65 protein-coding genes and 3 tRNA genes (1 of these 68 running past the window's edge) are annotated in these 55,125 nt (G+C 60.0%); 54 read left to right on the top strand and 14 right to left on the bottom strand.

The genetic code is table 11. The features are described 5' to 3' along the window. Positions 1-69, bottom strand: the beginning of a protein-coding gene (locus tag JHL16_RS27415; protein ID WP_200188073.1) for an exodeoxyribonuclease VII small subunit. Its footprint begins 186 nt before the window's first position; the window shows 69 of its 255 coding nt (coding positions 1-69); its start codon is at positions 67-69; its stop codon lies beyond the left edge, outside the window. After that, complete coding sequence (locus JHL16_RS27410; protein ID WP_200188072.1) at positions 53-1,027, bottom strand: histone deacetylase family protein; 975 nt, start codon at positions 1,025-1,027, stop codon at positions 53-55. Before JHL16_RS27410 ends, JHL16_RS27415 begins: the two co-directional genes overlap by 17 nt. 249 nt (positions 1,028-1,276) lie before the next feature. Between JHL16_RS27410 and JHL16_RS27405 the strand changes: the two genes are divergently transcribed. From JHL16_RS27405 to ureG, 10 genes are read left to right on the top strand one after another with little or no spacing between them, the layout of a single operon-like run. Further along, positions 1,277-2,212 carry an L-threonylcarbamoyladenylate synthase gene (locus tag JHL16_RS27405; protein ID WP_200189556.1) on the top strand — a complete coding sequence of 312 codons (936 nt, stop codon included), beginning with the start codon at positions 1,277-1,279 and terminating at the stop codon, positions 2,210-2,212. Beyond that, entirely contained in the window at positions 2,209-3,624 is a 1,416-nt protein-coding gene (locus tag JHL16_RS35100) for an FAD-binding oxidoreductase (RefSeq protein WP_246771183.1), read from the top strand. The genes JHL16_RS27405 and JHL16_RS35100 overlap by 4 nt, the downstream gene beginning before the upstream one ends. Next, positions 3,621-4,043: a GNAT family acetyltransferase gene (locus JHL16_RS35095; protein ID WP_348647287.1), complete on the top strand. Its 423-nt coding sequence runs from the start codon at positions 3,621-3,623 to the stop codon at positions 4,041-4,043. Before JHL16_RS35100 ends, JHL16_RS35095 begins: the two co-directional genes overlap by 4 nt. A 43-nt stretch (positions 4,044-4,086) precedes the next feature. Then, positions 4,087-4,917 carry an urease accessory protein UreD gene (locus tag JHL16_RS27395; RefSeq protein ID WP_210346096.1) on the top strand — a complete coding sequence of 277 codons (831 nt, stop codon included), beginning with the start codon at positions 4,087-4,089 and terminating at the stop codon, positions 4,915-4,917. A 17-nt stretch (positions 4,918-4,934) separates the two neighbouring features. Further along, positions 4,935-5,237, top strand: coding sequence for an urease subunit gamma (locus JHL16_RS27390; protein ID WP_200188069.1), 303 nt, complete (start codon positions 4,935-4,937; stop codon positions 5,235-5,237). Between the two features lie 14 nt (positions 5,238-5,251). Then, on the top strand, positions 5,252-5,557 hold the full coding sequence (locus JHL16_RS27385; RefSeq protein WP_200188068.1) for an urease subunit beta: 306 nt from the start codon (positions 5,252-5,254) through the stop codon (positions 5,555-5,557). Continuing rightward, on the top strand, positions 5,557-7,269 hold the full coding sequence (gene ureC, locus JHL16_RS27380) for an urease subunit alpha (protein ID WP_200188067.1): 1,713 nt from the start codon (positions 5,557-5,559) through the stop codon (positions 7,267-7,269). Before JHL16_RS27385 ends, ureC begins: the two co-directional genes overlap by 1 nt. A gap of 32 nt (positions 7,270-7,301) precedes the next feature. Further along, complete coding sequence (locus tag JHL16_RS27375; protein ID WP_246771182.1) at positions 7,302-7,718, top strand: urease accessory protein UreE; 417 nt, start codon at positions 7,302-7,304, stop codon at positions 7,716-7,718. Next, a complete protein-coding gene (locus JHL16_RS27370; protein ID WP_200188065.1) occupies positions 7,708-8,373 on the top strand; it encodes an urease accessory protein UreF in 666 nt (221 codons plus the stop codon). Before JHL16_RS27375 ends, JHL16_RS27370 begins: the two co-directional genes overlap by 11 nt. Then, the gene (ureG, locus tag JHL16_RS27365; protein WP_200188064.1) at positions 8,370-8,990 is read left to right on the top strand and encodes an urease accessory protein UreG; all 621 of its coding nucleotides are present in this window, start codon (positions 8,370-8,372) and stop codon (positions 8,988-8,990) included. Before JHL16_RS27370 ends, ureG begins: the two co-directional genes overlap by 4 nt. Here ureG and JHL16_RS27360 read toward each other — a convergent pair. After that, on the bottom strand, positions 8,985-9,923 hold the full coding sequence (locus tag JHL16_RS27360; protein WP_200188063.1) for a LysR substrate-binding domain-containing protein: 939 nt from the start codon (positions 9,921-9,923) through the stop codon (positions 8,985-8,987). The genes ureG and JHL16_RS27360 overlap by 6 nt on opposite strands. Before the next feature lie 85 nt (positions 9,924-10,008). On the opposite strand from JHL16_RS27360, the gene JHL16_RS27355 reads away from it, so the two are divergent. The 4 genes from JHL16_RS27355 to JHL16_RS27340 are packed head-to-tail and all read left to right on the top strand — an operon-like array spanning position 10,009 to position 12,593. After that, positions 10,009-10,677 (top strand): cysteine hydrolase family protein, encoded by a 669-nt coding sequence (locus JHL16_RS27355; RefSeq protein ID WP_200188062.1) that lies wholly within the window; start codon positions 10,009-10,011, stop codon positions 10,675-10,677. Positions 10,678-10,692: 15 nt separating this feature from the next. Continuing rightward, positions 10,693-10,995, top strand: coding sequence for a GYD domain-containing protein (locus JHL16_RS27350; protein ID WP_200188061.1), 303 nt, complete (start codon positions 10,693-10,695; stop codon positions 10,993-10,995). A gap of 16 nt (positions 10,996-11,011) precedes the next feature. Next, positions 11,012-11,845, top strand: coding sequence for a transporter substrate-binding domain-containing protein (locus JHL16_RS27345; RefSeq protein WP_200188060.1), 834 nt, complete (start codon positions 11,012-11,014; stop codon positions 11,843-11,845). A 13-nt stretch (positions 11,846-11,858) separates the two neighbouring features. Continuing rightward, complete coding sequence (locus JHL16_RS27340; RefSeq protein WP_200188059.1) at positions 11,859-12,593, top strand: amino acid ABC transporter permease; 735 nt, start codon at positions 11,859-11,861, stop codon at positions 12,591-12,593. Positions 12,594-12,597: 4 nt separating this feature from the next. On the opposite strand, the gene JHL16_RS27335 is transcribed toward JHL16_RS27340, so the two are convergent. After that, positions 12,598-13,083: a MarR family winged helix-turn-helix transcriptional regulator gene (locus JHL16_RS27335; protein WP_200188058.1), complete on the bottom strand. Its 486-nt coding sequence runs from the start codon at positions 13,081-13,083 to the stop codon at positions 12,598-12,600. 180 nt (positions 13,084-13,263) lie between these two features. Continuing rightward, positions 13,264-13,389: a hypothetical protein gene (locus JHL16_RS35340; RefSeq protein ID WP_281436055.1), complete on the bottom strand. Its 126-nt coding sequence runs from the start codon at positions 13,387-13,389 to the stop codon at positions 13,264-13,266. Positions 13,390-13,638: 249 nt separating this feature from the next. Here JHL16_RS35340 and JHL16_RS27330 point away from each other — a divergent pair, with 249 nt between their 5' ends. After that, complete coding sequence (locus tag JHL16_RS27330; protein WP_200188057.1) at positions 13,639-13,890, top strand: hypothetical protein; 252 nt, start codon at positions 13,639-13,641, stop codon at positions 13,888-13,890. Between the two features lie 47 nt (positions 13,891-13,937). On the opposite strand, the gene JHL16_RS27325 is transcribed toward JHL16_RS27330, so the two are convergent. Continuing rightward, positions 13,938-15,332: an HWE histidine kinase domain-containing protein gene (locus JHL16_RS27325; RefSeq protein ID WP_200188056.1), complete on the bottom strand. Its 1,395-nt coding sequence runs from the start codon at positions 15,330-15,332 to the stop codon at positions 13,938-13,940. A gap of 26 nt (positions 15,333-15,358) precedes the next feature. Then, positions 15,359-16,405 carry an alcohol dehydrogenase AdhP gene (gene adhP / locus JHL16_RS27320; protein ID WP_200188055.1) on the bottom strand — a complete coding sequence of 349 codons (1,047 nt, stop codon included), beginning with the start codon at positions 16,403-16,405 and terminating at the stop codon, positions 15,359-15,361. A 142-nt stretch (positions 16,406-16,547) separates the two neighbouring features. Here adhP and JHL16_RS35335 point away from each other — a divergent pair, with 142 nt between their 5' ends. Genes JHL16_RS35335 through JHL16_RS27295 form a run of 5 tightly spaced genes read left to right on the top strand, consistent with a single transcriptional unit; the run spans position 16,548 to position 21,406 of the window. Continuing rightward, the gene (locus JHL16_RS35335) at positions 16,548-17,414 is read left to right on the top strand and encodes a LuxR C-terminal-related transcriptional regulator (RefSeq protein WP_200188054.1); all 867 of its coding nucleotides are present in this window, start codon (positions 16,548-16,550) and stop codon (positions 17,412-17,414) included. A gap of 36 nt (positions 17,415-17,450) precedes the next feature. Then, positions 17,451-18,632: an ABC transporter substrate-binding protein gene (locus JHL16_RS27310; RefSeq protein WP_200188053.1), complete on the top strand. Its 1,182-nt coding sequence runs from the start codon at positions 17,451-17,453 to the stop codon at positions 18,630-18,632. Between the two features lie 10 nt (positions 18,633-18,642). After that, positions 18,643-19,737, top strand: a complete 1,095-nt coding sequence (locus JHL16_RS27305; protein WP_200188052.1) for an ABC transporter ATP-binding protein — start codon at positions 18,643-18,645, stop codon at positions 19,735-19,737. Between the two features lie 2 nt (positions 19,738-19,739). After that, the gene (locus JHL16_RS27300; protein ID WP_200188051.1) at positions 19,740-20,612 is read left to right on the top strand and encodes an ABC transporter permease; all 873 of its coding nucleotides are present in this window, start codon (positions 19,740-19,742) and stop codon (positions 20,610-20,612) included. Then, positions 20,609-21,406 carry an ABC transporter permease gene (locus tag JHL16_RS27295; RefSeq protein WP_200188050.1) on the top strand — a complete coding sequence of 266 codons (798 nt, stop codon included), beginning with the start codon at positions 20,609-20,611 and terminating at the stop codon, positions 21,404-21,406. The genes JHL16_RS27300 and JHL16_RS27295 overlap by 4 nt, the downstream gene beginning before the upstream one ends. A gap of 13 nt (positions 21,407-21,419) precedes the next feature. Here the strand turns inward: JHL16_RS27295 and blaOXA are convergent, their stop codons facing one another. Beyond that, positions 21,420-22,253: a class D beta-lactamase gene (gene blaOXA / locus JHL16_RS27290; RefSeq protein ID WP_420884574.1), complete on the bottom strand. Its 834-nt coding sequence runs from the start codon at positions 22,251-22,253 to the stop codon at positions 21,420-21,422. Positions 22,254-22,297: 44 nt separating this feature from the next. Then, a complete protein-coding gene (locus JHL16_RS27285) occupies positions 22,298-22,558 on the bottom strand; it encodes a hypothetical protein (RefSeq protein ID WP_200188048.1) in 261 nt (86 codons plus the stop codon). A gap of 373 nt (positions 22,559-22,931) precedes the next feature. Here JHL16_RS27285 and JHL16_RS27280 point away from each other — a divergent pair, with 373 nt between their 5' ends. Then, the gene (locus JHL16_RS27280; protein WP_200188047.1) at positions 22,932-23,183 is read left to right on the top strand and encodes a hypothetical protein; all 252 of its coding nucleotides are present in this window, start codon (positions 22,932-22,934) and stop codon (positions 23,181-23,183) included. A 2-nt stretch (positions 23,184-23,185) separates the two neighbouring features. On the opposite strand, the gene JHL16_RS27275 is transcribed toward JHL16_RS27280, so the two are convergent. Continuing rightward, positions 23,186-23,872 carry a S24 family peptidase gene (locus tag JHL16_RS27275; protein ID WP_200188046.1) on the bottom strand — a complete coding sequence of 229 codons (687 nt, stop codon included), beginning with the start codon at positions 23,870-23,872 and terminating at the stop codon, positions 23,186-23,188. 252 nt (positions 23,873-24,124) lie between these two features. Here JHL16_RS27275 and JHL16_RS35465 point away from each other — a divergent pair, with 252 nt between their 5' ends. The 25 genes from JHL16_RS35465 (at position 24,125) to JHL16_RS27150 (ending at position 44,408) form a co-directional block, all read left to right on the top strand. Continuing rightward, a complete protein-coding gene (locus tag JHL16_RS35465; protein WP_200188045.1) occupies positions 24,125-24,367 on the top strand; it encodes a helix-turn-helix domain-containing protein in 243 nt (80 codons plus the stop codon). Between the two features lie 40 nt (positions 24,368-24,407). Continuing rightward, positions 24,408-24,953, top strand: a complete 546-nt coding sequence (locus JHL16_RS27265; RefSeq protein WP_200188044.1) for a hypothetical protein — start codon at positions 24,408-24,410, stop codon at positions 24,951-24,953. Between the two features lie 276 nt (positions 24,954-25,229). Beyond that, positions 25,230-25,499, top strand: a complete 270-nt coding sequence (locus JHL16_RS27260; RefSeq protein ID WP_200188043.1) for a hypothetical protein — start codon at positions 25,230-25,232, stop codon at positions 25,497-25,499. Then, the gene (locus JHL16_RS27255) at positions 25,480-26,853 is read left to right on the top strand and encodes a PBSX family phage terminase large subunit (RefSeq protein ID WP_200188042.1); all 1,374 of its coding nucleotides are present in this window, start codon (positions 25,480-25,482) and stop codon (positions 26,851-26,853) included. The genes JHL16_RS27260 and JHL16_RS27255 overlap by 20 nt, the downstream gene beginning before the upstream one ends. Next, positions 26,850-29,024 carry a hypothetical protein gene (locus tag JHL16_RS27250; protein ID WP_200188041.1) on the top strand — a complete coding sequence of 725 codons (2,175 nt, stop codon included), beginning with the start codon at positions 26,850-26,852 and terminating at the stop codon, positions 29,022-29,024. The genes JHL16_RS27255 and JHL16_RS27250 overlap by 4 nt, the downstream gene beginning before the upstream one ends. Positions 29,025-29,026: 2 nt before the next feature. Beyond that, a complete protein-coding gene (locus tag JHL16_RS27245; protein WP_200188040.1) occupies positions 29,027-29,434 on the top strand; it encodes a hypothetical protein in 408 nt (135 codons plus the stop codon). Next, positions 29,434-30,099: a hypothetical protein gene (locus JHL16_RS27240; protein WP_200188039.1), complete on the top strand. Its 666-nt coding sequence runs from the start codon at positions 29,434-29,436 to the stop codon at positions 30,097-30,099. Before JHL16_RS27245 ends, JHL16_RS27240 begins: the two co-directional genes overlap by 1 nt. Further along, complete coding sequence (locus JHL16_RS27235; protein WP_200188038.1) at positions 30,099-30,752, top strand: hypothetical protein; 654 nt, start codon at positions 30,099-30,101, stop codon at positions 30,750-30,752. Before JHL16_RS27240 ends, JHL16_RS27235 begins: the two co-directional genes overlap by 1 nt. A 6-nt stretch (positions 30,753-30,758) precedes the next feature. Then, positions 30,759-31,469, top strand: coding sequence for a hypothetical protein (locus JHL16_RS27230; protein ID WP_200188037.1), 711 nt, complete (start codon positions 30,759-30,761; stop codon positions 31,467-31,469). A gap of 80 nt (positions 31,470-31,549) precedes the next feature. Then, on the top strand, positions 31,550-32,611 hold the full coding sequence (locus JHL16_RS27225) for a hypothetical protein (RefSeq protein ID WP_200188036.1): 1,062 nt from the start codon (positions 31,550-31,552) through the stop codon (positions 32,609-32,611). Then, positions 32,608-32,916, top strand: coding sequence for a hypothetical protein (locus JHL16_RS27220; RefSeq protein ID WP_200188035.1), 309 nt, complete (start codon positions 32,608-32,610; stop codon positions 32,914-32,916). The genes JHL16_RS27225 and JHL16_RS27220 overlap by 4 nt, the downstream gene beginning before the upstream one ends. A gap of 27 nt (positions 32,917-32,943) precedes the next feature. After that, on the top strand, positions 32,944-33,966 hold the full coding sequence (locus JHL16_RS27215; protein WP_200188034.1) for a hypothetical protein: 1,023 nt from the start codon (positions 32,944-32,946) through the stop codon (positions 33,964-33,966). 31 nt (positions 33,967-33,997) lie between these two features. Then, positions 33,998-34,996, top strand: coding sequence for a phage major capsid protein (locus tag JHL16_RS27210; protein ID WP_200188033.1), 999 nt, complete (start codon positions 33,998-34,000; stop codon positions 34,994-34,996). Between the two features lie 15 nt (positions 34,997-35,011). After that, positions 35,012-35,299 (top strand): hypothetical protein, encoded by a 288-nt coding sequence (locus tag JHL16_RS27205; RefSeq protein ID WP_200188032.1) that lies wholly within the window; start codon positions 35,012-35,014, stop codon positions 35,297-35,299. A 64-nt stretch (positions 35,300-35,363) separates the two neighbouring features. Next, the gene (locus tag JHL16_RS27200; RefSeq protein WP_200188031.1) at positions 35,364-36,137 is read left to right on the top strand and encodes a hypothetical protein; all 774 of its coding nucleotides are present in this window, start codon (positions 35,364-35,366) and stop codon (positions 36,135-36,137) included. 2 nt (positions 36,138-36,139) lie between these two features. After that, entirely contained in the window at positions 36,140-36,835 is a 696-nt protein-coding gene (locus JHL16_RS27195) for a phage adaptor protein (protein ID WP_200188030.1), read from the top strand. Between the two features lie 107 nt (positions 36,836-36,942). Continuing rightward, positions 36,943-38,412, top strand: a complete 1,470-nt coding sequence (locus tag JHL16_RS27190) for a hypothetical protein (protein ID WP_200188029.1) — start codon at positions 36,943-36,945, stop codon at positions 38,410-38,412. After that, positions 38,409-38,855: an N-acetyltransferase gene (locus JHL16_RS27185; protein ID WP_200188028.1), complete on the top strand. Its 447-nt coding sequence runs from the start codon at positions 38,409-38,411 to the stop codon at positions 38,853-38,855. Before JHL16_RS27190 ends, JHL16_RS27185 begins: the two co-directional genes overlap by 4 nt. After that, entirely contained in the window at positions 38,848-39,852 is a 1,005-nt protein-coding gene (locus JHL16_RS27180) for a tail fiber domain-containing protein (protein ID WP_200188027.1), read from the top strand. Before JHL16_RS27185 ends, JHL16_RS27180 begins: the two co-directional genes overlap by 8 nt. 3 nt (positions 39,853-39,855) lie before the next feature. Next, on the top strand, positions 39,856-40,413 hold the full coding sequence (locus JHL16_RS27175) for a hypothetical protein (RefSeq protein WP_200188026.1): 558 nt from the start codon (positions 39,856-39,858) through the stop codon (positions 40,411-40,413). A gap of 154 nt (positions 40,414-40,567) precedes the next feature. Beyond that, a complete protein-coding gene (locus tag JHL16_RS27170) occupies positions 40,568-41,794 on the top strand; it encodes a hypothetical protein (protein WP_200188025.1) in 1,227 nt (408 codons plus the stop codon). A gap of 290 nt (positions 41,795-42,084) precedes the next feature. Then, positions 42,085-42,912, top strand: coding sequence for a trypsin-like peptidase domain-containing protein (locus JHL16_RS27165; protein WP_200188024.1), 828 nt, complete (start codon positions 42,085-42,087; stop codon positions 42,910-42,912). Next, positions 42,912-43,631, top strand: coding sequence for an N-acetylmuramoyl-L-alanine amidase (locus tag JHL16_RS27160; RefSeq protein WP_200188023.1), 720 nt, complete (start codon positions 42,912-42,914; stop codon positions 43,629-43,631). The genes JHL16_RS27165 and JHL16_RS27160 overlap by 1 nt, the downstream gene beginning before the upstream one ends. Continuing rightward, positions 43,628-43,978: a hypothetical protein gene (locus JHL16_RS27155; RefSeq protein WP_200188022.1), complete on the top strand. Its 351-nt coding sequence runs from the start codon at positions 43,628-43,630 to the stop codon at positions 43,976-43,978. The genes JHL16_RS27160 and JHL16_RS27155 overlap by 4 nt, the downstream gene beginning before the upstream one ends. 184 nt (positions 43,979-44,162) lie before the next feature. Further along, entirely contained in the window at positions 44,163-44,408 is a 246-nt protein-coding gene (locus tag JHL16_RS27150; RefSeq protein WP_200188021.1) for a hypothetical protein, read from the top strand. An 87-nt stretch (positions 44,409-44,495) separates the two neighbouring features. On the opposite strand, the gene JHL16_RS27145 is transcribed toward JHL16_RS27150, so the two are convergent. Further along, positions 44,496-45,089: a hypothetical protein gene (locus JHL16_RS27145; protein ID WP_200188020.1), complete on the bottom strand. Its 594-nt coding sequence runs from the start codon at positions 45,087-45,089 to the stop codon at positions 44,496-44,498. 328 nt (positions 45,090-45,417) lie between these two features. Next, positions 45,418-45,494 (bottom strand) — tRNA-Arg (locus JHL16_RS27140). Between the two features lie 644 nt (positions 45,495-46,138). On the opposite strand from JHL16_RS27140, the gene JHL16_RS27135 reads away from it, so the two are divergent. The 3 genes from JHL16_RS27135 (at position 46,139) to JHL16_RS27125 (ending at position 48,419) form a co-directional block, all read left to right on the top strand. Then, complete coding sequence (locus tag JHL16_RS27135) at positions 46,139-46,963, top strand: class I SAM-dependent methyltransferase (protein ID WP_200188019.1); 825 nt, start codon at positions 46,139-46,141, stop codon at positions 46,961-46,963. Between the two features lie 32 nt (positions 46,964-46,995). Beyond that, the gene (locus JHL16_RS27130; protein ID WP_200188018.1) at positions 46,996-47,436 is read left to right on the top strand and encodes a pyridoxamine 5'-phosphate oxidase family protein; all 441 of its coding nucleotides are present in this window, start codon (positions 46,996-46,998) and stop codon (positions 47,434-47,436) included. Between the two features lie 233 nt (positions 47,437-47,669). After that, positions 47,670-48,419, top strand: a complete 750-nt coding sequence (locus JHL16_RS27125) for an imm11 family protein (protein WP_200188017.1) — start codon at positions 47,670-47,672, stop codon at positions 48,417-48,419. 337 nt (positions 48,420-48,756) lie between these two features. On the opposite strand, the gene JHL16_RS27120 is transcribed toward JHL16_RS27125, so the two are convergent. Further along, positions 48,757-49,212, bottom strand: coding sequence for a MarR family winged helix-turn-helix transcriptional regulator (locus JHL16_RS27120; RefSeq protein ID WP_200188016.1), 456 nt, complete (start codon positions 49,210-49,212; stop codon positions 48,757-48,759). A gap of 44 nt (positions 49,213-49,256) precedes the next feature. Between JHL16_RS27120 and JHL16_RS27115 the strand changes: the two genes are divergently transcribed. The 3 genes from JHL16_RS27115 (at position 49,257) to JHL16_RS27105 (ending at position 51,317) form a co-directional block, all read left to right on the top strand. After that, a complete protein-coding gene (locus JHL16_RS27115) occupies positions 49,257-50,201 on the top strand; it encodes a PLP-dependent cysteine synthase family protein (RefSeq protein WP_200188015.1) in 945 nt (314 codons plus the stop codon). A 668-nt stretch (positions 50,202-50,869) separates the two neighbouring features. After that, positions 50,870-50,946: transfer RNA gene (locus JHL16_RS27110), tRNA-Pro, on the top strand. Between the two features lie 296 nt (positions 50,947-51,242). Then, a tRNA-Gln gene (locus JHL16_RS27105) sits at positions 51,243-51,317 on the top strand. 14 nt (positions 51,318-51,331) lie between these two features. Here the strand turns inward: JHL16_RS27105 and JHL16_RS27100 are convergent. Continuing rightward, entirely contained in the window at positions 51,332-52,627 is a 1,296-nt protein-coding gene (locus JHL16_RS27100; RefSeq protein ID WP_200188014.1) for an SGNH/GDSL hydrolase family protein, read from the bottom strand. Positions 52,628-52,892: 265 nt separating this feature from the next. Here JHL16_RS27100 and JHL16_RS27095 point away from each other — a divergent pair, with 265 nt between their 5' ends. Together JHL16_RS27095 and JHL16_RS27090 are read left to right on the top strand one after the other, a co-directional pair. Then, complete coding sequence (locus JHL16_RS27095) at positions 52,893-54,134, top strand: MFS transporter (protein WP_200188013.1); 1,242 nt, start codon at positions 52,893-52,895, stop codon at positions 54,132-54,134. Further along, positions 54,121-55,125, top strand: a 1,005-nt coding sequence (locus JHL16_RS27090; RefSeq protein WP_200188012.1) for an asparaginase, incomplete at its 3' end; no start/stop codon positions are given. The genes JHL16_RS27095 and JHL16_RS27090, both read left to right, overlap by 14 nt.

Genomic DNA, 55,125 nt, shown 5'->3' with positions numbered 1-55,125 from the left:
CTCAAGCTCGGCCAGCGCCGTCTCGAAATTCATGCCCGCGATCGGGGTCTTCTCAGTCGCCATCTTCATCGTCCTCATGGTCAAACAGTGTCCGCTCGCCGCTGCCCCGGATCAGCGCCTGGACATGCACGGCGACCGAAGCGGCCAGCGCGCGTATGTCATAGCCGCCCTCGAGGACCGATACAACGCGGCCGTCGGCATGTTTGTCGGCGATCTCCATGAGATTGAGCGTGGCCCAGACGAAGTCCTCCTCGGTCAGGTTGAGGCCGCCCAAGGGATCCTCGCGATGGGCGTCGAAGCCGGCGGAGATGATAACGAGATCAGGGCCGAAAGCATCGAGCGCCGGCAGGATCGCATTAGCCATGGCGGAACGGAATTGCGGTCCACCGTCGCCGTCATGCAGGGGGGCATTGAAGATGTTGCCGACACCGGTTTCGGAAGTGGCCCCCGTGCCGGGATAGAGCGGCATCTGATGTGTCGATCCATAGAAGAGGTCGCCGTCCGACCAGAAGATATCCTGCGTGCCATTGCCGTGATGGACATCGAAATCGACGACGGCGACGCGTTCGGCGTCATAACGGGCACGCGCATAGAGCGCTGCGATCGCGGCATTATTGAAAAGACAGAAGCCCATGGCGCGGCGTGCCTCGGCATGATGGCCGGGCGGGCGCATGGCGCAGAAGGCGTTGTCCGCCTCGCCTGAGAAGACGGCGTCAACGGCGGCGACCGCCGCACCCGCGCCCCGCAAAGCGGCGTCGAGCGTGCCCGGCGACATGAAAGTGTCCATGTCGATCTGGGCAAAACCTTCATGGGGCGCCGTCTCGCGGATCAGGTTCAGATAGCCGTCAGGATGCGCCCGCATGATGTCTTCATCGCGCGCGATGGGTGCCTGCTTGCGCCGCAAGGGTTTGAAATGCGCATGCGAGAGGATCTGGTTGATGGCCTTGATACGATCGACGCGCTCAGGGTGCCCTGGCGGGTTCTCATGCGAGAGGCTCGAATGATGGTGGAGCAGCAGGGTCGTCATGGTGCTTGGCTTACGAATAAATCGGGCTGGAGGTCAATCGAGCGGGAATAATTGTAACGATCGAGGTCGGTCACGCCAGGGGAGCTAAGCACGTCCTCGTCGATGAGGAAATGCCCGGTGGAATCGGGGGAGCAGGTGAGGCCGCTGCCGCGCGAGGCCCCGGCGATGAAAAGGGTGCGACCTTTGAGTGACGTCATCCTGTCTAAGCTGCTATAGAGACCCTCCCCAAATTGCAACCGGGAAGCTCCTCTGACCCAATCCGTCACTTTGGCCGCCGAGGCCCTGATCGCAGGCAAGCTGGTCGCCTTTCCGACCGAGACCGTCTACGGCCTCGGCGCCGATGCGACGCAGGACAGGGCGGTGGCCCAGGTCTTCGCCGCCAAGGGCCGGCCGGCCTTCAATCCGCTCATCGTGCATGTGCCGTCGCTGGAGGAGGCCGCGGCGCTGGGGGAGTTTGGCCCCAAGGCGAGCGAACTCGCAAAATTGTTCTGGCCAGGGCCGCTGACCCTGGTCGTTCCGCGCCGCCAGGGCTGTCCGGTTTCGCTTCTGGCGTCCGCCGGTCTTCCGAGCCTGGCCATCCGGGTGCCGAAACATCCTCTGGCGCAGGATCTGTTGAAGGCGGTGCGCCGGCCGGTGGTGGCGCCGAGCGCCAATCCGTCAGGCCGCATCAGCCCGACGACGGCCGCGCATGTGAAAGCGGGCCTCGGGGACAAGGTCAGTGTCATCCTCGACGGGGGCCCGTCGGCGATCGGGCTCGAATCGACCATTGTCGGTTTCCTCGACGGATCGCCGAGCCTGCTCCGCCCCGGCGGGTTGGCGCGCGAGGAGATCGAGCGCGTGCTGGGTCATGCGCTCATCTCGGGCGGCGATGCGAAGAAGCCCTCAGCACCGGGTCAGCTCGAAAGCCATTATGCACCGAAAGCGGTCATTCGCCTCGAGGCTACCGCACCGCGGGAAGGCGAAGCCTATCTCGCTTTCGGAAGGGTCTCTGACAGTCCCTACAATCTTTCGCCGGTGGGTGATCTGGTCGAAGCGGCGGCCAATCTTTTCCGGCTTCTGCATGAGATCGACGCCAGCGGCGTCGCCGCCATCGCGGTGGCACCCATTCCCCACAAAGGGCTGGGCGAGGCGATCAATGATCGTCTGAGGCGCGCCGCTGCCCCTCGCCCCGAGGAAAGTGAATGACGACCAAACCTTCCCCGCAAACGCTGGCCCGTCTCGCCGCTGTGGTCGGCGACAAATATGCCATCACCGATCCGGCGGCGATGACCGCCTATATGACGGAATGGCGTGAGATCTGGATCGGCAAGTCGCCTCTGGTTCTGAGGCCCGCTTCGACCGCGGAGGTCTCCAGGATACTGGCGATCGCCGGTGAAACCGAAACCGCGATCGTGCCGCAAAGTGGCAATACCGGTCTCGTCGGCGGTCAGATTCCTTTCGAGACCGGCGATGAGGTGCTGCTGTCGCTCGACCGCATGACGAGCGTCCGCAATGTCGACCCGCTGAATCACAGCATCACCGTCGACGCGGGCGTAACGCTCAAGACGGTGCAGGATGAGGCCGAGAAGGCTGGGCGCTTCTTCCCTTTGAGTCTCGAATCGGAAGGCTCTTGCCGCATCGGCGGCAATCTCTCGACCAATGCCGGGGGCTTGGGCGTTCTCGCTTATGGCAACACCCGCGATCTCTGCCTCGGGCTCGAGGTCGTACTGGCCGACGGGCGCGTCTGGAATGGCCTCAGAGGCTTGCGCAAGGACAATACCGGCTACGATCTGAAAAACCTCTTCATCGGCGCCGAAGGCACGCTGGGCGTGATTACCGGCGCGGTGATGAAGTTGTTCCCGTTGCCGAGCGATCACGCCACGGCTTTCGTGGCGCTGCCTTCAGTCAAGGCGGCGCTCGATCTCCTGGCGCTGGCCCGGCAGAGGAGCAGCGGGCGCGTGACCGCCCTCGAGCTCTTTCCGCGCAACGGCCTCGAGTTCACCATCAAGCACTTCGCGGTGCGCGATCCTTTCGCGGACGCAGCGCCCTGGTATGTACTGATCGAGCTGTCGGGCTCGGGCGAGCTCGCGAGCCTGCTGACGGAGATCCTCGGCGAGGCAGCGGAGCAGGGGATCGTGAAGGATGCGACGATCGCCCAGTCGGAGGCGCAGCGCAAGGACCTCTGGTTCATCCGCCAGGCCATCGTCGAAGTGCAGAAGCGCGAAGGCGGCTCGATCAAGCACGACATATCGGTGCCGATCTCCGAGCTCCCGGCCTTTGTCGAAGCAGGGCTCGCGGCGGTCCATCGTTTCATGCCCGGGGCGCGGCCTATGCCTTTCGGCCATATCGGCGACGGCAATCTGCATTTCAATGTGAGCCAGCCGGTCGGCATGGACAAGCAGGCATTCCTCGCCCAATGGAACGCGATGAACGAGGTCGTCTTCGATGTCGTGCTGAAGCATGGTGGCTCGATCAGTGCCGAGCACGGCATCGGCCGGCTGAAGCGCGACATGATGAGCAGGATCAAATCGCCGATCGAATTGCAGATGATGCGCGGCGTCAAGAAGCTGTTCGATCCCAAGGGCATCCTCAATCCCAACAAGGTGCTGCCGCAGTGACATCCTTCCGGCCGATCGAAGACGGTGACATCGAGAAGGTTGTCGCCTTGTGGACCGCTTGCGGCCTGGTGCGGCCGTGGAATGATGCACGGCGCGATATCGACTTCGCCCGCGGCAAGGAGGCTTCCGACATACTCGTCGGAGTTGACGGCGGCGATGTCGTCTCCTCCGTTCTGGTCGGCCATGACGGTCACCGCGGCTGGTATTATTATCTTTCGGTCGCGCCATCGCATCAGGGCAAGGGTTTGGGCAGGGCAACGGTGGAGGCCGGTGAGTCCTGGCTCAAGGAGCGCGGCATCTGGTCGGTCAATCTGATGATCCGCAGCGAGAATGTGCAAGTGCGTGATTTTTATGCAGCGCTTGGCTACGACATGCGCGATGTCGTCGTGATGGGCAAGCGCGACCTCGATCGACCCTGATCGCAGCTTGCCAATTCCCGGGTCTGGGCTAAGTTCGCCATTGGTGGAACTTCTTTCAAGCTTAACATCTCCAAGACTTCAACGCGTCGACGCCGAAGGCAGGCTCGCGGTCAAACATACCGACCGCGGATCGGTCATCGACAGGCTCTATCAATCGGGCGCGGCGAAGATCCGCTTCCCTGCATCACCAGAGAGCAGGGCTTGCGAAGCGGTCTTGATCAACACCGCCGGCGGATTGACCGGTGGCGACCGGCTATCCTGGAGTTTTCGCGCCGGCGAGGGCGTGAAGCTCATCTGCACCAGCCAGGCTTGCGAGCGCATCTATCGATCACGCGACGGCGAGCCGGCGCGTTTGTCGGTCAAGATCGACGTCGATAAAGGGGCCCGGGTGAGCTGGATCCCGCAGGAGACGATCCTGTTCGACGGCTGCGCGCTGGAACGGAGCGTGGAGGCCGATCTCGCCTCAGATGCCAGCCTGCTCATCGTCGAGGCCCTGGTGTTCGGTCGCGCCGCCATGGGTGAGACCGTCCGGCGCGTCAGTCTGAGGGATCGCTGGACGATTCGCCGCGACGGACGCCTGGTTTTCGCCGATGCCGTCAGTTTCGCAGGCAACGACATGGAGGACCAACTGCAGCGTCGCGCAGTGGCGAAGGGCCATCGCGCCTTGGCGACTGTCGCGCTCGTGGCGCCCGATGCAGAGCGTCACCTGGATCATGTGCGTGAAAGATTTCCCGACCTCGCGAGCTCCGCCTTTGCTGGCAAGCTTCTTGCTAGGTTGACGGCGAATGAGGCCCACGACCTCCGGAAGATGCTTATTCCCTTGGCTGAAGTGCTGTCTGGTGAAAACGCGTTGCCGAAAGTTTGGGCTGCCTGACTACAAAAGAGGCGGACATGCATCTGACGCCACGCGAGAAAGACAAGCTTTTGATTTCGATGGCGGCCTCCGTGGCGCGCCGCCGTCTCGAGCGCGGAGTGAAGCTCAATCATCCCGAGGCGATTGCGCTCGTCACCGACTTCGTCGTGGAAGGCGCCCGCGACGGCCGCAGCGTCGCCGAACTGATGGAAGCAGGCGCTCATATCGTCAGCCGCACGCAGGTGATGGACGGTGTTGCCGACATGATTGCAGATGTGCAGGTCGAGGCGACCTTTCCGGACGGCACTAAGCTGGTGACCGTTCATCAGCCGATCCGCTAGCGTTGGGGGCAGGAATGATTCCCGGCGAAGTATTCACCGCCACCGGCGACATCGAGCTCAATACCGGCGCCGATGTCGTGAGGCTTCTGGTCGCCAATAGCGGCGATCGCCCGATCCAGGTCGGTTCGCATTATCATTTCCATGAAGCCAATCCCGGTCTGATCTTCGAGCGCGACAAGGCACGCGGCCGGCGTCTCGACATTCCAGCCGGCACGGCGACCCGCTTCGAGCCCGGCCAGACGCGCGAAGTAACGTTGATCCCGATCGCCGGAGCGCGCCGCATATTCGGCTTCCGTCAGAAGATCATGGGAGCGCTCTGATGCCGGCGAAATTGTCGAGAGCCGCCTACGCCCAGATGTTCGGACCGACCACGGGCGACCGGGTGCGCCTCGCCGACACGGATCTCATCATCGAGGTCGAAAAGGATTTCACCTTCTATGGCGAGGAGGTGAAGTTCGGCGGCGGCAAGGTCATTCGCGACGGCATGGGACAGAGCCAGCTGGCGCGCAGTGAAGGCGCGGTCGATACCGTGATCACCAATGCACTGATCATCGATCATTGGGGCATCGTGAAAGCCGATGTCGGTTTGAAAGACGGCCGCATCACCAGGATAGGCAAGGCTGGAAATCCCGACACGCAGCCCGGTGTCGACATCATCATCGGGCCGGGGACGGAGGCGATCGCCGGTGAGGGGCGCATCCTGACTGCCGGCGGCGTCGATGCGCATATTCACTTCATCTGTCCGCAGCAGGTCGAGGAAGGGTTGATGTCCGGTATCACCACCATGATGGGCGGTGGCACCGGTCCGGCGCATGGGACTTTGGCGACAACCTGCACGCCCGGCCCCTGGCATATCGAGCGCATGTTCCAGGCGGTCGATGATCTGCCGATGAATATCGGCTTCTCCGCCAAGGGAAATGCCTCCTTGCCGAAGGCGCTCGTCGAGATGATCGTGGCCGGCGCCTGTGCGCTCAAGCTGCACGAGGACTGGGGAACCACGCCTGCGGCGATAGATTGCTGCCTGAGCGTCGCCGATGATCACGACGTGCAGGTGATGATCCATACCGACACGCTCAATGAATCGGGTTTTGTCGAGGATACGATCGCTGCCTTCAAGGGCCGCACCTTGCACGCCTTTCACACGGAAGGCGCGGGCGGTGGTCACGCGCCGGACATCATCAAGCTCTGCGGCCTTGCCAACATCATTCCCTCATCGACCAACCCGACGCGTCCCTATACGGTCAATACCGTGGCCGAGCATCTCGACATGCTGATGGTCTGCCACCATCTCGATCCGCGGATTGCCGAGGATATCGCTTTCGCCGAAAGCCGGATCCGCAAGGAAACCATCGCCGCCGAGGACATACTTCACGACATCGGCGCCTTCTCGATCATTTCATCCGACAGCCAGGCGATGGGCCGGGTCGGCGAGGTCATCATCCGCACCTGGCAGACGGCACATAAGATGCGGGCCCAGCGCGGCCGCCTCACGGAGGAAACCGGCGACAACGACAATGTCCGAGTGAAGCGCTATATCGCTAAATACACGATCAATCCCGCCATCGCGCAAGGCGTCTCGCAGCATGTCGGGTCGATCGAGCCCGGCAAACGTGCCGATCTTGTCTTGTGGTCGCCGGCCTTCTTTGGCGTGAAGCCGGATATGGTGCTGATCGGCGGCATGATTGCCGCCGCCCCCATGGGTGATCCCAACGCCTCGATACCGACGCCGCAACCGGTCAGCTATCGCCCGATGTTCGCTGCTCTGGGCAGAGCGGTGAACAAGAGCGCGGTGAGTTTCGTCTCGAAAGCGGCATTCGCTGCCGGAATCGGCGAGCGTTATGGACTCGGCAAATCGTTGATACCCGTCGACAATACGAGGAGTGGTTTGGGTAAGGCCTCGATGATCCACAATGCGGCGACGCCTATTATCGAGGTCGATCCGGAGACCTATGAAGTGCGTGCCGACGGTGAATTATTGACCTGCGAACCGGCGCATCAGCTGCCGATGGCGCAGCGTTATTTCCTGTTCTGATCATGCGGGCGCAGGAAGTTCAAAGACGGGGCATGTGGCAAGGCGCGCCAGCCGACCGGATCACGCTCGATTATGACGATCGTTGCCGTCGCCGTTTTGCGGTGAAGAGCGACACCGGACTTGCGTTTCTTCTCGATCTTGCCGGAGCGGCCTATCTCAAGGAGGGGGATGCACTGGTCCTCGAAGATGGGCGTCTGGTCGAGATACGGGCGAAGCCGGAAGACCTTCTCGATATTCGCGGCCGCAACGTCCTGCATCTGACGACACTCGCCTGGCATCTGGGCAACCGTCATCTCGCGGCCCAGATCGAGGCGGAGCGTATCGTCATTCGTCATGACCCGGTCATCGCCCATATGCTGGAGCATCAGGGCGCCCGTGTGCGGCACGTCCGGGAACCGTTCCATCCTGAAAGCGGCGCCTATTCCGGCCACCACGGTCATGAGCACTGACGCGCTGAGCCTGCTGCGGCTGATGACCTGGCTGTCGCCGGCCTTTCCCGTCGGCGCCTTCAGCTATTCGCATGGCCTCGAACAGGCCGTTCATGACCGCATCGTTGTTACGCGCCATGACCTTGCCGAATGGATCACGGATCTGATCAGGCAGGGCAGCTGGTGGAATGATGTCGTTCTGCTCACCGAGGCTTGGCACGCGGCCGCGCTCGGCGACATGGGACGCCTGGGGGATGTCGCCGAGCTGGGTGAGGCGATGGCGGTGAGCGCCGAGCGTCATCTCGAAACCATGGATCAAGGGCGGTCTTTCTCGAAGGCCGCGCGCGCTTGGCGTGACGTGCCGGGCGATGATCTGGAAATGCCTTATCCCGTCGCGGTCGGCGCCGTAGCGGCGCGAATGGATGTCGGGATCGACGGCGCCAGCACGGGATATCTCCAGGCCTGCGCCGGCAATCTCATATCTGCCGGCTTGCGGCTCATTCCGCTCGGCCAAACGGAAGGAACGCTCATCATGGCTGCGTTGGAGAAAATTATCGTGACGGTGGCCGGCAAAGCCGCTCGATCGTCGCTGTCCGATCTTGGCAGTTCCACCTTTGCAGTCGATATCGCTTCCATGCGCCATGAGACCATGAATGTCAGGCTGTTCCGATCATGAGCAGGCTCCATGGACCCTTGCGCGTCGGTGTCGGGGGGCCGGTCGGATCCGGCAAGACGACGCTGACCGAAAAGTTGTGCAAGGCGATGCGAGGCCGCTGGTCGGTCGCGGTCGTCACCAATGATATCTACACCAAGGAAGATGCGCTGATCCTCAACCGCCTTCAGGCTCTGCCGGAGGATCGGATCATTGGGGTCGAGACGGGCGGCTGCCCTCACACGGCGATCCGTGAGGACGCCTCGATCAATCTCGGCGCCATTGCCGAGCTCAATCGGCGGCACCCTGATCTCGATGTGATCTTCATCGAATCGGGTGGCGACAATCTGGCGGCGACTTTTTCACCCGAACTCGCCGATATGACGCTTTATGTCATCAGCGTGTGCCAGGGCGAGAAGATCCCGCGCAAGGGTGGTCCCGCCATCACGCGATCGGATCTTCTGATCATCAACAAGATGGATCTTGCCCCGCATGTCGGCGCCGATCTCGAAATCATGGCTCAGGATACGAGGCGCGTGCGGGGCGCGCGGCCGCATATCTTCACCGATCTGCTGCGCAACAGAGGCGTTTCCGACATTGTGGAGATGATCGAAACGGTTGGCGGAATGGCTCCGTCATGATTCCTGCGGCTGGCCGCGCAAGGCATATGCCACCTGGCTTGTCGATGTGATCCAATCCATGAAACGCTCGATGAGCGGTTCCCCGGCACGGCTTTCGGGACAGATGCAATAATAGCTCCGCGTCGCCTCGACGCCGATATCATAGGGACGTACCAGGCGGCCTGACTTCAGATAGTCCTGCGCCAGGAGATCGCTGACCAGCGCCAGGCCTCTGCCCTCGAGAGCCGCCGCGATCGCCATCATCAGCGTGCCGAAATAGGCATTGTGCTGCGGCACACGGCGGATCTTCGCCGCCGAGAGCCAGCGCCGCCATTCAGTGCCGTCGTCTTCATGCAGCAGCCATTGATCGACGATGTCGGCGAGGGAGCGCAGGCCGGCGGCCGAGTTGAGCAAAGCCGGGCTGCAGATCGGCCGCAGCTTCACGGTGGCGATGAACCGCCAGGCGAAGCCCTCCTTGGGCGGCGCGCCGTAGGTGATGGCGACGTCGGTCTGCCGCCAGTCGATCTGCGCCACATCGAGCGCCGCCGTCATCTTGAAGGAGGTAAGCCCGAAACTTTGGCAGAAATCGAACATCAAAGAGGATAGCCACGCGACGCCCAAAGCGGGTGGCACCGAAACACGAAGACTGTCGGCCTGCTCCAGTTCGGGCTTCGCGGCGAGTTCGTTTACGCAGCTGCCGATGTCGTCCAGTGCGGCCGTCACGGTCCGGCGCAATTCGCTGCCTTGCGGCGTGAGTCTGATGCGGCGTCCGTCGCGCTCGAACAATTCGACGGCGAGCGAGGATTGCAATTTGCGCAGCTGCTGGCTGACGGCGCCCGGCGTCAGGTTGAGCTCCAGCGCGGCGGCCCCGACATGGCCGAGACGCGCGACCGCTTCGAAAGCCCGCAAATAACCCAGCTCAAGCCGGTTCATGTTGTTTGATTGTTTAGTCATTCTAAATAGAAATCCGGCAATTCAAATAGTTTGTCAACACGGTGTCAGCCCGATACGCTCCCTGTCGTCATTTCAGGGATGTTTCATGTCGATCACCGCCAGACCCTTCAACTATCCTTATGACGGCAATCTCGACCCCGCCGTCACCGCTTTGCTGGTCATCGACCTGCAGATCGATTTCCTCTCCGAGGACGGATATTTCGCCCGCAAGGGTTATGATCCGGCTCCTCTGCGCGCAATCATTCCCAATGTGAATGCCCTCATCGCCGCGGCGCGCAAAGCGGGCTGCGCCATCGTCCACACACGCCAGGGCTATCGCGCCGATCGTGCCGACATGACCCCCTATGAGGTCTGGCGCCGCAAGCGCGCCGGCATCGACGACACCCAGGTTCTCCTGCGCTCCTCGCCCGGTTATGAGATCGTGCCGGAGATCGACGTCAAACCGGAAGACATCATCGTCGACAAGACCGCCAATGGCGCCTTCACCTACACTGATCTCGAACATGTCCTGCGCGCCCGTGGCATCACGCATCTCCTGTTCACCGGCTGCACGACGGATGTCTGCGTGCACACCACTCTGCGCGAGGCGCAGGACCGCAATTTCCAGAATCTGCTCATCGAGGATGCCTGCGCCAGCGGCGACGCTTATGCGCACGAGGCCGCGGTCCATATGGTGACCGTCGAGGACGGTATCTTTGGTGTGGTCGCCAAGACCGAAGACGTCATAGCCGGCCTCGAGGCCGTAAAACGCTGACCGCCAGGGAAAGTCATGCCTTACTACATTTCTCTCATGCGGCTCACCCAGAAGGGACTCGACGAGCTCGGCAACTCGCCGGAGCGCGGGCGCATCAGCAAGGAGCGTGTCGAGGCGCTCGGCGGCCGCAGTGTCTGCCTCTATGCGACCATGGGGCCTTACGACTTCGTGCAGGTCTTCGAAATGCCGGACGAGGCCAGCATGATGCAATATGTGATGACTGCGCGGCGTGACGGCCACGTCGAACCGCTGATCCTGCCGGCCTTCGATGCCTCGGAATGGGCGGGCATCGTCGAAAAGCTTAAGCTCAGAAAATAACTAATAGGAGATGGAAATGGGCATGACGACCGGTTTTGCCGGAGGGCTCCTCTGCGCCTTGACGGCAGTGACGATGACCATGGCTACCGCATCGGCCGATACGGCGAAGCCGTCTTTTATCTCGAGCAGCAAGCTCAATATCTGCACGACCGCCGGTTTCCCGCCGCTGACCTATCTCGAGAACCCTTCCGACACCCGGCCAGTCGGCATCGACATCGATCTCGCCGACGCGCTGGCGAAGCACTGGTCGGTGACCGAGATCAAATTCTCGACCTCCGGCTTCGATGGGCTTCTACCGTCGCTCGCTTCCGGCCGCTGCGATCTTGTCATCAGCGGCATCTATCTCAACGACAAGCGCCGGGAAGCCCATGACGGCGTGCCTTATCTGAAATCGTCGGCGGCGATCGTCACGCTGGCCAGTAATACTGACATCAAGGCGCCTGAGGATCTGAGTGGCAAGCGACTGGCGCTGGAAGCGGGAACCACTTTCGCCGATGCCCCGCAGAAGATGAACGAGCAGTTCTCCAAGGAAGGGCGCGATCCTGTCGCGGCCAGCACATATGAATCGCAAGTCGCCGCCGCTCAGCAGGTTCTGATCGGCCGGGCCGATGCGACCCTGACCGAGGTCGCCGAAGCGTCGGTGCGGGTCAAGCAGAGCAACGATCAGCTGAAGATCGCATATACATATCCGCCGGAAGGAATTTACGGAATCTACATCCGCAAGAATCCGGACGACTTGAAGGCTCTGCGCGAGGCGATGAAGGAACTGCAGAAGTCCGGGGCCATCGAGGCGATTGCCAAGAAGTATAATATGCCGGTCACCGACTTTACCGTCGACTACGATTCCTGAACGCGGCCGGGCGATGCTCTTCGATCCGCGCATATTCGTCGAGGCTCTGCTCAGTTCGGCCCTTCTCAAGGGCGCGCTGATCACTATTGCGCTGTCGATCGTCGTGCAACTGGCCTCGCTGGTTCTCTGCCTGCCGGTGGCGCTGGGCCTTTCGACCCGGCGCCGCTATCGCTGGCCGCTGAGGGCCTATCAATGGATTTTCCGCAGCGCACCTTTGGTGCTGGTCCTGCTCTTCATCTGGAACGGGCTGCCGCAAATATTCCCGGCGCTGCGATCCGACTGGTTCAACCCCTTCCTTGCGGCGGCCATTGCGATGACACTTGTCGGCATCGCGTACAACGCCGAGATCATGCGCGCGGCATTGCTGTCGGTGCATAAGGGCCAGGCGGAAGCCGCGGCTGCCCTCGGGTTGCGCCGCGGCCAAGCCTTTTTCCTTGTGGTTTTGCCGCAGGCCTTCCGGGTCGCCTTGCCGTCGCTGATGAACGAATTCATCACGCTTCTGAAGTCGACTTCACTCGCTTACACAATCTCGTTGCGGGAGATGATGACCGTCACCCAGCTCTCCATCTCGGCGAGCTTCCGCTTCACGGAATGGTATGCGGCGGCCCTCGTTTATTACCTAGTTATGGTATCGATCCTCACCATGATCCAAGCATCGGTCGAGCATCGCATGTCGGTCGCGTATGCGCGACGCACCAACAGCACATCGACTTCAACGGTCAAGGCACGGGCCGCGGCGACCGCTTGAGCCTTCAGTTCGACCAGAGGTGATTGATGTCCTTGAGCGCCCGCGTGAGGAGCATCAGTTCCTGTGTGGAGATGCCGATACCGGCGAGCGAGTCGGCGTGGATATCGAGCGCGCAAAGGATGACCTGCGCCACTTGCCGGCCTTCTTCGGTCAGTTCGATGAGGCTCGACCTCTTATCCCATTGCGGCCGGGATAATTTGACATAACCGCCCTCCGCCAATTTGGTGACGTTATAGGTGAGGTTGGTTCCTTCATACTGACCGATGGCTTGGAGCTGGCCCAACGACATTGATCGTTCATTGGCATGGCAAAGGATCAACGCCTGTACCGCGCTCAACGCCTTGTCCCGGCGCCCGAGTTCCGAGGTGATTACATCCAGGAACCGGCGGTGCAATATTTCAACAGTCTGCAGCATCTTGGTGAAATGCTTGCTTTTGTGAACGAGTTCGATTTCGTCGAAGTCGGTTTTTGCTGCAAAGGCCGTTGTCATGTAGATGTCCCTTTCGCTGCGGCATTTACCATGCGAGCTCCTAACGCTTCGAAAGGGTAGAGCTGCAAATTTACGAGGCTCTGTTAACCATCATCGGGAATTCGAAAGCCGGGAAAACAGGATTCCCAGCCCGTGACCGGCGCTCGTGTTTTAACGATCTGGGATGTCGCTGCACGCTGATCAGTACCAACCGATCATGCCAATGCGTGCGCCATCTTCTGGTGTCTTGACGACGACGATCGCGGGATCGCGATCCTCATCAAAAGAATGGAACCATCGGGAGAATTTCCGCAGAAGGATTTTCATGGAGATCGTCTCTCAAGAAACTCAGTTCTTCTGGAATTCTCCATCGTTGAATTGGTTCCAGCAATCTGATGCCTGTGAATATTTGACCATTACATCCTTGTTAGGAAATCAAAGTGCGATTAACGGGAACAATTTCCGATGGCAGTGGTTGAGATGCCAACGGAGGTAGAAATGCGTAATTTCCTTAGAGCTTCTCTTGTTCGCGCTTCAATCGTTGCCGCTGTCTTGAGCTTTGGCGCCGCAGGTGTCATGGCCGCGCCACCGGTTACTAAGCCGGCGCAACAGGGGGCTTCGAGTGACATTCTTCTGATCAACCACAAGAAGGGTCACTATAAGAAGCATCGCAACTACGGCAAGAACCGGCATTGGCGTTACGAGAAGCGTTATGGCAAGCGCTTCCGTCACCGCCGCCACGGTTATGATTATTACTACGGCGGTTGGTATTATCCGCGGCCTTACTGGCGCGACGAGCCCGGTATCCAACTGCGGCTCAATCTCTGAACCGTATCTCTGAAAGGCGGCCGATCGATGAGATCGGCCGTCCTTCGTCAGTTTCCGCCGAGCCCGGATTGTGGCGCCTTAAGCTCCCACAACAATCCTGTGGCTTGCCGTGTGATCGTCGCCTCGCCGCGTAGCGCTGCCGGGGCAAGCTTCTCGAGCACTTTGGTGCCGAAGCCGGCTGCTGAGGCGGGGCCAATCTCCGGTCCGCCCGATTCTTCCCAACGCAAGGTAAACAATCGTTCACTCGGCTCGCCATCGAGAGACCAGCTTACGCAGACACGCCCATCCGGTTTCAAAAAAGCGCCATGTTTCGTCGCATTCGTCGCAAGCTCATGGAAAGCCATGCCGAGATATTGCGCCGCCGATGAGGAAAGCGTGACTTGCGGTCCGCTTGTCGCAAGCCGATCCCTGACTCCAAAAGTATCGAGATGGGCGACGAGGAGGCCGTGCAGGTCGGCACCTTCCTCTTCGCCCTGGACAAGGAGGTCATGTGAGCGGGAGAGGGCCGTGATGCGGGATTGGATCAGCGCGTCGAATTCCTCGCGGGAGTGAGCCTGATTGCTGGTTTCGCGGATCACCGCCAGGATGACGGCATATTGGTTCTTCACCCGATGGGCGAGCTCCCGCAATAGCATCGTGATGCGCGCTTCGGCTGTCTTCCGGCGCGTCGTGTCCTGGGTAATGCCAATGAAATGCCGGCCGTCCTGATCGACCGAGACGCGATGGTTTTCGAGCCAGATCATCTTTCCGTCCGGTCGAAAGAAGCGATATTCATCGCGTGGTGGCGGCGCCTCGCCGTCCTTCATGCGCAGGCGTGCCTGGCTCATGCGTTCCCGGTCTTCCGGGTGCACCATGCTTAGGAAACGTTCAGCGGATGGCGCATCCTTCGCGGAGTCGAGGCCGATCACGCGATAAAAGTTCTTATCCCAGCTGAGCCGACCTTCGGAAGCGATCTCCCAGCTCCCCATATCCGCAGCCTTGAGGGCGAGTTCGAGGCGCCGCCGTTCGAGCTGCAGGGAGCGCCTTTCGCGCTCCAGCCGCCGGACGGACTGGTCGAGAAGGTCGATGACAAAAAGGATCAGGCCGCAGACGATGATAAAGCCAATAAGCGCGGCTACGTCCCAGTAGGGAGAAGGATCGCCATGGGACATGGTGAGGAAATAGATCGCGAGGCCCGTGCAGACGATGAGCGCCACGATGCCGACCCGCCGACCGCCGACAAAGGCGCTGAGGAGTACAGCCGGATAGAGGGTGAGGAAAGGCTGCATGCCGGGCATCGCCAGCTTGAGGCTGGCGGCGACCGCCACGAAGACGGCCGCGGCCATTAGCCCATAGCCCGGCCGCTGCCTGAGCGACGGCAAATGCCTGTCAATCCACACCGCATCTCTCCCTGCTGACCGCACCTTATCACGGTACGGCGCAGGAGCTATGGCCAGCTGCAACTTGCGGCGGAGTGTGCGGCCAGGGTTTAGGTGGCTCCCTGGCTCAGATCCAGCACGACGCGGCCGACGATCTTGCCCTGGCGCATCTCATCGAAGATCGCATTGATCTGAGACAATGGCGCAGTCCTGATCTTGGCGCGCACCAGGCCATTGGCGGCAAAATCGAGCGCCTCGTGGAGATCGGCGCGGGTGCCGACATTCGAGCCGCGGATGCTCAATTCCCAATTGGTGATCGCCGCGATCGAGGTGCGGATCTCGTCCGACTTGCCGCCAGGCAATCCAATATAGGCGACGGTACCAGCCGGCCTCAGCATCAGGATCGCCTGCTCGAAGGCCTTGCTGGCGACGGCGGTCACCACCGCGGCATGAGCGCCACCGATCTTCGACTGGATCGCCGCAACGGCGTCTTCCTGGGCGCCATTCACCAGCACCTCGGCGCCGAGCGACTTCGCCAGCGCCAGCTTGTCATCGGCGACGTCGACCGCCGCCACACGCAGGCCCATGGCGCGGGCATATTGGACAGCGATATGGCCGAGACCCCCTATGCCGAGCACCGCGACCCATTGGCCGGGCCTCGCGCCGGTGCGCTTGAGGCCGCGATAGGTGGTGACGCCGGCGCAGAGAATGGGGGCGAGCTCGAAGAAATCGGCGTCGGCCGGCAGTTTGCCGACAAAGGCGGCGGACGCCACCATATATTCTGCATAGCCGCCGGGTTTCGAATAGCCGGTCGCCTCTCCCGATTTGCAAATCGTCTCCATGCCGGCGAGGCAGAATTCGCAGGCGCCGCAGGAGGAATACATCCACGGCACCCCGACCGCGTCACCGATCTGGAAGCCTTGGACACCGGGACCAATGGCGGCGACGTGGCCGGCCACCTCATGGCCGGGAATGAGTGGCAGATTGGGAAGCGGCGACCAGTCGCCCTCAAGCGCATGCAGATCGCTGTGGCACACGCCGCAAGCCTTGACTTTGATGAGGATGTCGCCGTGGCCGGGCTCGGGGATAGCGACATCTTCTATGACGAGCCTGTCCTTGATCTTATGAAGAACTGCTGCTTTCATCGTTTTGGTCATGACGTGATGCCTCCGCATTGTTTGGGTCAAAGTAGAGTTGTCACGGCCCGGCTGGCCATATCCCCAAAGCGATAGCCGACGTCGCCGCTTTCTATGGGCAGAAAAGCGAAATACAATAGATTGCTGGGAGGGTTCGCATCCGGTGACAGGACAATTGCCACGCCGCCATCTGCTGCTCGACAGCTTCAGCCGGAGTGCGGCCGAGCTGACCCAGGCGCTTGAGACAGCCGGCTTCGTTCCCACCTTGCTGGGAGCCGTGCAGCGCATCGTTCATGCCGATTTCGTCATGGTCTTCGGCTATCGCGGTTCCGATCAGCCACAGCTCTTGGGCGATACGCTCGATCGCGAGCGTCATCGGGTGATCGCCGAGGATTACATCAACGGGCCTTATCTGCTCGATCCTTTCTATCAATTGGTCGAGGACGGGCGGCGCGAGGGCTGCTTCCGCCTGCATGACATCGCCCCCGACCGGTTCCGGCAAAGCGAATATTTCCGCACCCATTACAAGCGCACTGGCATTGGTGAGGAGGTCGGCTTCGTCTTTGACGCCGGGCGGGGCGTGACCGGTGTCGCCTCGGTGGCCCGTTGGACCTCATCGCCGGCCTTTGCGCGTGACGAGCTGGATCTCCTGCAGACGCTCGGACCTGCGATCGGCGCCTTCTGCGGCCGGCATTGGAGCCGCATCAGCCGGGCCGTCCTTGTCTCGGATGAGGCGGCGCGCGCCAATGCCGTGTCGGCGCTCGAGGATTTTGCCGGCGGCATCCTGTCGGCCCGCGAAAGGCAGATCATGACCATGATCCTGCAGGGCCATTCCACCCAGTCACTGGCGCATCATCTCGACATCAGCCCGGGCACGGTGAAGATCCACCGCAAGAACGTGTATCGGAAGCTCAATATCTCCACCCAGGCCGAGCTCTTCGCCGCCTATCTGGCCTTCGTCCAGGTCCGTGGCGGCGGCGCCGGCCTATTCCCCGGGGGGTATACAAAGCAGCGGCCATCTCCTCGATAATCGGCCACCGCATCAAGAAACATCAGGGAGGGAACCATGACAAAAACCTGGTACAGCGATCTGCCTCAATATTATCAGCGCCAGATCAAGGCCGCGGGCCTGGATAAGGCCGGTCTCACCCGCCGCCGCCTGCTCAAGGGCATGGCCGCGACCGCGGGCGTCGCGATGGCTGGTTTGTCTTCGCGCCCATCACAGGCCGCAAGCCAGATGACCTATATGTGCTGGGAAGGGTACAACGATCCCCGCATCATCGACCCGTTCCGGAAGGCGAATGACGTCGAGATCGCCTTCGACCTTATTGTCGACAGCCCGGGCGGCTTCGCCAAATTGCAGGCCGGCGCCTCGCGCGAGGTCGATCTCGTCTCGAGCGACATGCCCTGGATCACACGCCTCGGTCCGGCCGGACTGGCGCAGGAGCTCAACCCGGCGGATTACGCCGATGTCTATGCCACCTTCTACGATCAGTTCAAACCGCCCTTCGAGCCTCTGCTGAATGAAGGCAAGACCATTGGCGTCGCCACCCGCTGGGGCTGGGTCGGGCCGTGTGTGAACACTGATCTCACCAAGCCGGAAATCTGGAAGAGCTATGATCCGGTTTTCGACGACGCCAATAAGGGCAAGATCTGCGTGATGGATTGGGGCGACTGGCCGATCCTGCCGATGGCGCTTCATGCCGGTATCGATCCTTATCAAGAACTCGACCAGAATGCCCTTGAGGAAATACGCAAGGTGCTGCGTGCGATGTTCAAGAACACCCGCACGCTGGTCGCCGACCTGACTCAGGCCCAGAAAGGTCTGCTCGACGGGTCGCTGCTCGGCTGCATCGGCGCTGGTTCCTATCTGACCTCTGCGGTGCGCAAGCAGGGCCACAAGAACATCATCGCGGTGGTGCCCGAGCCCAAGAACGGCCTGAAGCAGGGCATCATCTGGGTCGAGGCGACGGCAATCCTCAAGGACACCGATCAGCCGGAGCTGGCGCAGAAGCTGTTGAAGCATGTCGTCTCGAAGGAGTCGGGACATGTTCTGTCGCTCCTCGATTCGACCTGCAACGTGGTGACCAATAAGGCGGTGGAGGCTCTCTATACGCCCGAGGAGCGCGATATCCTGCAGGTCGACTACATGTGGACGGCGTGGGATAATTCGCAGATGCACCGCATCGCCCCCAATATCGACGATATGCTGGCCATCTGGCAGGAGGAATTGGCGGCGGCACAATAGCACGATCGTCATGACCGCCATTCTCGACATCCAGGATGTCCGCAAGTCCTATGGCAGCTATGCCGCGCTGAAAGGTGTGTCGCTGAGCGTCAACCAGGGCGAGTTCATCGCCCTGGTCGGTCCTTCGGGCTGCGGCAAGACCACGTTGCTGAAGCAGATTGCTGGCTTCGAGGAGCCTGATACCGGCCGCATCGCTATCGCCGACGCCGATATGGCCGGTGTGCCGGCGGCTAAGCGGCCGACCAGCATGGTTTTCCAAAAGCTGGCGCTCTTTCCGCATATGACGGTAGCCGAGAATATCGGCTTTCCCTTGAAGCTGCGGCGGACCGATACGGCTGAGATCAAAAAGCGCGTCGGCCAAATGATCGAGCTGATGCAGCTGAAGGGCGAGTATCTGACGCGTTATCCGCGTCAGCTGTCAGGCGGCGAGCAGCAGCGTGTGGCGCTGGCGCGCTCCATGGTGTCCGCTCCCAAATTGCTGCTGCTCGACGAACCGCTTTCGGCTCTCGACGTGAAGCTCAAGAAGGTGCTGCAGGCAGAGCTCAAGCGCCTGCACCGCTCTGTCGGCGTGACCTTCGTTCACGTGACGCACGACCTGGAGGAGGCGATGATGCTCGCCGACCGCATCTGCGTGATGCGCGATGGCGCCATTTTGCAGCTCGGTACGCCCGCCGACATCTATTATCGGCCCGCCGGCAGTTTCGTGTCAGGCTTCATCGGCGAGACTAATCTGCTGCCGATCACGGTCACTGAGCGCACATCCGCGGGCCTCTTTTATCGGGCCGCCGATATTGTCGATGCCGATGGCCGTATCGCCGCTGATCTCATCGCCGGCAATGTCGCCAAGGGGCCGGCGCTTTTGATGCTGCGGCCGGAATTGTTGCGTGTTCTGTCTCCGGGCGATGTTGCCGATGGCGAGATTGCCGCCGAGGTGACCGAGATGTTCGGCAAAGGCGGGACGGTGCAATATCGCGCCCGGACGCCCGGCGGCCAGATGCTCGTGGTCGAAATTCCCGGTACCTCGTCGCTTCCAATGCGCATCGGCGACAAGGTCAGGCTGGGCTTCACCAAGAAGGACATCTATGTCTTCGGGGCGGAGGCCTGATCATGGCGGATGAGGTGCCGAGAAGCTGGCGCGATCCCGACTTGTTGATCAAGGCGCTGCCGACGGTGCTCCTGCAGACCACTTGCTTTCTGGCGCCCCTGGTGATGACCTTCCTGCTCACCTTCCAACGCAGCCGGAATTTCCAGCTACAATGGAGCTGGGATCTCTGGACCTGGACTGATGTATTCTCGAAGCCGCATTATTGGACGATCCTCGGTCATACGATCTTCATGGCGGCGGCTTGCGTCGCGATATGCCTGATCATTGCCTTTCCTATCGCCTACGGCCTCGCCACGCGTTTCAAGGCCTGGGAGAACGAGATCAAGGTGCTCATCACCTTCGCCTTCATCACTGACGCGACGCTCAAGATCTATGGCTGGGCCTTGTTCCTCGACAAGAATGGCATGGCCAACTATACCCTGAGCTCGATCGGCCTGCCGCCCGAGATGGTCGCTTTTCTCTACACGGATTGGGCGACTTTGCTCGGCATGGTCTATTCGCTCTCCGCCTTCGCGATCTTCACGCTCTATCTCTCGATCAGCAATATCGACCGCTCCTTGATCCTCGCCGCCTATGACGCCGGCGCCGGCAAGTTCCGCGCCCATTGGGAGGTGACGCTGCCTCTGTGCAAGCCGGGCATCTGGGCAGGCAGCGTGCTGATCTTCCTCTTGAGCGTCGGTGCATTTCTTGAGCCCAAGGTCCTGGGGGGCGGCAAGTCGCCGATGTCGGCCGAGCTGATCCGCCAGACTTTCGAGACACGTGTGAACTGGCCTTTGGGCGCCGCTCTCACTCTGGTTTTGATGGTGGTGTCGGTCTTCATCGTGCTGCTGTTCAGCCGCCTGATCGGACTCAAGCGGGCGGGGCTCGCCGCATGATCGCCAGGCTCGAAGGCAGGCTCATCGACATCGTACTCTGGGGCAGCCTGGCCGCTATCCTGATCTTCTTTTACATCCCGATCTTCACCCTGATCGCTTTTTCTTTCCAGGAAGGCCGGTTCCTGACTTTGCCGTTCGAGGGCATCTCGCTGCGCTGGTATGGCGAGTTGTTCCGCAATGCCAACGCCCTCAACGCTCTGTGGAACTCGACGCTGATTGCGGTCATCACCACGGTGATCGCCACCGCCATCGGGACCATGGCGGCGATTGCCGCGGTGCGTTACCGCTTTCGGGGCAGCGATGCGTTCAGGCTGCTGGCCGGTGTGCCGCTTGCCTTTCCGCAGTTGCTGCTCGGCATCGTGCTGCTATTGTGGTTCTCGGTGCTGGGGCGAATGCTCGACTTTTCGACCGGCATCACCACGGCGATCATCGGGCATATCGTTTATATCACGCCCTTTGCCATGGTGATCGTGGCGGTGCAGGTCTACAATTTCGACGCGACGGTCGAGGATGCGGCGCGTGATTGCGGGGCGAGCAGCTTCGAAGTCTATCGTTATGTCACTATTCCGCTGCTCTGGCCGGGCATTTTCTCGGCGGCGATTTTCGCCTTCCTGCTGAGCTGGGGCAATTTCTACCTGACTTACAGTCTTGCCGGATCGACCCGCACTTTACCGACTTTCATCTTCTCAGGCATCGCCATCGGGTCGTCACCCCTTTATCCGGCCATTGCGACGGTTATCTTCATTCCCGGTATCCTGCTGGTGATCCTGGCCAACCGCCTGCGCCGGACCTGACTTCCGGCATGGGCTATTGAGACTTGCGGCGCATCAGCCGGGGCAGTTCCTTGAGGAAGAGGGCTCTGACGGCAGGCCCCTTCGGGCCTTGTGCTGAGCCGTCCTTGCCGATCTCCAGGCGCGCGAAGACGACGCGCTGGCCGCGTTTCTGCGCCCAGCCGACGAACCAGCCTATCGGTTGAGTTCGATCAAACTCGCCCTTGCTGTCGCGAAGCCAGATGCTGCCGGTCTTGCCATAGACCCGCCAGCCACCGGGGGCGTCGAAGCCCGGCACGATGGCGCGCGTCTTGGTCTGTGCTTCCTTGGAGAGAGGTAATGTGTCCGTCAGCAGCTTGCGCACGAATTGCACCTGCTCGTCGGCAGAGATTACCAGCGAGGAGGCGAGCCATGCGTGAGTGAGACCGTTATTCTTGCCGGGATCGCCGGAGAGATCCTTGTTGCCATAATCGAGCTGCGTCACATAGGTAGCGAACTTGTCGAAGCCCAGACGGCGCGTCACTTCGCGCGAATACCAAAGAACGGAATCACGCTCCCAAGTCATGGGGTCGACGGTCTTACGGTCGCGCTTTGGGGCCTCGATCCCTTCGTGCCACGTCCAGGCCGGATCATGCGCGCCTTTCAAGATGCCGGCATCGAAGCCCATGACGGCAAGCGGCACCTTGAAGGTCGAAGCCGGACTGAAACGTTCATCGCATATGCCGTCGCGATGCACGACCGTGCCGGATCGTGCATCTAGGATCACCGTGCAGGACTTGGGTTCTGCCGCCGTGGCCATGTTCGGGCTGCCAGTGGTGGCGCAGACAAGGAAAAGACCGAGCAGGAGGGAGGGCTTGTGGAGGAGAATCATGGAGCCGTGGTTAGCACATGTCGTTTCCGGCTGTCCGCTCTAGTTCACTCCCGGCCACTGTAATTGTCCTCGGCTGCTTCCTGGATCTCGCGCCATGTGGCCGGGTGATCACGTTTGATTTCTGCAAGAACCTCGCGCGCCCGATGATCCGTAAAGGCGTAGGCTTTCTCATCGGCCCCGACAAAGAATATGTCGCAAGCCATGTCGTCCGGAAAGGCCTGATCGTGGATGGGGCGGATACGCACCTCGAGATCGCCTACCACGATATCGCGCTCGCGCAAGGGAATATGGGCCGTGACCATCATGTGGAGGGTGGAGTGCTGAGGCGGGTCAATTCCGCGTGGCGGGCTCTGTCGGCGTCGTTCCATCTGTCCTTCATGGTCAGGACAGCCAATTCTCTTTCGGCTGGACTGGCCTCCGCCCAAGCCTTGGCATAGGCTTCTATATACAGGGCGTTGCGGCGTCGGCGGGCTTCGGCTTCGTTGAATATCATCACGCATCTCCCTTCTTTCATGAGAAATGTTTGTACGTTAAAACAGTAAAAATAGTCAATATGAAACGTATATACAGGAGTTTGCGTATAATTTGCGTATGTTGCAGAGCTGAAGTTTGTTCTTGATGTGTTCCAGCAATTGCGGCATGTTTGATGGTGGCCATTAAGGCCAGGGAGGCACCAAGATGACCATGCAAACCTATTTCATCGTTCAGCCCTACCTGGAAACAAAGCGGGGCGGGCTGGTGGCCTTGCCAGCAATCCAGGCCAAGGACGCCGATCATGCGCGCAGGCTGGTGTCGCGCCAGGCCGGCTCGGCGGTTGGAGCAGTCGCCTTTTCCAGGCGCGTGGATCCGGACGCGGGCGAGTATGAGGAGGCCGTCGTGCTGACGAGCTGGGGGCGCGTGCCGGATGAAGAGGAGCAGGCCGCGGCCTGAGCTCAGCGTGCGTTTTTCTTGCCTACGATCCGATGGCAGATCGGCCAGTCGATAATCGACTCTATAAAATCGCGAGGCGGTTGGTATTGCCGAAGCTTCCATTCCTGCGGCGACCAGCTGACCAGCGTTTTGATGATCGCCTCGGCCTCACCAAAGGGAGGCACGTGATAAAGAACCACATCCGTATCGCGCTCGGGCAGTTTGCGAGGGTTGATCCAGGCGATGTCGCCGGGCCGATAGGCTGGGACCATCGACTCGCCAACAATCAGGATTCCGTAAGGGTCTTTGACATGACGGAGTTCTTCCGGCCCGGGAAGTTGATCGATCGGAGTGTGATCAATGATCAGGTGTCCCTCGCCGCCCTGGGCGGCGGCATAGATTGGGATGAGTCTGTCTAGCGCTGTCTGGCTGGCGGGAATGATGATCGGCGGGGTTCCCTCTGTCCGCCGGCCACCAAGATTCCAGATCTCTTCATTGGTAATGGGGGGCTCGCCCCGGCCAACAAATAGGGGGACGAGCTTCTCGATGATTTCGTGCGGCAGGTATTTTTGCAGGAACTTCTTGGGATCCTCGTAATGCTGGTAGCCGGATGCAGTTTTATAGCCTAGCGCTTGGGCTGCTTCGGCCATGGTTACGCGCGCGCGGTTGCGCAGCGCCTTTAAACGTTCCGTGACCGGAATATCTGACATAAAACGCGTATAGCGTATAAGGCGTATAAAATCAAGTTGACCGTTTGTACGTTTTTAACGTATTTACGAGTCATGATCGATACCGTCACCGACGTTCCCCAGGATTTGCGACCCGCCGCTCGAGAGACGCTCGCGGCGGTAGGGCCGGTCGAGCCATCCCCCTCCCCAGAGCTGGCTCCCGGCCCACCCTCTTACTTGCCCGCTCGAAAGACCCGAGCCGATTATTTCCATCTGCGGCGAACCCCGGCCTTGGTGAACCAAGCCCGTTCCCTTTATCGGCGCGGTGAGCGTTATGCGACGATCGCCCGGGCATTGGGGGTCAATCCCGATACGGTGCGCCGCTGGCTCGACCCTGATTACGATCGCATGCGCCGCAGCCGCGTCGTTCACCGAAGTGAGGGCGAGGAGCTTGCAGCGGAAGAAGCTCTCCTGCCGACGCTTCCCTATGTGCCCGGCATCAGCATTTCCGGCCGCTACCGCATGAGGCGGCCGTAGGCACCGTTAATCGGCCAGCATTGACCTGAAAGGAAAACCCATGAAAGCCGGACGCAAACGCAAGCCGGGGCCTCGCTATGCCTCCGGTGACAGGGTGAAGACCGTGCGCCAGGAAGAAACGCGCCGCACGGCGCTCGAAGCCCGCATGCGCATTTTCGGAGTGAGCCTTGAAATGGCAGGCCGTGATGTGATGGGCTCACCCCTGGGCCGTCTGCTGAACTGGAATATCATCACGCCCGCCCAGGCCGATGCCGGCTATGACTTTGCCCTGACCTTGCGAGATTATCTGGCGGCAAGTGGCGGCCAGCGACCGAGCCAGGGCAAGGCTGGTTTCCTTCCGGCGCTTGGAGGCTCGGGCGACTGCGACATGCCGGTCGGCATACAGGAGCGGGCGCGCACTTACATGGAAGCGCTGCGTGAAGTCGACTGTCTCGATCCGACTTCGCCTTCGGCCACGAGCATCGTGTGGGATGTCTGTATCTCGGAGAATGATCGCATGCGTGACAAGGAACTCGGACTTCTTCGCTCGGGTCTCAATGCAATCAGCCGGGTACATCATCGCGGCATCGTCTCGCGGACTCGATAGCCGCGCTAGCCTGAGTGTGTGCCTTGACTCTTCGGGCCAAGGCGTGAGAGTTGGGAAATATCAAGATCGAACAATAGACGCCCGGAGCTCAGCTGCTGCCGGGCTTTTTTTCATTCGCGCAGTAATCGAGTTTGTTCATCGCGCTTCAGGCCACTTGTTTGTTGACTCCCCGGGCTGGAGCGTGAGAGTTGGGAAATATCAAGATCAGAATTATCACGCCCGGCTCCCAAAGTGCCGGGCGTTTTCGTTGCGAACTCCAGAAATGGCAGGCATTCCATGTCGAAGAAGCGTGACCGCGCCGATCCATTCCATCGCGAGCGCCGAAAGATCCGCGAGAGCGGTGTCCTCGATGCGTTGATCGACTATGTCGAAGGAAAGCGGGATCTGTCATCGAGCCAGGTATCCGCCGCTCTCGGGCTGCTCAGGAAGTCCATATCGGATCTCTCGGCCCATGCGCCTTGCGGGGCGGTCGATGGTGTGAAAAACGAGATCTTCACGGCCCCTGCGGCCCCGATAGAAATTCGCATTGTCGACGCTCAACGTTGATGTGCCGCGTGCCTTCCACCCGCTATTGGTGCCCCGGCGCTACAAGGGCGCCTATGGCGGGAGAGGCGGCGCGAAATCACATTTCTTCGCCGAACAGCTGGTGCTCCGCTGTTATGGGCGACAGACGCGGGCGGTGTGTATCCGCGAGGTGCAGAACTCGATAAAGGAATCGGTCCGGCAGCTCATCATCGACAAGATTGCCAAGTTCGGCATTGGTTCGCGTTTCCACATTCTCGAGACCGAAATTCGTGGCGCCAATGGATCGTTGATCATCTTTCGCGGCATGCAGTCCTATAACGCCGAGAATATCAAGTCGCTCGAGGATTATGACATAGCCTGGGTCGAGGAGGCGCAGAGCCTTTCGGCAAAGTCACTGCGTCTCCTGCGGCCGACGATCCGCAAGGAGGACTCGGAGATCTGGTTCAGTTGGAATCCGAGATACGAGATCGACGCCGTCGACGCCTTCTTCAGGAGCGGCAGGCCACGTGCGGATGCCATCGTCGCTTCGGTGAACGGGAACGACAATCCCTGGTTCCCCGAAGTCTTGCGGCGCGAGAGAGACAGCGACTACATCTCGGATCCCGAGATGGCGGCGCATGTCTGGGGTGGTGGTTACGAAATGACGTCCGAGGCCGCGTATTATGCCGGTCTCATTGCGCAGGCGGAAAGCGACGGCCGGATCGGCGACTTCGGCTATCGCGCCGACCTCCCTGTCAGGACTGCCTGGGACATCGGCGTCGATGACTACACGGCGATCTGGTTCATTCAGGACGACGGAGTCGGCGCCACGGTTGTCGATTATCACGAGTTTTCGGGCCTCGGCGCCGAAGACATCGTACGAACCGCTTTGCCGGAGCTGATACCGGATCCTCCGGAGAGTTTCCTGGCCCGGCGCCGTATCGAGCGTATCGAAGCCTTTCGCTATGGCGAGCATTTCCTGCCCCATGACGTGAAAGTACGTGAATGGGGTGCGGGTGGCAGAACCAGAGCGCTGACGCTCATGGGTCTTGGAGTCAAGCCGATCCATGTGGGCGCTCAGCAAGGTCCGGTCGAGCGGATCAATGCCGCGCGAAGGTTGCTGCCCCTCGTTCGGTTCAATCGTACGAAGCGGGTGATGTTGGGTGTGTCGAGGTTGCGGCGTTATTGCCGGCGAATGAATGACAGTCTTGGCGCGTATACCGGCCCCCTGCATGACCAGAACAGTCATGGTGCGGATGCTTTCGGCGAATATGCCGTCAATTGCGAGCTTATAGTGCCGAGGCCGTCGCTCGTTCCGGAGAAGGAGCGGCCTCGCGGGACAGTTTGCCTTCCCGGTCCCCCCGCAGATCGTCCAAGCAAGAGAACGCGCACATGAATGACTACGAGACCGCCGGTACCGAGGCGACGATCCGCGATGCGCGCCCCTGGCTGGAGTGCATTGGCGACGCCAAGAAATACTTCCAGCTTTGGCTGGATAAGTGCGACAGCATCGATAAGCTCTATGCCGATCTGAGGCGTCTCGCAGATGTCAGCGGCGACCGCGAGTTCCAGATGTTTTGGGCAAATCTGGAAGTGCTGCGGCCATCCATCTATTCGAGGCCGCCGCAGCCTGCCGTCGCTACGCGGTTTAAGGACATGTCGCCTATGCCGCGCAACGCGTCCGCGATGCTGGAGCGCGCGCTCATCGTCAATGTTGAGATCGAAGACATCAATGCCGTCATGCTGGCGGTCAGGGATGACATGCTGATCAATGGTCGCGGCGTCGCGTGGGTGCGTTATGAAGACGACAGCGATCCGACCGAGGAGATCGGGCCGGCGCACGAGCCGCGGAATCAGCGTGTGCCCTACGAGCATGTGGATCGCGCGGACTTTCTTCACGAGCCGGCGCGCAAATGGCCGGAGGTCGGGTGGGTCGCGAAACGCGCCTGGCTGACGCGGGACCAAGGCATTGCTCGTTTCGGAGATATCTTCGCCAGGATAGATCTCAAGGAACGGCAAGAGCTGTCAGACAGTGAAACTGGCTACAAGGGAGAGAAGAAAGGCGAGGTTTGGGAGATCTGGTCCAAGACCAGAAACTGCGTTGTCTGGATCGCCGAGGGGGTCGAAGAAGTCCTGGACATCCGCGCGCCCTTCCTGAAACTCGATGGGTTTTTTCCATGCCCGAAACCGGCCTATTCGACGCTGGAGCGACGCAAACTTATACCCGTGCCCGACTATTACTTCTGTCGCGATCAATTTGATGAAATCAACGAATTGACGGCGCGTATATCGGCATTGGCCGAGGGCTTGCGGATGAAGGGCTTCTATGCCGCGGGCGCCGGTGATCTGGCGGAAGCAGTCGAGGCGGCCCTGCGCCAGCAGGACAATAACGCGATCCTGGTGCCTGTCGCAAACTTCGCGGCGCTGGGCGGTGCCATTCTCAGGGACAGCATCATATGGCTGCCGATCACCGAAGTTGCCGCAACCATCAGGGAATTGCTCCTGTTGCGGCGGCAGATCATTGATGACGTGTATCAGATCACCGGACTGAGCGACATCATGCGCGGCGTCACTGAGCCGCAGGAGACTGCGACGGCGCAAGAATTGAAGAGCCAGTACGGTTCGGTGCGCATCAGGGAGCGGCAAATCGAGCTCGTGAGATTCGCCCGCGACCTGGTCAGGATTGCCGGTGAGATCATGGCAGAGAACTTCACGCCGGAGACATTCACCACGATAACCCAGATGAGCTTGCCGACAACGGCGGCGATTCAGGAGCAGGCTCGGAAGCTCACGGAGAATGTGGCGAAACTCCTCCAGAAATCCGATAGCCAGAGCGTGTTGCCGGACCAACTGCAGGAGGTTCACCAAGAGACGCAAGAGCGGTTGAACGAGCTTGCCGAGACGGTCACTATTGATCAGGTGGTCGCTCTTCTCAGGGAGCAGCGTATCCGGCCGTTTGTGCTTGAGATCGAGACCGACAGCACGATTCAGGCCGATGAGAACATGGAGAAGCAGCGGCGCACGGAGTTTTTGTCTTCGCTCGCGGGAGTCATTCAGCAACTGACGCCACTTGTTCAAGCGCAACCGGCGGCCGGGCCTTTTGCAGCAGAGATGATAAAGTTCTCGGTGGCGCCGTTCCGCGCCGGGCGCGCCATGACGGCGGTGATCGAGGATTTCACCGAGACAATCCGCGAACAGGCCCAGCAGGCTGCAACCAATCCACAAGCTGGTCCGGCGCAGCTCGCCGCCCAGTCGGAAGGGCAGAGATTTGAGTTCGAGAAGCAGAAGCATGCCGACGAAATGGCCCTGAAGAGCAAGGAACTCGACCAGGTGAACGATCGCGAGATCAGAAAGGCGCGTATTGAAGGAGATCTCGCGGGGAATGCCGCAGGACAGCCCGCCGCGTACTCGATGTCGGAAGTCATTACCCAACTGGCTGGCCAGAACGCTCAAGTGCTTCAGGCTCTTGCCGTGATTGGCCAGATTCTTGCCGCACCGAAATCCGTTACGACGCCGGAGGGGCGCATTTACACCACACAGCCCAGCTCACCACCAGGGATGAATTGACAATGACGATGCAATATTCGGTCGCGGTGCGAAATGCGCGCCTCGATGTAGTCGAGACCACGATCGGGACGACACCAATCCTGCAAATCAGGTCCGGCGCGCCGCCGGTCAACTGCGCTACGGCAGACAGTGGGACCGTACTGGCCACGGTCAATCTGCCCTCCGACTGGATGACGGCAGCGTCGGGCGGCACGAAGTCGAAATCGGGCACCTGGCAAGATCTCTCGGCCGACGCGGCCGGCGTCGCGGGACATTTCCGCATCAAGGACAGCACTGGCACGACGACGCATATGCAAGGTACCTGCACCATCACGGGCGGTGGCGGCGACATGATCCTCGACAATACAAACTTTGCCGTCGGCCAGGTTTTCACCGTCGTAAACTTTACCCTGACGGCGGGCAATCCCTGATGGCGGACAATGTCACCATTCCCGCCACAGGCGGCGGCACTGCGACGCCTGTCATCGCGACTGACGACGTCGGTGGTGTTCATTATCAGGAGGTCAAGATCGATCTCGGCGGCGACGGCGCGTCGTCACCACTCCTTCGCGGTCAGCAGCCGGCGGCAAACGGGATTCCGATCGCGCCTCCGAGCGACGACACCGTCACGGTCTCCGTCGATATCACTCGGCCGGCCGACGCCACCGCCTATGCCGCCGGTGATGCCTTCGCCAATTCGACGACCGCGCCAACAGTCAATGGTTTCCAGTTAACGGGCGTCGCGCGTGGATCGGGTAAGACGGCGCTTCTGACCGATATCGCCCTGATCTACAGCAACGCGACACCGGATGTCGTCGGCGAGCTTTGGATATTCGACAGTGCCGTCACGGCGATAAATGACAATGCCTCGTTCAATCTGAGCGACGCAGACGCGAGGAAGCTGGTAGCGCTCGTTCCCTTCGTGATCAACAAGAGTGCCGGCAACAACAAGGTCTGCCACCTTGGCAATTTGACTCACCTCTGCACCTGTGTCGGTTCGGCCGATCTCAAATATCTGATCAAGGTGATTCAAGCCTTCACACCGGCCTCGGGCGACATCCTGACCGTACGCGCCAAATTTGCCAGGTTGGATTGATGTGGACGCCGAAGAAGAAGCTACTGCTGTTTCGCGGCCGGTCACCCGCGTCACTGGATTTCCTCGGTGCGCAGCTGGGTCAGAGTGTCTCGTCGTTGACGCTCGCCACATTCAACGACGGCAGTAATCTATTCGGCACGCCCGATCCGGGACAGGTCATTTTGGTCGTTTGTGGTTCCAATTCCGGCGCCGCCGGCGTGTTCACCTCATGTGTCGTGGCCGGGCTCCCGGCCGCTTTAGTCACGCCCTCGCTGTCATCGCAAAACACCGGCGCCGTGTTCGTGGCCGCTGCGCCCAGGGTTGACCGGGGAAACATAACCGTGACGATGTCATCCGCATTCGAGAGCTCGGCGATCGGCGTCTGGCGTGCCGTCTGGCACGGTGGCCTGAAAACCGACGCCTTTGCGGGCAATTCCTCCTCGGCACAATCTCTTGTTATGGCGGCCACAGCTATGGCGGTGGGCGTTGCGGGTGCGGCCAGCGTCACGCCAAGCTTTTCCAGTGGTCTAACTAACCGCGGGAGCCTCAGCGATGCATTCGGTTATGGCTGGCAATTCGGAGATGCTGTGGGCGCTCCACCGGGGGCTCTGACGATAGACGCGTCTGGAACGAGTTACCCGCTGCTCGCGGCGGCCTCCTTTGCACAGATGTGATAGCAAATGTCTCTGCTTCTCCTGTTCGCCGGGGGGCCGATCGGCCCGATCCAGGGTGATCTGACGATCGTTGAGGCCAATGACGGTCTGACCGCCTCCAGTTCTCTGCCCGTCTTCGGCTCGACTGGCTCGATCGAGGCAGACGATGTCGCCGCCTCTTCGGGTGCGCTGGTCATCACCGCTCAAGTTTTCGTCGGTGAGGCCGATGACGCCGGCGTTGCGAATGCCATGCTGTCGCTTGCCGGCATAGGGACCATTGCCGAAGACGACGACGTGCCGTCTACAGATGGGACGGTCGCGGTCGTCGGATCCGCTGCCTCTGTCGAGGAGAGCGATACCCCTTTGATGCAAGGCGCGGTCGGCGTCATGGGAGATCTTGCGGCGATCGAAGAAGATGACTTTCTGTCCGTGTCGGCTCTCATGCCGATCTTGTATCCGCGCCGAGGTGGTGACGACGTACGGGCGCGATATGAGCAGCATCAGATTGAATGGCAGGAACAGCTTCGGCGGATCATCGATCGGTCTTGGCAAATCGCCAATGGTGAGATTGACCCTGTCACTTTCCTGCCGATACCGCCGCCAGACTACAGTTCTGTCGTCGAGGAACTAAGACGACAGGCGCTGGCGCTTGATCAGACGCGTATTCGCGCTTTTGTCGAGGAGCATGAGCGGCTGCAGGAGGAGCAGGCAATCTCCATCCTTCTGCTCGCTGCGTAGGGAGAATTGGGAACATGTCGAATGATAATCTCAGACTTATCGCCCGTCTCACGGCTCGGCGGCATGGAACGGGTCGAAAGATGGATCCGTTCTACGATAGCTTTGGCGAGTTGAAGCCATATAATCCGAGTCTTCGGGAAAAGGCGGAGGAATTCATCCGTAGCAATTGGCCCGGCCCCAATCCCGAAACCAAAACACGAGATCTGATGACCATTCTCGACTGGTCTCCGGCTGGCGTCCTGATGGATGTGAACGACGCTGGGCGCAGCGCCGGCTCCGGAAATTATCTTGATGCCGGGATCACGGCAGGCCTGGCGCTGTTGCCGGGACCGAATGGAACAATGAAATCAATAGCCAATAATATCGCTGGAAGAACCCTAGAGAAGCGAAAAGCGCTCGCCTCCAGGTCGGCGAGGATATATGATCCGGAACCTCTACCGCAACGCGACTTCGAGGCCGATTATCCGAATGGAGCGACAGGTGATGCAACGGGACGACTTCTATTCGATGTGGAAGGAAGGCCGCTTGACCCCAGAGCAGTTATCGCCGGTCGAACGCATATTGGCGGAGGCGATTCCGGAGTACCAGCGGAAGCATATGACTCCATTGCGACGCAAGCAACGGGCCGCAACCCTCAGGCTGTTTCGAAGAGCACGATCGGAGGGGACGCTGGACAGTACGTGGTGGTGCAAGACCGCCGATCGGGAAAAGTAACCGACCGCAGTATCTTGCTCGACAGGGCTCTTGCGCGCGAGCAGGCGAAGAGGGTTCTGTCACATGAGCTATCCCACGCGATTGACGAGATAGTTGGAATCATCCCGTCTGCCGGGCTCGATGATGAGTTGCGCGACGTTTACAATCATCTGAACAACCCGCAAAAACACGGTCCGAGATTTGGTCCGGAGCAGCTTGGATACTCTGGCGAGCGGGTGAAGCGTGAATTGATGGCGGAAGCCGTTCGCGCTTACATGCACGATCCGAACTATCTGAAATCGGTGGCGCCCCGAACGGCCGCCGCGATCAGGGCCGCGGTGAATCCCCATCCAAGGCTTTCGAAGATAATCCAGTTCAACAGCCTAGCCCCGCTGGGATTAGGCGTGGGGGCGACTGCAATGACAGCGCAAGGGCAGGACGGCGAATGACCGTCATCTATCGAATTTCACACGCCCCAGAGCCTGCCTTCAAGAAGCGCTCGATTCTGGGTACACCCGCGCTGATCGGCGACGAGATGCCCCCGACGAAGAACATGGTCGACGGGAAACTCTACACGTCCAAGTCGGCAATGAGGGAAACCTATAAGCCGTCAGGCAACGCCGAGGGAGCGACTTTCACCGAGGTCGGCAACGATCCGGCGATGCTTCGACGTTCTTCGAGACTGAAGCCCGACCGCGCCGCCATCAAGGCGACCGTGGGGCGGGCATTCTCCCGCGCCGGGTTCGGCGCTTAGCACTCTCTCAGACAGAGGAAAGACCACATGACCGATGAAGCTGGAGCGGCAGGCGCCGCCACCGAATCCATTGCGCAATATCAGCCACGGAACGGCGCAGATGACGGCGTAGTCCAGTTCGAGCCTAACGTCGACCATACGCAGGAGACAGCGCGGAATTCCCTCGATCGTGCCTTTGCTGTTCTCGATGTGGAGACGTCGGACGGCACAGAGCAGGCACGCGACGAGTACGGGCAGGTCAAGGATGCGGCAGGCACATCCCAAGATCACAGGCCGTCGGTCGCATTGATGGAAGCGCCGGCGCGCTTCTCGGCCGACGCGAAGGCTGCTTGGAAAGGTGTACCGGATAGCGTGAAGGGCGAAGTTGGTCGCGCCTTTCGTGAACTCGAAAGCGGTATGGCGCGGTATCAAGAGGCTTTCGAGCCGCTCAGGTCATATTTTCATATGGCTAGCCAATCGAACACCACGGTGCATGATGCACTCGAGCGCTATACCGCACTCGATGGCGCGCTCATTGCAGAAGAGCCCGGCACGCGCCTGCATGCCATCGAGAGTATTCTCGATTATGCCGGCATTACGCCGCGCCAATATGCATCTTTCATCTTGGGCCAGAAGCCGGATGAGACGCAGGTCCGAAATGACGAGACTGTCCGGAACCTTCGCCAGCAGGTCACCAGCCTGCAACATCATCTTGGGGGGATTACGAAGTCGATTCAGGATCGCTATGAGGACGAGACCTTGCGGCAGGTCGAGGCCTTCGCCGAGGCTAATCCCCGCCTGAATGAGCCAGATCTTCAGATGACCGTCTTGCGTCTGCTGCAGACGCAGATGGCCGCCGACTTGCAGAGTGCCTATGAAATGGCGGAGCGGCTCACTCCCGCGCCGAACAGAATCGCTCTGAATCCAAGGCCGAACGCGGCTCAAACCCGCAACGGTAATCTCAGTGTAACGGGTGCTCCAGGCGCCGGCTCAAACCCGGCAAGACGTAAGGCCCCGTCAACCGCCCGGGAGAGCGTCGATGGCGCTTTTGCCTCTCTAGGCCTCGGGTGATTCCAACCAGCGCCATTAGGGAGCAATCGAAATGGCTTTGAATACCAATGAGCGCCTGCAAGAGGCGTTCTCGCTGGCGTTGGAGGATCGGTCGCAGGGTTATGCCGACCTTGTGTCGAACTCCAATGCGCTGCTCTTCGTGATGAAGAGGCGCAACCAGTTCAAGACCTTCTCGGGTCCGACGATCCGCGAGCGTCTGCTCTACAACGAAAGCGGCACCTATACCCGCTATTCCGGCTACGAGTTCCTGAACCCGCAGCCGGCCGAGCTTTTCAATGATGCCGAATTCACGCCGAAGCTGGCCGCGGTCAGCGTGACACTGTCGAACGAGGACATCCTGAAGAACTCGGGCACCAACCAGCTCAAGGACATCATGGAGGAGCACATTACGGCGGCCGAGCAGGAGCTCACCGACCGTTTCGTGGAAGACCTCCACAGCAATGGCACCGCCGCCAATCAGATCGGCGGCCTGCAGCTGGTGATCCCGACGGTGGTCAACTCCGGCACCTATGGCGGTATCGCCCGGTCGAATGCCATCTGGCAGACGTCGGCCTTTGACGCCAACTCGGCCTTTGCCGGCATCACCCAGGTCGACACCACCACGGTGCGCAGGATCTTCGATAGCATCCTGATCCAGCGCAGCCGAGGCCCTAAAGGCCCGAACCTGATCCTGTCCTCGCAGGAGCACTATACGGCCTATGCCGGCGCTCTCGTCGCGATCCAGCAGATCACCAACGAGAACGAGCTGGGCGCCATGGGCTTCACCTCCCTTCGCCTGCACAGCGCGAACAAGAAGGTAGACGTGGTGCTGGAAGGCGGCATCGGCTCGGCCATGCCGGCCAACACCAGTTACTTCATCGACACGACGGCGTTGCGCTTCCGCTATCACCCGGACCGCAATTTCGTTCGTTTTGGTGGGAAGCAGATGCCCATCAACCAGGACGCCATTGTCCAGCATATCGGCTTCTTCGGCGAGCTGACCATGAACAATCCGTTGCACATGGCCAAGCTCTACGACTCGGCGCCGTAAGAGAGGAGAGAAGATATGTCCAATCCCTCCAAGCACATCAGCTCGACGCTGGGCGTCAATCTGGGTGCGATCTATCCGTCGACTGACCCGTTTTATAACGAGATGCCTCTTGGCACCGTTGTCCGGGCCAAGAACGGGAGGATGTACATTTTCGCCCAGGCCTCGGCCGGCATCGCCGACAATACGGCGGTGATCCTGACCGAGCCCGCGATGACCGTTGCCGCCGGTGCTGGCGCCTGGACCACCCGCTCCGGTGCGCTCAGCGCGGGTGACCGGGCTTGGGTCGAAAGCAACGCGATCTGACAAAGTGGGGCGGGGCTTCGGTCCCGCTCTTTCTCCTCGCACCCTCTCAGAAAGGACAATTCCCATGGATGCCTCGAGCAGCAAGCATCTGCACATCGAATTCAAGAATGTCGCGGTCGAGAACCGGGCCAAATCCCTCAAGGAAGGCCGGCCGATCTTCGACCAGCAGGAGCAGGTCCACATCAAATTCGTCGGCGACACCCGCAAGGAGCTGGTGGCCCCAGCGCATGAAAAGTGTATTCGCGATCCCGCGACGAACCAGTGGGTGAGCTATGCGCAGCTTTATCACCGCCATTACGACGCCTTCAAATCGGGCGAGGCCGCGATCGGCGATGGCACCCCCATCTCTGAGCTACCTTTCCTAACCGAGGCGCGGCGTGCCGAGCTCAGGGCGCTGCATATCCATACGGCCGAGGCCTTGGCGCAGCTCGAAGGCGCGAATCTCTCCCGCCTCGGCATGTTCGGCCGCGAGCTGAAAGAGCAGGCCAAGACCTATATCGAGCGGGCGAAGGAGAGTGCGCTTGAAAGCCGCCTCTCGGCTGAGAACGCATCACTGCGCACCCAGCTCGAAGGGCTGATGGCACAAGTCACCGCCATGCAGCCCGGGCCGTACCGCGGCTCTGCAACCGACCCGATGCCGGCCATCAACAACCCGATGACAGCCCAGGCCGTCGAGCAGCCCGACGAGCCGCCGCCGCCCTCCCTCTTCGCGAGTTGGGACGTCACGGCGCTCAAGGCGTTCATCAAGGAACGCACCGGCGTAGCGCCCAAAGGCCAGCCAGGTCACGATACGCTCGTCCGCCTGGCGGAAGACGCGAACACCAAAGAGGCTGCCTGACCATGACCGTCCTCACTGCAATTCAAAATGTCTCGGCCTCGATCGCCTTGGATCGGCCGGAAGCCGTCTTCAGCTCCGCCGAGCGCGAGCATTTTGAGTTGCAGGTGATGGCGAATACGGCTGGCCTCTACATCGCCAAGGATTATGAATGGCAGGCGCTCAAGGTGGTCGCCACGCTCGCCGGCGATGGCACCAAGACCGCTTTCGATCTCCCTGCCGATTACGACCGCATGCTGAAAGCGGCCGAACTCCGGTCGAGCCGTTACATCACCTCACTGGCGCATATCATCGACAGTGATCAATGGCTCGACATGGAGATCCGCCAATTCAACCAGGTCGCCGGCATGTGGACGCTCCATGGTGGGCAGGTGCACATCCGGCCAGCGCCGGCGACGGGCGAGGAAGTGAAATTCTTCCACATGTCGAAGCTCTGGGCCAAGGACGATCAGAGCACGCTGAAGGGCGGCTTCACCAAAGACACTGACACCTTCCGCCTTTCCGAAACGCTGCTCGAACTCTGTATGATCTGGAAATGGCGTGCGCAAAAGGGCCTTCCATATGCGCAGGACCAGGACAACTACGAGGACGCGAAGGAGAAGCTGATCACCGCCGATAAGGGCTCGCGCATCATCGCCGTGGGTCGCGCGCGGCGTCTGCTCGGTGACACGCCAGCCTATCCTGTCTCGATTGTGCCCTGATGCCCAGTTTTCGCCGCCGGCAGGCGCCGGTATCCGCTCAAGCCCTCGCTGCCCCAAAGGTCTTCCCCGCGCCGATCCGCGGCTGGATTGAATCTGAAAGCCTTGCCGTGGACATTCAGGGGGGCGCTTCGATCCTCGAAAACTTCTTCCCGACGACGCGCGGCATCCGGCCTCGCGGTGGCTCGCTCCGGCACGCCACCATCACCGCCGGCGTAAAGAGCCTCATGGTCTGGCGCAGCGGCACGTCAGAACGGCTGTTCGGAACGGACGCCGCGAAGATCTACGACATTACCAGCCCAGCGAGCCCGACCATCCAGCCGGCGGCGGCCGTCAGCGGTCTCACCAGCGGCGTCTTTTCGTCGGTCATGTTTGCCGGCACGGGCGGCGATTTCCTTGTTGCCGTCAATGGCACAGATGATCGGCGGCTTTTCAACGGTGCGGCTTGGGCCACGACGCCGGCGATCACCGGCGTTACGGCATCGACGCTCTCGCATGTCTGGGTCTTCAAGAACCGCCTTTTCTTCGTCCAGAAGAACACCATGAACGCCTGGTGCCTTGCTGTTGACGCGATCGGCGGTGCCGCATCTCAGATTTCTCTCTCGGGAGTCTTCAAGAAAGGCGGTTCGCTGCTGTTCGGTGACACATGGTCGGTCGATGCCGGCGATGGCCTCGATGATATTTGCGTCTTCATCAGCACGTTGGGAGAGGTTGCGGCATTCTCCGGCGTCGACCCGGCGGACCCAGCGCTCTGGCAGCAGGTGGGCCGCTATGACATCGGCCGGCCGCTCGGCCCGAACGCCTATTTTCGCGCCGGCGGTGATCTCGTCATCGCCACGGCGGACGGCATGGTGCCGCTGTCGGCCGCCATGAACAAGGACCCGGCCGCGCTGACGCTCGCCGCGGTCACCAGGGCGATCGAGCAGGAGTGGAAGCGCCAGGCGACGGCGCGCGAAACCTCGACGAATTGGTCGGCGCTCAAATGGGTCAGCCGCAACATGGGCATCATCGGCCTGCCGACCGTCGGCGCCAGCGAGAAATGTGCTCTTGTCGTGAACCTGCTGACGGGCGCCTGGGCGAAATACTCTGGCTGGGACATCTCTTGTCAGGCAGAGATGGGGAGCAGGGCCTTCTTCGGCACGCCGGGCGGCGGCGTCATGATCGCAGAAGCCAGCGGCACCGACGACGGCGCGCCATATCAATGCACCTTCGTCGGGCTGTATGACCATCTCAGGTCGCCGGTCGCGATGAAGACGGCCAAGATGGTGCGCACTTCCTGGCTCTATCGCCAGCCCTTCGCGCCGAAGGTGTCGATATCGAGCGATTACATCGCCAAGCTGCCGGCCTATCCGCCGGCAGCACAGCATCCGAGCCTCGATGTCTGGGACGTCGGTCTGTGGGACGTGGCCCTCTGGGACGCCGGCACGGCGCAGCAACTGGTGACGAGATGGGTATCCGTCGCGGGGCAAGGCTTCGCGCTCGCACCGAATATCCAGATAACGTGCTCGCATGCGGGCCCTCCCGAGGCCGAGCTCATCTCGATTGACCTGCTTTATGAGCAGGGAGGCGTAGCCGTATGACGCCGATCTACGGTCAGGACGACACCGTGGCCAAATTGGTGGCGAGCCTGATCCCGCATGTCGCGGATCACGGCTTCGGGGAGAATTTCACGGCCATTGGCGTTGATCATGAAGACGAATTGGTGGGCGGCTTCGTCTTCAGTCATTGGTCACCCGATGCTGGCACGATCGAGATCAGCTATGCCGGCACCAATCGGCGCTGGCTGACCCGGCCGGTGCTCTACGCGGCATTTTCGTATGTCTTCGACGGCATCGCCTGCCAGATGGCAATTGCCCGAACCCCGGCTAGTCTCCAGCACGCTGTGCGCATCGTGCGCGCCTATGGTTTCAAGCAGGTGACCATTCCGCGGCTCTTTGGCCCTGACCAAGACGGCATTGTTTCAACGCTCACCGCCGAAGACTGGCGGAAGAACGGCTTTCACAAGGAGAATGCACATGGGTAAAGGCAAGGCACCGAAGGCGCCCGATCCTATGCAGACGGCGCTCGCTCAAAACAAGCTGAACCAGTCGACTGCCGGCCTCAGCCAGATCATGAGCATGATCGACCAGGTGGGGCCTGATGGCAGCCAGACCTACACGCAGTCGGGCTATCGCGATTATGTGGATCCCTTCACCGGTAGAACGACAAAGATTCCGAACTATGTCCAGACGACAAAGCTTTCGGACGCACAGCAGTTGATCAAGGACCGCCAGGATGCAGGCCAGGCTAATATCGCGGGGCTGCTCGAGCGCCTTTCCGGCCAATTTAACGGCACGCTCGACAAGCCGTTCTCGCTCGATAACAAGGCGGTCGAAGATTCCATCATCGATCGCTACAGCTCCCGAATGTCAGATCGTTTCGCCAGGGAGGCGGCGTCGGAGAAGGCTTTGCGCCTGGCCCGAGGCATTCGAGACGGCTCAGCGGCTGATGACCGCGCCGTACAAAATCAGTATCAGAAGGAAAATGACGCCTGGAACGAGTTGTTCATCAACGCTCGCGATCAGGCGGTGAATGAGAAGCTCACCGAGCGCAATCAACCGCTGAATGAGTTCGCGTCACTCCTGAGCGGTGGCCAGATCGATCAACCCATGTTCGGATCGACACCGGGAGCCAATGTCGCCAACACCGATTACGCGGGCTTGACTCAGCAGAATTATCAGAATGAGCTCGCGGCATATCAGCGGAAGCAGGATAACTTTAACAATGGGCTAGGCGCGCTCTTTGGGGTCGGCGCCAAGGCGATCATGTATTCCGATCGGCGTCTGAAAGCCGATGTGAAGAAAGTCGGAAAGACCGACGACGGCCAAAACATCTACTCGTACAGGTATCGTGGCGGCAAGCGCATGCACCTGGGTCTCATGGCGCAAGAGGTCGAGAAGAAGCACCCCGACGCCGTCACCAAGGACTCGTCCGGCTATCGCATGGTCGACTACAGCATAGCCCTTCATCTCGGAGCATAGGCAATGGTGAGTTTCATTTTCGGTGGCAATAGCGGTATCAAATCGCCTGAGGAGCTTGAGCAGCGCCGGGCATTGGCGCGCCAGCTCGTGGTGCATTCAGCGACTCAGCAGCCTAAGAATGCCTGGGAGGGGCTTGGTGCCATTGCTGACGCGATTGGGTATCGCGTCGAGCGCAATCGCCTCGATGAGGCGGAGACAAAGCAGCGTGGCGCTGCCGACGGCCGTTTCAATGCGCTTTTCCAGCCAGCGGCATACACGCCCGCCGACGCGGCCGCCGCGCCCGGCCTGTCGGGCACCGTTGCCAAAGGTGACGCCGGCGGTTGGCCGAATACCCAGCCCGCTGGCGATCGTCAGCCCGTGCGCCTGACGCAGGCCGGTGGCCCGAGCCTCAGCGAGATGCTGCAGGTCTATGCAGATCCGTGGACGTCGCCCGGGCCGAAAAGCGTCCTGCAGATGTACATCGAGCGCGAGATGCAGGCTTCCGATCCGATTCGTCGGCAGCAGCTCGAGAAGGGCCAGCTCGAAATTGATGCACTCAAGAGCCCGAAGAGACATATCTAGCGGCCCAAGCGAAGCCCGCAGTCTTCCAGCCGATCCCTCGGCCATAACCGGTTCACAAAGCCAAAACGACTAGGCCGTCGACCAGAATGCCGTCGGCGATCTCAAGTCCCCCAACCCGAATGCGGTACATCGCCGCCATTTAGGAGGATTTCGCATGCCTCGCAACGGATCAGGCATCTATGGCCCGCCTGCCGGCACAGCCGCTGTGCCCAATACTACGATAGAAAGTGCTGACTACAATGCTGTCGTCGCCGACCTGTCTCAGGCGCTGACAGACAGCGTCAATGTCCTGGGCACAGCGCCATTTCTGGCCAATCAGCCCATGGGCGGCAACAAGCTCACTGGGTTAGGCGCTGGCGCGGCGGCTGCCGACAGCCCCAATCTCGGCCAGGTCCAGTCGGAAATTGTGGCCCACGCGATCGCGGTTAGCGGAACGGCCGATGCCATAACGGCGACATTCTCGCCGGCCTTCGTGGCCTATACTGCCAAGATGCGTTTCCGCTTCACGGCCGGGGCCCCCAATACAACGACAGCTCCTACAATCAACATCGACGGCCTGGGCGCCAAGATCATCAAGAAATTGAATGGTGCGGCCGTCGCGATCGGTGACATAGCTGGTTCAGGCCATGTCTGTGATTGCGTCTATAACGGGACTGACATCATTCTTCTGAATTTCGCGCCGGTCGCCGTCGATCGCGAACAGACCTTTATTGCTAAGCAGACATATTCGAAGCCGCTCATCACCACAATGACGACGCTCGCAGATGCGGCGACGATCGCTTGGGATATGAATGCGGCATCGAACGACGTTCGGATCGTGCTGACCGCGTCACGCAATCTCGGTCTGCCCACAAACATGAACACGGGGCAAAAGGGTTTGCTTGTTGTCCAACAAGATGGAACTGGCGGCTGGGGGCTAAATCTGAATGCGATTTTTAGAGCACTGAGTCATTTCGACATTGAAAAGGCGCCTCATGCGAAGACTGCATTTGCCTATCAAGTTGTCGAGGATCACACCGCTACCAAAGTGATCTTGCTCGAGTGCATGTGGTCAGAAGGAAGATCTAGTATTGGATTCTATCGCGAATTCAATCTTGGCTCTTACGCCCCCTCCACATCTTTGCAAACACAGCATAATCTGGGGCGGCAACCATCTCTCGTACACCTAGCGTTGCACTGTACGACTGCGGACTGCGGATACAGTTCAGGCAACAGAGTATGGAATGTTGCTTCAGAGAGTGCGGCGGGAGTTGGTGCATGGGCGGATTCGAATACTGCGGGAGTTTGTATCAATAGGATTGTCATTACTCACAAGGCCTCTTTCGAGTCGTTTTTTGTAACGGTCGGTCGCTGGAACGTAATCTTAAGAGTCTATGAATGACTTCCACCAAGCTCAATTTCGCGATCGCGTTGGCCGCGATCTTTACTCAAACTTGGTTGAATCTTCTTAATGAACTTTCCCAAATTGCCGCTGCACTTATGCCATTCTGCGGGCTCGCACTCATCATAATGCAAATCATAAAGCTCAGTCGAAGCCGCAAATAGATCGCGCCGTCATGAGAAGCGACAACAACTATAGTCGCCCCAGTTGTGATCGCCTGCGTGAAAGCAAAAAAGTTCGGTACCCCTTCGTCGATACAAGTCCTTCCCCTATCAACAAAGGATCTCGCCATGAAGACCTCTCATTGGCTTGCCGCAGCCGGCTGTCTGCTCGGTATCTTGACCCTCGCCGGTTGCGTCCGTGCTTCTCCGGCACAGGAGACTTGGGATCTCAAGAAGATGGCCCAGCAGATAGACCAGACCAATGTCGTCGTCGGAGTCGGCGGCGATGGATTCTGCTCCGGCACGATCATTTCGAAACAGCATCGCCTGGTACTCACCGCCAGCCACTGTGTTACGGATCGGATCACCCGTGAGCAGCAGGAATTTGTTGATCCGGTGACCGGTGAGGTGACGAAAAAGACTGTCGAGAAGAAACTGGATCTTGAGGTGTGGCAGAACATCACCCGGGACTATCAGGTCATATCATCGCGTCATTATGTGGCGAAGATCGTCGGCAATGACGCCGGCAACGATGTTGCGTTGCTCCAAATCCTCGATGTCGACTTCAAGGCGCCGATGGAGGCTCCGTTCGCGCCGGACAGCCATGTGCTGATGCGGGGGCAGACTATCTATGTCGTCGGAAATCCGGGCGTAATCCTCGATAATTCGGTCACTAAGGGCATCGTTTCCTCGGCTGAACGCACGCTTGCTATCGGAGGAAAGTCGCTCAAGGTCTTCCAGATCGACGCCGCCAGCATCGGTGGCAATTCCGGTGGGTCGGTACTCAATGAGCGCGGCGAGCTCGTGGGTACGCTTGATGCTGGATTGCGTGGATCGGGCATCAACTTCGCTGTGCCGATCTCTGCCACCAGGGGGCTTCTTCGCCGTAGTGGGTTCGGCGATGTCGTGGGTGATGAAACAAAGAAGCGGGATAATGTCTCGCCGGGAGTGCGCTAATGCGTCGGCGATCCACTGACTATATTGTCCTTCATTGTTCGGCGACGCCGCCGACAGCCGATATCGGTGCCGCCGAGATCCGTCAATGGCACAAGGCCAAGGGATGGAACGACATCGGCTATCACTTGGTAATCCGTCGCAATGGTGAGGTGGAGGAGGGCCGGTCACTCGAAGAGATCGGCAGTCATGTGAGAAACCACAACGCCAGTTCTGTCGGTATCTGTCTTGTTGGTGGAGTCGATGCCCGGCAGCGGCCCAGAAACAACTTCACCGCTGCGCAGTGGAGCGCGCTAAAGAATCGACTGGCTGACCTGCAGTCGCGGTTTCCGTCTAGCCGCGTCATCGGCCATCGTGACTTTCCTGGCGTGACCAAAGCATGTCCATGTTTTGATGCCATCGACTGGGCGGAGGTCAACGGTTTCCGCGTCGCTGCACGGTTTCAGTTGGTTACGGCGTCCATGCTGCGTGCCGTCCGGCGCGAGGTGGAGGATGGCGATGAGATCGACAATGTTGCGTCAGTTCCGGTAACTGGGCAGGGCAAATGGCTGGCGGCGATCTTGGGATCTGGGGGCGCAGGGTCGCTGGCCGGTTTCGGCTACGGGATGGATTGGCTGAGCCTCCTCGTCCTCATTCTGGGACTAGCCTCTATAACCTGCGGCGTTCTTCTGACCATCGGGCATGAGCGCCGGGAACGGCTCTGGGACAGGTTGTTTGGATGATGGCCATTCTCGCCCGTATCGGGCTCGGCGGGGTTGGTCTCAAGGGGGCCACGACGCTCATCGTAACCCTGTTGGCCTTAATCCTCGCGGCTGGGCTCGCGACCAAGCTCTACCTAGCCGGTATCCACGCTGAACGCGTCAGAACGCTTGAAGCGACCATCACGCAGATCAAAGCAGCACTTCTCGCCAATGAAGTCGTCATACGCCAGGCCGAAGCCGATGCCCGTAACGCTGAAGAGGAAGAACGCAAACTCAAGGAACTCATCGATGCGCTTCAGAACGAAAAGTCCTATCCTCTTACTCGTGAGCATGTTGACGGCGTGCGTCGGATCGACGACAGCCCCTGATGTAAGGGTGCCACTCCCCGATCCTCCCGCGAGACTTCAAATACGTTGCGAGCTCCCAAAGGTGTCGATCGGGCAGGACGCCGTTCAGGCGCTCTATCAGAACCGCGCCGCGCTGAAGACCTGCGAAGGCAAGCGTCGCGATTGGCAACGCTTCTACCGCTTTCTGCGTGAGAGGAGGTAGGTCATGCCAAGAAAGCTTATCCTCACCGAGCGCAAGCTCGGCCGTGAGCGAGCGGCGGGCCAAGCCTTTCCCGACGATGGCCTGATCGAGATCGACCCACGGCTTGAACCTCGCCAGTGGCTTTCAACCTTGGTTCACGAGGCGGTTCATATCGCCTTTCCGGATGCCGATGAGCGCTCGGTTGTCCGCGCCGAACGCATCATCACCCGCATATTATGGCGGGCCGGAATTCGCCGAATTTATCAGTGAATGCCCGTCTGGGATATCCCTGTGCCGCTGAGGCAATCAGCTGTTCGTTTTCTTGTCGGCTCGCCCGAGAGTCCTCTGCAGACAGGGTCAGAGCCCGAGCCAGTTCACGATACGATTACCAAGAGGCATATCTTTCCGAGTCCAGACGATAGTACTGTTACCGGGCTCCTCGGAGGCGACCTTGGCCTTCGTCGTTTTTTTGATAGGCTTCGTCTTCGCTGTCAGCGCTTTTGTCGTTTTCGTCTTGGCTGGCTTCAATTTGACAAGTTTCTTACGAGCCGGCTTCTTCTGTGCGACTGGTTTCTCGTCCGGCCTAACTTCAACAATTACCTTGGTTGTTGTCGCCTGAGCTTGTGGCGATGGCTCGGCCGGTTCGGCCACCTGAGCTTGCGGCAATGGCCCCGCTGTTTCCGCCGGGCTGCCCGCAGGCTTGGGCGCAAACCAGGGAACACTGGCCGGACCGCGTTCAACCACAGTCGTCTTATGGGGACTTATAATCGGGTCTTGTCGCGTGGTCGTGCCCTGCTGCTCGAGGCAGCGATATACGGTCGTGGCTGAATCGCCGGAAGCGGATGAAGGGCTCAGACATTCACTTTGAGCAGTGTGTGCAACACCAAGAAAGCCGAATAATGCGGCTATAAGGAGCACCCACGATTGTTTTGCGTGTCCGTCCAGTTTCACCGTCTCGAGCCTTCAGCGAATCTCATCAGCAGGCGGATGAAAGCAATCATACTACAACAAGGAATTCTTCAAAATAGGGATGAATTCAAGCGTTCTTTCATCGCGCTGTGGCGAAACTTTGGCGTCTGTTCTCCATTGGCTGTGGGTGAGAATAGTGGCAAGCGAACAGGTTGGCAGCGCTGCGCTCGTGTTTGGGAATGGTATTCCTAGCGCGATGGGCCAATTCCTTGCGAAACGGGCAATTCAAATTGGGAATTTCTGTGCCGGTCGAGACGACGCGCGCACAGACCCCTTAGATTTCCGAGAGTGCGCGTTCACTGCAGGGAAATGGTGACCCCGGCACGATTTGAACGCGCAACCCTCAGATTCGAAGTCTGATGCTCTATCCAATTGAGCTACGGGGCCCCGGGTGTGATCTAATCCCATGACGGGTTCCTAGCAATGATCTCACATTTATTTTGTGGCCGACCTTGACCAGGAGCTCTCGTTCTCCATATAATTAATTGACTAATCGATCTATTTTTAATATTGAGTAGGAGATGAGACATACGCTTTCATGAACGTTGGTGGTTGGGTTTTCTCGGGCTGATTGGCATAATAAATCACCGGATGCCCTCGCCGCCTTCAATGGTGACAAGGGCCCAATCGAGTATCTCTATCTGACGTGGCTGATCTGGCTTCTCTATTTTGTGCCGCAGAAGCGGCGCTCCATACCCTTACCGCACTGACGGCCCGCGCTGCCGATATCGACGGCGAGAAAAGCTTTGGCCGCAGTGATGTGGTTGCGCGCTCTTTGTGGTGGCTATGGCGATCGGATACTCTATAAGCGCTTCAACTTAGAAGTGAGCTACGATCCTCCCGGGATTAAGAAGGCGCGACATTCGCCCGCATGACGCTCTTGGCCGTGCGAGCGATACGAGCTGTCTCCCGAGTAGGGGGCGTAGCGACACGAGCTTGTTACAATCGGCAATGCCTCTCCTGTTGACGCCGCGCGCCGGCTTGGGCGACGAAGGCGGACATGGACGGAGCAGTCACGAGAAGTGGAATCCATGTTCGGTTTGTGGAAGCGGTATTTGCCGCGACGGATCAAGCGGCGTGCCATGGTCTACTGGTACGACGTCGTTGCTAAAATGAACACAAGTGGGGATCTGCTTTTCCTCAATCACGGCTATGCCGAGCCCGGGCATGCTCCGAATACCATTACACTGCCACCGGACCTTGAAGACCATCGTTATCCAATCCAACTCTACGATCTTCTTGCACGGCGCAGGGATTGGGACGGCAAGGATGGGCTCGAAGTGAGCTGCGGCTTGGGTGGCGGCGTCATGTTTCTGGACCGTCGCTATCGACCGCGCACGATGACCGGTCTCGACATCTCTACGGAATCGGTTGCCGCATGCCGCCGCCGCTACAATGAATCGCGCCTGCGGTTTGAGGCGGGAGACGCGCAGGCAATGCCCTTTGCCGACAATAGTTTTGATATCGTGATAAATGTCGAATCCTCGCTCAACTATCCGAACTTCTCGGCCTTTCTCCGCGAGGTGGATCGCGTCCTGAAGCCAGGAGGAACATTCCTCTTTGCCGATTATCGCCGCAGCGGAAAAATGGCGAAACTCCGCCAGTCATTGACCGATATGGGTTACGACATTGAGATCATGGCGGATATCACCTCCGGCATTGTTCGGGGACTTGAGCTTGGACTGGAGCGCAAGCGCGCATTGATTGATCGTCATGTCGCCTTGCCGTTGCGCGGTATCGTCCGGGGCTTCGCCGGCCTGTCCCGTGGAAGGGATGAGGAGCGGGACAAATTTCATGCTGGTGTGAAGAGCTATCTCATGGCCGTGCTGACGAAGCCCAATACCGCCCAGTCTTGAACGATCAACGGGGGTAAACGCAAGGATTAGGGATGGATTTCGATCCGGCCGAACTACTTGCCAAGCCGCTGATGGCCTATCTGGCCACCGATAGCCCAAATGGGCCGCGCTCCTCGCCTGTCTGGTTTCTATGGGAAGAGGATGCCGTCTGGCTGATCGGAAACAAGGAAGACAGTTTTCCCAAAAGGCTTCGAGCCGATCCGCGTTGTGCCGTGAGCGTGGTCGACTTCGACATCGGGCGCGGCGTACTCCGCCATGTAGGCATCAGAGGACGTGCCCGGATACTCCCTCTCGATCAGACCAGGCTGCACCGGTTGCTAGTGCGTTATCTGGGGTCAGATCCGCAGGCCTGGAACACCTGGTTCAGGACCAATGTTGTGGATGGGCTGGAGCTGATGATCAGGATCACGCCGGAGACCACAATCGTGAAAGACATGTCCTATTTCAAGACGGGTCCCGACTTTGCCGAGTAGCGTGCAGGCGCTCCTTTGTTGCCTGGAGCCGGTTGGGAGGGGATCGACTTCGACGAGCGTTTCCCGGCCGCAAGCCACATTAACTCATAGTCAAAATTTGCCGAGGATAATGATGCCGGGGCATAAGGTGCCGCTCGGCACGTTGCAGCGTGGGGTCCACGATGGGAATTCTCCGAAGCCTATTTGGCTCAAAAATGCCGCCACCGGCGCCGCCGGCTGTGGTGGACGCCGCTGTGGCGATTGCCGCGGAGCCGCACCGCTCTGCTGCACCCTTGCCACCTGATGCGGCTGTGTCCGCGGCGCCTCTGCCGGCTCAACGTGAAGATCGTCGCTTTTTCGAGATCCTGGAAACCTACCAGAACCGTCTGCGTCCATTGCACGATTGTGTGACATGGGACGCTGAGGAAGAGAAGCGGTTGAAGGCACTTCGCATCGAGGCCTATCAGCTGCGCAACGCCACCGGCTTTCAGCCGCATGATGTTTTCCATCTTTGGCCCTATCACCCCGTCGATCCGGATCACGTCATCAAACGGGTGGCGCTGAAAGCCGGAACGCCGATGCCGTTGCCCGAATATTCGCAGATCTTGCATGTGACTGTGGTGTCCGATCGCGTCATGAAAGCGATCGTCGCGTTGGAAGAGGGGCGTCACGCCTTCTTCCCCCTGGAGATCGTCTCAGCGGACGGTGAATCTCGCCATCGCTATTATTTCATGCAGTTCCTCGAGCAGACGGACTGCACGGTTCCCAAGCTTGGCGGCTTTCGAAGAGGTGTGCGACAGGACGGGACGACCTACTGGGTTCGCTCGTCTGCCGATGAGAAGGTCTTTCTCGATATCGAGCGCGTCGGCACCCGTCATCTCTTCCAAGACAAACGTGCCAAATGGGGCTGTTTCATATCGGCCGATCTGGTGGGCAAGTTGAACGACTTCTTACCGCGTGGTCTTCATCTGGCCGAGGCAGGGGTGGTGCGTAAGCACAGTTGAGTATCCCCCCGCAGGCCTAAGAAGTAAGCATCCGTTTACGATTGGATCATGTCGCCCCTTGCTGTCGATGACGCCGACATCATCAGGAGCATAGTCGGAATTGCGCGGTCTCTTGCGCCTGGGCTGGATTGTAGAGCGCCAGGATTGCGGCCCGACGCTCTGAATCAGGTGCGCTATATACTCCACAGAATAGGGATCGTCGCACCTGATCTCTTCAAGCGTATCGAGCTTGTGCTGATGGAGAGGCTTTCGCCGGAAGACTGGCAGAGTCTCCGCGCGGCTCTGAACGGCGGCGTGCCGCAGTCGCGGCCAATGCCGCGCCGCCGTCGGTCTCGCGTCAAAGAGCTTCCATTTTGACCGCAAGTCTCCGTAGTTGCTCAGGATTTATGAGCTTAGACAAAGTGTCATGTGCCCCTTGCCACATCGGCATCGCACATTCCAGCCGACTTGCGCCTTGTTCAGTGAGCCATACGGCACGGCGCCGGAGATCTGCATCGACGGTTGCGATCTCGATCAGTCCCGCCGCTTCGAGCGGACGTAGATTGCGCGAGAGCGTCGATTGATCGAGCCCTGATCGCTCCGCAAGAGAACCGATCGTATCGTCCTGGGCGCTCGCGATATGGATCAGGAGGCCGAACTGCGCCAGGCTGAATCCGGCCTCGGCCAGCCTTTTGTCAAGAAATCTGGTGATCCGACGTGCCGCGAGCCGGACATTCAGGCCAGCGCAATATTCAGCGGCTAGCCGCGCATCGGCTACCAGCGTCTTTCTTGGAGAAGCCTTGTCCCTGTTCATAATTGCATGTATATACATTATTTGTAGATACATGGAAATATGAAATGGCGACCTCCGTTCTTGATCGCATCGGCAATACGCCTCTGCTGGAGTTGCGTCGCATCGTGCCGCCGGGTTGTGCCCGCATTCTGATAAAGCTTGAAGGAGAGAACCCCACCGCCAGCATGAAGGATCGCATGGCGCTGGCCATGATCGAATGTGGCGAGCGCTCCGGCCGTCTCAAGCCCGAGGGCCGCGTCGTCGAATATACCGGCGGCAGTACTGGTGTATCGCTCTCACTCATTTGCGCGGCAAAGGGGTATGAGCTCAGCATTGTGACATCGGACGCCTTCAGTATCGAGAAGCGCCGGCATATGGCGGCCCTCGGCGCCGAACTGACCATCATCCCCAGCCACGGCGGCGGCATGGACGCGGCGTTGACCCGCAATATGGTCGCAGCGGCGCGCCGGATCTGCGAGCAGACAGGCGCCTTCTGGACGGATCAACTCAACAATGAGGACCAGCTCACCGCCTATCATGCAATGGCAGATGAAATTCTGTCACAGACACAGGGGCGCATCGATGCTTTCGTGCAGGCGACAGGGACCGCCGCGTCCGTGCGCGGTATTGCCGAGGGGTTCCATCGGCGCGAGAGGCGTGTCCACATTGTTGCGGTCGAGCCAAAGGAGTCCGCGGTCCTTTCCGGAGGCGAGAGTGGCGTTCACAAGATCGAAGGAGTTGGCGCGGGTTTTGTCGTGCCATTGTGGCGCGCCGATTTGGCCGATGAGATCTTGCCGGTTACGACCGATGAAGCAATGGCCATGACCCGCCGCCTGGCGCGGCTGGACGCGGTCTTCTCGGGCACCTCCACGGGTGCCAATCTGGTTGCGGCGATCGATATCGGCATGAGGCTTGGGCCCAAGGCGACAGTCGTCACCATCATGTGCGACTCGGGAACCAAGTATCTGAGCACTGCGCTCTATGGAGAGGGCGGCCATCAATCAAAATGATGACGGGCCGGCGTAAGCCGGCCCGTCGCAGCAAGACCTTCGGTGAGGGCGCATAAGCCGAAGATCATGCGAGCCCGAATGCTCATTGAGTTAAGTCGGCAGCAGTGTTCAGCCGTGGCGCGGCATATCACGTGTTGAGGCTGAAGGTCAGAAGAATGTATCGAACCTTTGCCGATTTGCGGATGCTTGTTGTAGTTTAATCACAGCGGATCGCTGATCTGGCTTGGAGTGAAGTGACAACCGGTCGACTGCGCAACTATCCACGGCGCAGCGAGATATCTTGAGATTTCATTGAGACGGGTTGTCTTGGGCAGGTGTTCTCGAATAGCTCACTTGACCGATCCGCTATGTCGTTCTCTGGCCTGGAGTAAGCCCGCCGCCAACGTCAGCGGCGGGCCCCCCGGATGCCGCCACATGTCGATGGCGACATGAGGTCAAGCGATGCAGATCGAAAAAGTTTCCTGACTCGGATCATTAAATTTCCATAGGGTTGCCGGATCGATGAAGTCCTGACAGCTCCAGATCGGCTATGGGAACCGAGCGCGAACGGATTCCAGTAATATTCCGGTACTGGTCTTCCGGTTCTCGGATGATTGTTCGCTTTTTGGTGCGTTTTCCAGCTTGACCGGGGCGGTCTAACACGGCAAAAGCCCTGACAAATCAAGTGTCGGAGTGTAGCGCAGTCTGGTAGCGCACCTGCTTCGGGAGCAGGGGGTCGGAGGTTCGAATCCTCTCACTCCGACCAATCTTCAAATCCCATTGAATTTATTGGGTTTTGTCCGGACGTTGGAGGGAATACTAGGGAATTTCCCCGATTCACGTCCTCTGACTGGCCGTCTGTTGTTCCACCTCCTGAAGCGATACATGTCGCTGCACCGCTGAAATGGCAGCGGCACCTGGCAATCGGTCAGGGGCTACGTCTATGAGGTGTCGAGCGATGCCGGACGCCTGCCGACTGCGGCTTGGAAATCAACTTGAAAATCTGGCAAGCCATTATTGCGGCGCAACGATCGAGCCAGTATATGGTCCCCCTCCGGTCGATGGGGCGTAGCCAAGTGGTAAGGCAGCGGATTTTGATTCCGCCATTCCCAGGTTCGAATCCTGGCGCCCCAGCCAATCGTCGACAGCGATTATTGTCCCTCGGCAAGCTCGTTCTTGAGCTTCTTGAGAATGTCGCCGACCTCGCGTTTCAGCCGGTTGTTTTTGGCGGCGCGAGCCGCGGCCGCACGGATGTCATCGAGGGCGGCCGATTGTTTCCGTAGCTGGTTTTCCAAGCCCGTCGCGGCGACCGTTTGATCCTCCGGATTGGGGGCGGTGGTGAGAGCTAGCGTTTCAGATGGCACCGGGAGCGTGAATTTTTCCACGAGATTGTTGATGCCCTGCGCCGAGAGCGACCTGGGATCGGCGAAACTGTCGAACACCGAGAAAGCATTGCCTTGCGACCGGCTGCGTTCGAGCGCGATATCCCCCATATCGAGCCAGATATATCCAGCGCCCGCGACACTCTTTTTCAGCTGCTCTCTTTGCGTTTGCGGGTTGGGAACGCGTTCGCCCGCGTAGCCTCTGTAGCGGGTGAGCTCGGGCACGATATTGTAGAGAGAGGGCACATAAACCACGGTGACCTTGGTCGGGACGACGTTCGGTGCCAACGCTTTGATCGCCGTGATAACGGCCTCCGGCGTGCCAAATTTCTGATCGGCGGCAAAGTCGTCCTCGGAATAGAGGTAGATGACCTCTTCAACTTGACCTTGATATCGGGATGCTGCCCTTGTCAGATTGCAGAGGACCTGTTCGGACGAGGCGCCTGGTACACCTACATTGACATATTGCCGGGTGCTGTCCTTCGCCTGTAGCCGTGAGGCAAGAGTGCCGGAGTCGTCGAGCATCGGGCCGAAGGCGGCGGAATCGCCTGCGACGAGCACCTTTCTTGGCCCTTCGAGAAAGGGCACGGTCACCCGCTCACCTGCGGCATTCGTGGAGAGCTTGTGCGCGCCACGACCATAGTCTTGGAAGAATCTGACCAATTCCACCGGAAGCTTCGCCTCCCGCGCATGATGGACCGCGATTGGAGCGAGGGGCTCGAACAAGTTGGACCGAAGGAAGAAGGCGACTTCATCGAGATTGGCTCGCGGACTCTCGCATTCCCCATCGCGCCGGGTCAGCTGCGTACGCTCTGTTTGCGTCTCCTTATAGGGGGAGTTGATCAGGCCGACATCGGCTTCGATCATCTTGGGCACAAGTGCCTTGAGTTCTGACTCGTCCGTGACAATACCTGGAAGCGAGATAGGTTCCTGGCTGTAGTAGGCCAATAGCCTATCCCAGCCGTCCGTCATTTGGCCGACGCCGGCCGACATGATGTTCTGCCACGAAAGTATGGCCACCAGAATCAAGGCCGCACCGATCGCGACCAACAGGCTGCGGAGCATCAGAGGCCTCCCTTGCCCGCGGCAGCCATACTCTCGTCTGTCCTGGACCGAATGCCCAATGCCGCCGCCATGCAAATACCGCTTTGCGCCCTCACCGGAATCTTGCGGGTATTGCGGCCAGCTTTCAACGATTTTTTTGCAGTCAGTGAATCTCGCGGGTTAAGGCTATCCACATCTGGTGGAATGCTGCTATGGGAAAGTTCCGCCGGACGGTCGCTCTTCAACCGCAAGGCGATCTGGTTCCGCAACGCGTTACGGCCCTCTCATGACGCCCGGCATCTCCTTACGTATCGTCGCCACGGCGCTCGTTCCCTTTGCCATAGGCTATCTGCTCTCTTATCTCCTACGGGCGGTGAATGCTGTCGTGGCGCCGGATCTCATCGCGGATTTCGCGTTGACGCCGGCTGAAATCGGGCTTTTGACGTCGGCCTATCTCCTGGCTTTTGCGCTGTTCCAGCTTCCGCTCGGGGTGCTTTTCGACCGCTATGGTCCGCGCCGGGTTCAAACCGCGCTTTTGGTGCTTGCCGCGGGGGGCTGCGTGATTTTCGCATTGGCGCCGGGCTTCACGACCCTGTTTCTTGCCCGTGCCGTAATCGGATTAGGCTTTGCCGGCGGCCTGATGTCGGGCTTCAAGGCGAGCTCGCTCTGGGTCCCGCTTGAACGCCGGGCGCTCGTTAATGCCTGCATCATGTCGACGGGCGCGCTGGGGATCATCGCCGCCACCGAGCCCACGGCTCATCTGGTGCGCGAGGTCGGTTGGCGTTATTCCTTCCTTGTCTTTGCCGGTCTGATCGCTTTGTGTGCCGGCTTCATTTTCGTGGTCGTGCCGCGCCGCGACGGCGACCCTGTCGTCGCCCGCTTTGGTCAGCAATTCACTCAGTTGCTGCGGATCATGAGATTGCCGCTCTATTGGCGCCTGGCCCCACTTCTGGGTCTGACCACGGGGGTGCAGATCGGTATCCAGACCCTGTGGGCGGGCCCCTGGTTCCGTGACGTTCTGGGCTTCGACCGCATGCAGGTCGCGCGCCATCTTCTCTGGATGGCAGTAGCCTTCATGGTCGGCATCTTGTCGAGCGGCTTTGCCGTCGACCGGCTGGCACGGCGCGGAATCAGCCCGTTGACGGTCATGCTCGCTTATCTTCTCGTTTATCTCGCCGCCCAGACGGTCATCATCTTGCGGCTGCCCGATCTCTCGGTGGCGGCCTGGGTCGTGGTGGCGGCAACTGGACAAGTCGGTATCGTCGCCTTCCCCTGGTTTGCCGCTCAGGTCGGCAATGAACTGGCAGGCCGCTCCAATGCCTCGCTCAATTTTGCCATGTTCATATCGGCCTTCATGGTCCAAGGGGCCATCGGCGTGATCATCGGCTTTTTCTTGCCGACCACAACTGGTTACGCGCCCGAGGCATATAGCTGGGCCATTGGGTTTTTCCTCATTTTGCAGTTGCTGGCGCTGGGCTGGTATCTGAAGCCCATGCCTGAGAAGGAGATTGCCTATGGCCGGTCCTAATCCCGTCATCGCCGAAGTGACCCGAGGCGGCATTGTCGAAAGCCGCCATACCGGCGCCTACGCGGTTGTGGACAGTGACGGCAGGCTCGTCGCTTCGGCTGGTGATATCGAGCGTCCGATCTTCCCGCGCTCGGCGATCAAGGCATTTCAATGCCTGCCTCTGGTGGAAAGTGGCGCCGCCGAGCATTTCAGCTTCACCGATGAGGATGTCGCACTGGCCTGCGCCTCGCATAATGGTGAGGCTGCCCATGTCAGGGTGGCGGACGGTATGCTGGCCAAGGCCGGTATGAGCGAGGCAAATTATGAATGTGGCGCGCACTGGCCCTATGAGCTGAGTGCTCAGCACGACATCCTGCGCCGCGACGAGGAACCGCGCGCTATCCACAACAACTGCTCAGGCAAGCATGCCGGCATGCTGGCCCTTGCTCGGCATCTGAAGGTGCCGGCCGAAGGTTACACGCGCATCGAACACCCGGTTCAGCGTGGCGTCGCGAAAGTGATGAGCGAGCTCTGCGATATCGACATCGACGCTCAGCCGCACGGCGTCGACGGCTGTTCGGTGCCGACCTGGGCCGTCCCTTTGCGCAACCTGGCGCTGGGATTCGCCAGATTCAGCTCGGGCGCGGGATTGAGCGCATCGCGCGCCGCCGCTTGCCGGCGCATCATCGAAGCGGTTCGAGCTCATCCCTTCATGGTGGCGGGGTCCAATCGGTTCTGCACCAAGCTCATGGAAAGGGTCCCGCGCGCTTTCGTGAAGACCGGGGCGGAGGGCGTCTTTTGCGGCGCCATCCCGCATGCCGGATTGGGCATCGCGCTGAAATGCGATGATGGTGCGCATCGTGCCTCCGAGACGGCGATGGCGGGGCTCATGGCATCATTGCCGGTCTGGACCGAGGCCGAGCGCGAAGCGCTTCTGGGCTTCGCCGCAACTGATCTCAGCAACTGGCGCAAGATCCATGTGGGCGACGTTCACGCCGCGATCGGCGGCGCT

This window comes from Taklimakanibacter albus, assembly GCF_016595235.1.
GTDB lineage: Bacteria > Pseudomonadota > Alphaproteobacteria > Rhizobiales > Aestuariivirgaceae > Taklimakanibacter > Taklimakanibacter albus.
Note: the sequence above shows the minus strand (reverse complement) of the source record. Positions and strands in the feature narration are given on the sequence as shown.

Coding starts and splice junctions, on each gene's coding strand:
- JHL16_RS27410 (WP_200188072.1), bottom strand. CDS start 1,027: ATGACGACCCTGCTGCTCCACCATCATTCGAGCCTCTCGCATGAGAAC.
- JHL16_RS35100 (WP_246771183.1), top strand. CDS start 2,209: ATGACGACCAAACCTTCCCCGCAAACGCTGGCCCGTCTCGCCGCTGTG.
- JHL16_RS27390 (WP_200188069.1), top strand. CDS start 4,935: ATGCATCTGACGCCACGCGAGAAAGACAAGCTTTTGATTTCGATGGCG.
- JHL16_RS27385 (WP_200188068.1), top strand. CDS start 5,252: ATGATTCCCGGCGAAGTATTCACCGCCACCGGCGACATCGAGCTCAAT.
- ureC (WP_200188067.1), top strand. CDS start 5,557: ATGCCGGCGAAATTGTCGAGAGCCGCCTACGCCCAGATGTTCGGACCG.
- JHL16_RS27375 (WP_246771182.1), top strand. CDS start 7,302: ATGTGGCAAGGCGCGCCAGCCGACCGGATCACGCTCGATTATGACGAT.
- JHL16_RS27370 (WP_200188065.1), top strand. CDS start 7,708: ATGAGCACTGACGCGCTGAGCCTGCTGCGGCTGATGACCTGGCTGTCG.
- ureG (WP_200188064.1), top strand. CDS start 8,370: ATGAGCAGGCTCCATGGACCCTTGCGCGTCGGTGTCGGGGGGCCGGTC.
- JHL16_RS27360 (WP_200188063.1), bottom strand. CDS start 9,923: ATGACTAAACAATCAAACAACATGAACCGGCTTGAGCTGGGTTATTTG.
- JHL16_RS27355 (WP_200188062.1), top strand. CDS start 10,009: ATGTCGATCACCGCCAGACCCTTCAACTATCCTTATGACGGCAATCTC.
- JHL16_RS27350 (WP_200188061.1), top strand. CDS start 10,693: ATGCCTTACTACATTTCTCTCATGCGGCTCACCCAGAAGGGACTCGAC.
- JHL16_RS27345 (WP_200188060.1), top strand. CDS start 11,012: ATGGGCATGACGACCGGTTTTGCCGGAGGGCTCCTCTGCGCCTTGACG.
- JHL16_RS27340 (WP_200188059.1), top strand. CDS start 11,859: ATGCTCTTCGATCCGCGCATATTCGTCGAGGCTCTGCTCAGTTCGGCC.
- JHL16_RS27335 (WP_200188058.1), bottom strand. CDS start 13,083: ATGACAACGGCCTTTGCAGCAAAAACCGACTTCGACGAAATCGAACTC.
- JHL16_RS35340 (WP_281436055.1), bottom strand. CDS start 13,389: ATGAAAATCCTTCTGCGGAAATTCTCCCGATGGTTCCATTCTTTTGAT.
- JHL16_RS27330 (WP_200188057.1), top strand. CDS start 13,639: ATGGCCGCGCCACCGGTTACTAAGCCGGCGCAACAGGGGGCTTCGAGT.
- adhP (WP_200188055.1), bottom strand. CDS start 16,405: ATGACCAAAACGATGAAAGCAGCAGTTCTTCATAAGATCAAGGACAGG.
- JHL16_RS27310 (WP_200188053.1), top strand. CDS start 17,451: ATGACAAAAACCTGGTACAGCGATCTGCCTCAATATTATCAGCGCCAG.
- JHL16_RS27305 (WP_200188052.1), top strand. CDS start 18,643: ATGACCGCCATTCTCGACATCCAGGATGTCCGCAAGTCCTATGGCAGC.
- JHL16_RS27300 (WP_200188051.1), top strand. CDS start 19,740: ATGGCGGATGAGGTGCCGAGAAGCTGGCGCGATCCCGACTTGTTGATC.
- JHL16_RS27295 (WP_200188050.1), top strand. CDS start 20,609: ATGATCGCCAGGCTCGAAGGCAGGCTCATCGACATCGTACTCTGGGGC.
- blaOXA (WP_420884574.1), bottom strand. CDS start 22,253: ATGATTCTCCTCCACAAGCCCTCCCTCCTGCTCGGTCTTTTCCTTGTC.
- JHL16_RS27285 (WP_200188048.1), bottom strand. CDS start 22,558: ATGATGGTCACGGCCCATATTCCCTTGCGCGAGCGCGATATCGTGGTA.
- JHL16_RS27280 (WP_200188047.1), top strand. CDS start 22,932: ATGACCATGCAAACCTATTTCATCGTTCAGCCCTACCTGGAAACAAAG.
- JHL16_RS27275 (WP_200188046.1), bottom strand. CDS start 23,872: ATGTCAGATATTCCGGTCACGGAACGTTTAAAGGCGCTGCGCAACCGC.
- JHL16_RS27265 (WP_200188044.1), top strand. CDS start 24,408: ATGAAAGCCGGACGCAAACGCAAGCCGGGGCCTCGCTATGCCTCCGGT.
- JHL16_RS27260 (WP_200188043.1), top strand. CDS start 25,230: ATGTCGAAGAAGCGTGACCGCGCCGATCCATTCCATCGCGAGCGCCGA.
- JHL16_RS27250 (WP_200188041.1), top strand. CDS start 26,850: ATGAATGACTACGAGACCGCCGGTACCGAGGCGACGATCCGCGATGCG.
- JHL16_RS27245 (WP_200188040.1), top strand. CDS start 29,027: ATGACGATGCAATATTCGGTCGCGGTGCGAAATGCGCGCCTCGATGTA.
- JHL16_RS27240 (WP_200188039.1), top strand. CDS start 29,434: ATGGCGGACAATGTCACCATTCCCGCCACAGGCGGCGGCACTGCGACG.
- JHL16_RS27235 (WP_200188038.1), top strand. CDS start 30,099: ATGTGGACGCCGAAGAAGAAGCTACTGCTGTTTCGCGGCCGGTCACCC.
- JHL16_RS27230 (WP_200188037.1), top strand. CDS start 30,759: ATGTCTCTGCTTCTCCTGTTCGCCGGGGGGCCGATCGGCCCGATCCAG.
- JHL16_RS27225 (WP_200188036.1), top strand. CDS start 31,550: ATGGATCCGTTCTACGATAGCTTTGGCGAGTTGAAGCCATATAATCCG.
- JHL16_RS27220 (WP_200188035.1), top strand. CDS start 32,608: ATGACCGTCATCTATCGAATTTCACACGCCCCAGAGCCTGCCTTCAAG.
- JHL16_RS27215 (WP_200188034.1), top strand. CDS start 32,944: ATGACCGATGAAGCTGGAGCGGCAGGCGCCGCCACCGAATCCATTGCG.
- JHL16_RS27210 (WP_200188033.1), top strand. CDS start 33,998: ATGGCTTTGAATACCAATGAGCGCCTGCAAGAGGCGTTCTCGCTGGCG.
- JHL16_RS27205 (WP_200188032.1), top strand. CDS start 35,012: ATGTCCAATCCCTCCAAGCACATCAGCTCGACGCTGGGCGTCAATCTG.
- JHL16_RS27200 (WP_200188031.1), top strand. CDS start 35,364: ATGGATGCCTCGAGCAGCAAGCATCTGCACATCGAATTCAAGAATGTC.
- JHL16_RS27195 (WP_200188030.1), top strand. CDS start 36,140: ATGACCGTCCTCACTGCAATTCAAAATGTCTCGGCCTCGATCGCCTTG.
- JHL16_RS27185 (WP_200188028.1), top strand. CDS start 38,409: ATGACGCCGATCTACGGTCAGGACGACACCGTGGCCAAATTGGTGGCG.
- JHL16_RS27180 (WP_200188027.1), top strand. CDS start 38,848: ATGGGTAAAGGCAAGGCACCGAAGGCGCCCGATCCTATGCAGACGGCG.
- JHL16_RS27175 (WP_200188026.1), top strand. CDS start 39,856: ATGGTGAGTTTCATTTTCGGTGGCAATAGCGGTATCAAATCGCCTGAG.
- JHL16_RS27170 (WP_200188025.1), top strand. CDS start 40,568: ATGCCTCGCAACGGATCAGGCATCTATGGCCCGCCTGCCGGCACAGCC.
- JHL16_RS27165 (WP_200188024.1), top strand. CDS start 42,085: ATGAAGACCTCTCATTGGCTTGCCGCAGCCGGCTGTCTGCTCGGTATC.
- JHL16_RS27160 (WP_200188023.1), top strand. CDS start 42,912: ATGCGTCGGCGATCCACTGACTATATTGTCCTTCATTGTTCGGCGACG.
- JHL16_RS27155 (WP_200188022.1), top strand. CDS start 43,628: ATGATGGCCATTCTCGCCCGTATCGGGCTCGGCGGGGTTGGTCTCAAG.
- JHL16_RS27150 (WP_200188021.1), top strand. CDS start 44,163: ATGCCAAGAAAGCTTATCCTCACCGAGCGCAAGCTCGGCCGTGAGCGA.
- JHL16_RS27135 (WP_200188019.1), top strand. CDS start 46,139: ATGTTCGGTTTGTGGAAGCGGTATTTGCCGCGACGGATCAAGCGGCGT.
- JHL16_RS27130 (WP_200188018.1), top strand. CDS start 46,996: ATGGATTTCGATCCGGCCGAACTACTTGCCAAGCCGCTGATGGCCTAT.
- JHL16_RS27120 (WP_200188016.1), bottom strand. CDS start 49,212: ATGAACAGGGACAAGGCTTCTCCAAGAAAGACGCTGGTAGCCGATGCG.
- JHL16_RS27115 (WP_200188015.1), top strand. CDS start 49,257: ATGGCGACCTCCGTTCTTGATCGCATCGGCAATACGCCTCTGCTGGAG.
- JHL16_RS27100 (WP_200188014.1), bottom strand. CDS start 52,627: ATGCTCCGCAGCCTGTTGGTCGCGATCGGTGCGGCCTTGATTCTGGTG.
- JHL16_RS27095 (WP_200188013.1), top strand. CDS start 52,893: ATGACGCCCGGCATCTCCTTACGTATCGTCGCCACGGCGCTCGTTCCC.